The 57,671-nt window shown below is 73.2% G+C and carries 44 protein-coding genes and 2 pseudogenes (2 of these 46 cut by a window edge); 20 read left to right on the plus strand and 26 right to left on the minus strand.

Features of this window, described 5'->3' with window-relative positions:
* From P1P70_RS00225 to P1P70_RS00260, 8 genes are all read right to left on the minus strand, one after another.
* Nucleotides 1-331 carry the 5' portion of an acyltransferase gene (locus P1P70_RS00225; protein WP_319233480.1) on the minus strand. It extends 902 nt beyond the left edge of the window, so the window shows 331 of its 1,233 coding nt (coding positions 1-331); the start codon lies at nucleotides 329-331; its stop codon lies off the left edge, out of view.
* Nucleotides 318-1,511 carry an alpha/beta hydrolase gene (locus P1P70_RS00230; protein ID WP_319233481.1) on the minus strand — a complete coding sequence of 398 codons (1,194 nt, stop codon included), beginning with the start codon at nucleotides 1,509-1,511 and terminating at the stop codon, nucleotides 318-320. The genes P1P70_RS00225 and P1P70_RS00230 overlap by 14 nt, the downstream gene beginning before the upstream one ends.
* Before the next feature lie 134 nt (nucleotides 1,512-1,645).
* A complete protein-coding gene (locus P1P70_RS00235; protein ID WP_319233483.1) occupies nucleotides 1,646-2,416 on the minus strand; it encodes a class I SAM-dependent methyltransferase in 771 nt (256 codons plus the stop codon).
* 125 nt (nucleotides 2,417-2,541) lie between these two features.
* Nucleotides 2,542-3,237 (minus strand): response regulator transcription factor, encoded by a 696-nt coding sequence (locus tag P1P70_RS00240; protein WP_319233485.1) that lies wholly within the window; start codon nucleotides 3,235-3,237, stop codon nucleotides 2,542-2,544.
* Between the two features lie 38 nt (nucleotides 3,238-3,275).
* Entirely contained in the window at nucleotides 3,276-3,401 is a 126-nt protein-coding gene (locus P1P70_RS00245) for a hypothetical protein (protein WP_319233487.1), read from the minus strand.
* A gap of 192 nt (nucleotides 3,402-3,593) precedes the next feature.
* Complete coding sequence (locus P1P70_RS00250; protein ID WP_319233489.1) at nucleotides 3,594-4,655, minus strand: ABC transporter substrate-binding protein; 1,062 nt, start codon at nucleotides 4,653-4,655, stop codon at nucleotides 3,594-3,596.
* Nucleotides 4,656-5,164: 509 nt separating this feature from the next.
* Nucleotides 5,165-6,427, minus strand: a complete 1,263-nt coding sequence (locus tag P1P70_RS00255) for a DUF418 domain-containing protein (RefSeq protein WP_319233491.1) — start codon at nucleotides 6,425-6,427, stop codon at nucleotides 5,165-5,167.
* A 223-nt stretch (nucleotides 6,428-6,650) separates the two neighbouring features.
* On the minus strand, nucleotides 6,651-7,238 hold the full coding sequence (locus P1P70_RS00260) for a 3'-5' exonuclease (protein ID WP_319233493.1): 588 nt from the start codon (nucleotides 7,236-7,238) through the stop codon (nucleotides 6,651-6,653).
* A 155-nt stretch (nucleotides 7,239-7,393) separates the two neighbouring features.
* Here P1P70_RS00260 and P1P70_RS00265 point away from each other — a divergent pair, with 155 nt between their 5' ends.
* Nucleotides 7,394-7,825, plus strand: coding sequence for a glyoxalase/bleomycin resistance/dioxygenase family protein (locus tag P1P70_RS00265; RefSeq protein ID WP_319233495.1), 432 nt, complete (start codon nucleotides 7,394-7,396; stop codon nucleotides 7,823-7,825).
* Nucleotides 7,826-7,843: 18 nt separating this feature from the next.
* Here the strand turns inward: P1P70_RS00265 and P1P70_RS00270 are convergent, their stop codons facing one another.
* Both P1P70_RS00270 and P1P70_RS00275 read right to left on the minus strand, forming a co-directional pair.
* A complete protein-coding gene (locus P1P70_RS00270; RefSeq protein WP_319233497.1) occupies nucleotides 7,844-8,434 on the minus strand; it encodes a hypothetical protein in 591 nt (196 codons plus the stop codon).
* A gap of 102 nt (nucleotides 8,435-8,536) precedes the next feature.
* A complete protein-coding gene (locus tag P1P70_RS00275; protein ID WP_319233499.1) occupies nucleotides 8,537-8,929 on the minus strand; it encodes a nuclear transport factor 2 family protein in 393 nt (130 codons plus the stop codon).
* A 143-nt stretch (nucleotides 8,930-9,072) separates the two neighbouring features.
* On the opposite strand from P1P70_RS00275, the gene P1P70_RS00280 reads away from it, so the two are divergent.
* Nucleotides 9,073-9,663 carry a PadR family transcriptional regulator gene (locus tag P1P70_RS00280; protein WP_319233500.1) on the plus strand — a complete coding sequence of 197 codons (591 nt, stop codon included), beginning with the start codon at nucleotides 9,073-9,075 and terminating at the stop codon, nucleotides 9,661-9,663.
* A 93-nt stretch (nucleotides 9,664-9,756) separates the two neighbouring features.
* Here the strand turns inward: P1P70_RS00280 and P1P70_RS00285 are convergent, their stop codons facing one another.
* Both P1P70_RS00285 and P1P70_RS00290 read right to left on the minus strand, forming a co-directional pair.
* Nucleotides 9,757-10,545, minus strand: coding sequence for an SGNH/GDSL hydrolase family protein (locus tag P1P70_RS00285; protein ID WP_319233501.1), 789 nt, complete (start codon nucleotides 10,543-10,545; stop codon nucleotides 9,757-9,759).
* Nucleotides 10,546-10,695: 150 nt separating this feature from the next.
* Nucleotides 10,696-13,392, minus strand: coding sequence for a LuxR C-terminal-related transcriptional regulator (locus P1P70_RS00290; protein ID WP_319233502.1), 2,697 nt, complete (start codon nucleotides 13,390-13,392; stop codon nucleotides 10,696-10,698).
* A gap of 159 nt (nucleotides 13,393-13,551) precedes the next feature.
* Between P1P70_RS00290 and P1P70_RS00295 the strand changes: the two genes are divergently transcribed.
* Both P1P70_RS00295 and tnpB read left to right on the plus strand, forming a co-directional pair.
* A complete protein-coding gene (locus tag P1P70_RS00295; RefSeq protein WP_319233504.1) occupies nucleotides 13,552-14,136 on the plus strand; it encodes an IS607 family transposase in 585 nt (194 codons plus the stop codon).
* On the plus strand, nucleotides 14,133-15,629 hold the full coding sequence (gene tnpB, locus P1P70_RS00300) for an IS607 family element RNA-guided endonuclease TnpB (protein WP_319233505.1): 1,497 nt from the start codon (nucleotides 14,133-14,135) through the stop codon (nucleotides 15,627-15,629). The genes P1P70_RS00295 and tnpB overlap by 4 nt, the downstream gene beginning before the upstream one ends.
* A gap of 154 nt (nucleotides 15,630-15,783) precedes the next feature.
* On the opposite strand, the gene P1P70_RS00305 is transcribed toward tnpB, so the two are convergent.
* Complete coding sequence (locus P1P70_RS00305; protein ID WP_319233506.1) at nucleotides 15,784-17,496, minus strand: IlvD/Edd family dehydratase; 1,713 nt, start codon at nucleotides 17,494-17,496, stop codon at nucleotides 15,784-15,786.
* Between the two features lie 49 nt (nucleotides 17,497-17,545).
* Between P1P70_RS00305 and P1P70_RS00310 the strand changes: the two are divergent.
* The 4 genes and pseudogenes from P1P70_RS00310 (at nucleotide 17,546) to P1P70_RS00325 (ending at nucleotide 24,678) form a co-directional block, all read left to right on the plus strand.
* A pseudogene (locus P1P70_RS00310) lies at nucleotides 17,546-18,367 on the plus strand (IclR family transcriptional regulator).
* 187 nt (nucleotides 18,368-18,554) lie between these two features.
* A complete protein-coding gene (locus tag P1P70_RS00315) occupies nucleotides 18,555-19,688 on the plus strand; it encodes a PP2C family protein-serine/threonine phosphatase (RefSeq protein WP_319233507.1) in 1,134 nt (377 codons plus the stop codon).
* 206 nt (nucleotides 19,689-19,894) lie between these two features.
* Nucleotides 19,895-23,185, plus strand: coding sequence for a discoidin domain-containing protein (locus tag P1P70_RS00320; RefSeq protein ID WP_319233508.1), 3,291 nt, complete (start codon nucleotides 19,895-19,897; stop codon nucleotides 23,183-23,185).
* The gene (locus P1P70_RS00325; protein ID WP_319233509.1) at nucleotides 23,182-24,678 is read left to right on the plus strand and encodes a family 43 glycosylhydrolase; all 1,497 of its coding nucleotides are present in this window, start codon (nucleotides 23,182-23,184) and stop codon (nucleotides 24,676-24,678) included. Before P1P70_RS00320 ends, P1P70_RS00325 begins: the two co-directional genes overlap by 4 nt.
* A 126-nt stretch (nucleotides 24,679-24,804) precedes the next feature.
* On the opposite strand, the gene P1P70_RS00330 is transcribed toward P1P70_RS00325, so the two are convergent.
* On the minus strand, nucleotides 24,805-25,962 hold the full coding sequence (locus tag P1P70_RS00330) for an aromatic acid exporter family protein (protein ID WP_319233511.1): 1,158 nt from the start codon (nucleotides 25,960-25,962) through the stop codon (nucleotides 24,805-24,807).
* 175 nt (nucleotides 25,963-26,137) lie between these two features.
* On the opposite strand from P1P70_RS00330, the gene P1P70_RS00335 reads away from it, so the two are divergent.
* The 4 genes and pseudogenes from P1P70_RS00335 (at nucleotide 26,138) to P1P70_RS00350 (ending at nucleotide 28,383) form a co-directional block, all read left to right on the plus strand.
* The gene (locus tag P1P70_RS00335) at nucleotides 26,138-26,953 is read left to right on the plus strand and encodes an SDR family NAD(P)-dependent oxidoreductase (RefSeq protein WP_319233513.1); all 816 of its coding nucleotides are present in this window, start codon (nucleotides 26,138-26,140) and stop codon (nucleotides 26,951-26,953) included.
* A gap of 99 nt (nucleotides 26,954-27,052) precedes the next feature.
* A complete protein-coding gene (locus tag P1P70_RS00340) occupies nucleotides 27,053-27,712 on the plus strand; it encodes a GAF and ANTAR domain-containing protein (RefSeq protein WP_319233572.1) in 660 nt (219 codons plus the stop codon).
* A 99-nt stretch (nucleotides 27,713-27,811) separates the two neighbouring features.
* Nucleotides 27,812-28,051 (plus strand): annotated as a pseudogene (locus tag P1P70_RS45625) (NAD(P)-dependent dehydrogenase); the annotation flags it as partial.
* A gap of 161 nt (nucleotides 28,052-28,212) precedes the next feature.
* A complete protein-coding gene (locus P1P70_RS00350) occupies nucleotides 28,213-28,383 on the plus strand; it encodes a hypothetical protein (protein WP_319233515.1) in 171 nt (56 codons plus the stop codon).
* 94 nt (nucleotides 28,384-28,477) lie between these two features.
* Here P1P70_RS00350 and P1P70_RS00355 read toward each other — a convergent pair whose 3' ends face one another.
* The 3 genes from P1P70_RS00355 to P1P70_RS00365 all read right to left on the minus strand — a co-directional run bounded on the left by P1P70_RS00355 (nucleotide 28,478) and on the right by P1P70_RS00365 (nucleotide 31,626).
* A complete protein-coding gene (locus tag P1P70_RS00355; protein ID WP_319233517.1) occupies nucleotides 28,478-29,041 on the minus strand; it encodes a hemerythrin domain-containing protein in 564 nt (187 codons plus the stop codon).
* Nucleotides 29,042-29,186: 145 nt separating this feature from the next.
* Nucleotides 29,187-30,650, minus strand: a complete 1,464-nt coding sequence (locus P1P70_RS00360; protein ID WP_319233518.1) for an ornithine decarboxylase — start codon at nucleotides 30,648-30,650, stop codon at nucleotides 29,187-29,189.
* 121 nt (nucleotides 30,651-30,771) lie between these two features.
* Complete coding sequence (locus tag P1P70_RS00365) at nucleotides 30,772-31,626, minus strand: GNAT family N-acetyltransferase (RefSeq protein ID WP_319233520.1); 855 nt, start codon at nucleotides 31,624-31,626, stop codon at nucleotides 30,772-30,774.
* A gap of 226 nt (nucleotides 31,627-31,852) precedes the next feature.
* Between P1P70_RS00365 and P1P70_RS00370 the strand changes: the two genes are divergently transcribed.
* On the plus strand, nucleotides 31,853-33,547 hold the full coding sequence (locus tag P1P70_RS00370) for a dolichyl-phosphate-mannose--protein mannosyltransferase (protein ID WP_319233521.1): 1,695 nt from the start codon (nucleotides 31,853-31,855) through the stop codon (nucleotides 33,545-33,547).
* 36 nt (nucleotides 33,548-33,583) lie between these two features.
* Here P1P70_RS00370 and P1P70_RS00375 read toward each other — a convergent pair whose 3' ends face one another.
* Genes P1P70_RS00375 through P1P70_RS00395 form a run of 5 tightly spaced genes read right to left on the minus strand, consistent with a single transcriptional unit; the run spans nucleotide 33,584 to nucleotide 37,776 of the window.
* Entirely contained in the window at nucleotides 33,584-34,171 is a 588-nt protein-coding gene (locus P1P70_RS00375; RefSeq protein ID WP_319233523.1) for a hypothetical protein, read from the minus strand.
* Nucleotides 34,168-35,550 (minus strand): hypothetical protein, encoded by a 1,383-nt coding sequence (locus P1P70_RS00380; RefSeq protein WP_319233525.1) that lies wholly within the window; start codon nucleotides 35,548-35,550, stop codon nucleotides 34,168-34,170. The genes P1P70_RS00375 and P1P70_RS00380 overlap by 4 nt, the downstream gene beginning before the upstream one ends.
* Nucleotides 35,547-36,380, minus strand: coding sequence for an ABC transporter ATP-binding protein (locus P1P70_RS00385; RefSeq protein WP_319233527.1), 834 nt, complete (start codon nucleotides 36,378-36,380; stop codon nucleotides 35,547-35,549). The genes P1P70_RS00380 and P1P70_RS00385 overlap by 4 nt, the downstream gene beginning before the upstream one ends.
* Nucleotides 36,377-37,219 (minus strand): zf-HC2 domain-containing protein, encoded by an 843-nt coding sequence (locus P1P70_RS00390; RefSeq protein ID WP_319233529.1) that lies wholly within the window; start codon nucleotides 37,217-37,219, stop codon nucleotides 36,377-36,379. The genes P1P70_RS00385 and P1P70_RS00390 overlap by 4 nt, the downstream gene beginning before the upstream one ends.
* Nucleotides 37,216-37,776: an RNA polymerase sigma factor gene (locus tag P1P70_RS00395; RefSeq protein WP_319233531.1), complete on the minus strand. Its 561-nt coding sequence runs from the start codon at nucleotides 37,774-37,776 to the stop codon at nucleotides 37,216-37,218. Before P1P70_RS00395 ends, P1P70_RS00390 begins: the two co-directional genes overlap by 4 nt.
* 501 nt (nucleotides 37,777-38,277) lie before the next feature.
* Between P1P70_RS00395 and P1P70_RS00400 the strand changes: the two genes are divergently transcribed.
* The 3 genes from P1P70_RS00400 (at nucleotide 38,278) to P1P70_RS00410 (ending at nucleotide 43,790) form a co-directional block, all read left to right on the plus strand.
* Nucleotides 38,278-39,468, plus strand: a complete 1,191-nt coding sequence (locus P1P70_RS00400; RefSeq protein ID WP_319233533.1) for a glutamate--cysteine ligase — start codon at nucleotides 38,278-38,280, stop codon at nucleotides 39,466-39,468.
* Between the two features lie 243 nt (nucleotides 39,469-39,711).
* Complete coding sequence (locus P1P70_RS00405; protein WP_319233535.1) at nucleotides 39,712-41,496, plus strand: N-acetylglutaminylglutamine amidotransferase; 1,785 nt, start codon at nucleotides 39,712-39,714, stop codon at nucleotides 41,494-41,496.
* Nucleotides 41,469-43,790 carry a S9 family peptidase gene (locus P1P70_RS00410; protein ID WP_319233537.1) on the plus strand — a complete coding sequence of 774 codons (2,322 nt, stop codon included), beginning with the start codon at nucleotides 41,469-41,471 and terminating at the stop codon, nucleotides 43,788-43,790. The genes P1P70_RS00405 and P1P70_RS00410 overlap by 28 nt, the downstream gene beginning before the upstream one ends.
* Nucleotides 43,791-44,840: 1,050 nt before the next feature.
* On the opposite strand, the gene P1P70_RS00415 is transcribed toward P1P70_RS00410, so the two are convergent.
* Entirely contained in the window at nucleotides 44,841-45,329 is a 489-nt protein-coding gene (locus P1P70_RS00415; RefSeq protein ID WP_319233539.1) for a DUF5709 domain-containing protein, read from the minus strand.
* A 205-nt stretch (nucleotides 45,330-45,534) separates the two neighbouring features.
* Here P1P70_RS00415 and P1P70_RS00420 point away from each other — a divergent pair, with 205 nt between their 5' ends.
* On the plus strand, nucleotides 45,535-46,803 hold the full coding sequence (locus tag P1P70_RS00420; RefSeq protein WP_319233541.1) for a cytochrome P450: 1,269 nt from the start codon (nucleotides 45,535-45,537) through the stop codon (nucleotides 46,801-46,803).
* 254 nt (nucleotides 46,804-47,057) lie between these two features.
* Here P1P70_RS00420 and P1P70_RS00425 read toward each other — a convergent pair whose 3' ends face one another.
* Entirely contained in the window at nucleotides 47,058-48,044 is a 987-nt protein-coding gene (locus P1P70_RS00425; RefSeq protein WP_319233542.1) for an SDR family oxidoreductase, read from the minus strand.
* A gap of 243 nt (nucleotides 48,045-48,287) precedes the next feature.
* Between P1P70_RS00425 and P1P70_RS00430 the strand changes: the two genes are divergently transcribed.
* The 3 genes from P1P70_RS00430 (at nucleotide 48,288) to P1P70_RS00440 (ending at nucleotide 51,298) form a co-directional block, all read left to right on the plus strand.
* Nucleotides 48,288-49,154, plus strand: coding sequence for a glycoside hydrolase family 16 protein (locus P1P70_RS00430; RefSeq protein WP_319233544.1), 867 nt, complete (start codon nucleotides 48,288-48,290; stop codon nucleotides 49,152-49,154).
* 75 nt (nucleotides 49,155-49,229) lie between these two features.
* Nucleotides 49,230-49,994, plus strand: coding sequence for an IclR family transcriptional regulator (locus P1P70_RS00435; RefSeq protein ID WP_319233546.1), 765 nt, complete (start codon nucleotides 49,230-49,232; stop codon nucleotides 49,992-49,994).
* 101 nt (nucleotides 49,995-50,095) lie between these two features.
* Nucleotides 50,096-51,298 (plus strand): PP2C family protein-serine/threonine phosphatase, encoded by a 1,203-nt coding sequence (locus tag P1P70_RS00440; protein ID WP_319233548.1) that lies wholly within the window; start codon nucleotides 50,096-50,098, stop codon nucleotides 51,296-51,298.
* Nucleotides 51,299-52,221: 923 nt separating this feature from the next.
* Here the strand turns inward: P1P70_RS00440 and P1P70_RS00445 are convergent.
* Both P1P70_RS00445 and P1P70_RS00450 read right to left on the minus strand, forming a co-directional pair.
* Nucleotides 52,222-55,698: a hypothetical protein gene (locus P1P70_RS00445; protein WP_319233550.1), complete on the minus strand. Its 3,477-nt coding sequence runs from the start codon at nucleotides 55,696-55,698 to the stop codon at nucleotides 52,222-52,224.
* Between the two features lie 123 nt (nucleotides 55,699-55,821).
* Nucleotides 55,822-57,671 carry the 3' portion of an iron ABC transporter permease gene (locus tag P1P70_RS00450; protein WP_319233551.1) on the minus strand. 217 nt of this gene lie beyond the right edge of the window, so only the last 1,850 of its 2,067 coding nucleotides appear in the window; its start codon lies off the right edge, out of view — the gene reads right to left on this strand; its stop codon occupies nucleotides 55,822-55,824.

Consider the following 57,671-nt stretch of genomic DNA (forward strand, 5'->3'; position numbering starts at 1 on the left):
GTCCGCGCAGCCAGTCGCCGGTGGGCACTCCGCGTCCGGCGGAGCGGCGCAGGGACAGGGCGGAGGCGCAGCCGCCGACCAGGAAGAAGATGCCGAGCATCTGCAGTATCCAGCTGACCGGGGCGAGGAACCCGAAGGTGGCGAGCGGGCTCGTGTTGTGCAGCGCGCCCTCGGGGCCGAGGGTGAGGCCGCCGAGCATCCAGTGCCCCACGGGGACGGCGAGCAGGGCGAGGGCGCGCAGGCCGTCGAGTGCGCGGTCGCGGTCGGTGGGGGTGCGCGCCTCGATCCGGGCGGCGGCCGCGGAGAGGACGGAGAGGTCAGAGAAGGCCACGACGGCAGTCCTTCGCAGGGGTGTCGCCGGTCGGGTGGGCGCAGGTGACGGCCGTGTAGTCGCCGACGGCGATCTCGGCGTAGTTGCCCAGGGACGCGGTGCCGGGGGCGAAGTAGCCGGTGTGGCCCTCGGCCCGGTCGGAGGAGACGACCCGGGCGCCGAAGCCGGTGTCGGCCGGGTCCGCGCCGTGGCCGAGTCCGAAGAGTTCGACGGGAGGGACCCGGTGGATCCAGTCGGTCGCGTTCCGGGCGGTCGCCCACAGTCGGGCATGTCTCCCGACCGGGACTTGACCGGCGTGTTCGAGACGCATTCCGGGCGAGGCCACGGCCACGAGGTCGGACGCCTGACGCCCGGTCAGGCGGGGGGCGGCGGCGCCGCACAGCACCGAGCCGTAGCTGTGGCAGAACACCGAGGGTGGGGCCACCGGGTGGGTGGTCGCGGCCAGTCCGTCGAGGAAGCGGAGCAGCCGGGGGGCTCCCACTCGCGCGAGGTGCCCGGTGGCGGCGTCCCAGCCGACGCCGACCGGGGTCGTGTAGCCGACCCACACGATCACCGCCGGGTGGTCCGCCGGGGAACGCCGGGCCATCTCGGCGCGCAGGTTGCGGGCCATGCCGGCCGCGGCGTCGTACGAGGCGAGGTCGGTGTCGGAGCCCGGTACGACGACCGCGATCCGGCGGGCGGTCCGCAGGTCCCCGTACACCTCGGCGACCTGTCCCCGGCCGCGTGGGTCGAAGGCGAGGACGCGGCGCCCGGGAGTCAGGAGTGAGTCGTACGTCGCCGCCCGGGCCCGGGCCTCGCGTCGGACGCCCTCGGGCTGTTCCGGGTCCGCGGCGCGGGCCAGTTCGCGGTCGCGTCCGGCGGTGAGGGCACGGGCGTTGGCGGCGTGGCGGAGGTCGGGCGGAGCGCCGTCGAGGCCGCCCACGACGAGCGGGTGGCGCTCGGCCAGTTCCGTCCGCTGTGCCGCCGTCAGCCCGGCGAAGAACCGTGCGACCTGTGCGGGCGTGGCCGACGCCGGGTCCGGCAGTGGTCTGCCGAGCACCTGGTCGGCCTTCCAGGCCGCCGTGCCCGGGGGCGGGCCCGTGACGGCGGTCTGTACGTCGCCCGCCGCCCAGCCCGCCGTCCCCGCGACCGTCGCCAGTACCAGCGCGCAGGCGGTCAGCGTGCGCTTGAAACGCCTCATGGTGTGTCTCCCCGCTTCCCCGTCGTGCTTCCGTTGCCGTGGTGGGCGGAAGGTAGGAAGCGGGGTGGTCGGCGGGCGTCACACCGGGGAGCCAACCTCGGCGTAGCACCCCGGTAGGGGGCGCCGGCCGGACCTCAGCGCAGCGTGAAGAAGATCATCGGGTTGTCGTTGCTCTCCCGGACGGGGTGACCGAGCGCGAGGGACCTCTTGATGTCGTTCAGCCGGTCGTGGATCTCGGGAGCGTGCGCCCGGGACGCGGTGAAGGGGACGTTCTCCCGTTCCGCGAGCCAGCGCAGCACCACCGCCCCCTCCGTGAACGGCAGCGCGCGGCGGCCGTGGAACACGTCGTGGACGCACACCGGTATGCCCGCCCGCAGCTGCGGGAACAGCTCACGGAGGTACCAGCGGGCGAAGCTCGCGGAGTGCGCCGCGTCGATGAAGAGGAAGTCGGCGGTGGAGGCGGGGATCTTCTCCAGGTTCTCCCGGGCGTCGCCCTGGGTGAAGGTCCAGCGGCCGGTGGAGAGGCTGTCGGGGACCTCGCGTACGACGTGGTCGACGATGTCGTACGAGTACAGGTGCCCGGTGCCGTTGTCGCGCAGGGCGCGCAGGATCCAGGTGGTGGACCAGCCGTGGAAGGTGCCGATCTCCACCACCGTCTCCGGTCGGGCCTCGCGCAGCAGGAGGTACGTGATCTCCGCCTCGATGTCGTCGAGTTGGGCCTTCATCGAGGTGGGCGGCGCGAGCAGGGTGCGCTGGCGTTCGCGGGCCCGGTCGAGGTCCTCGGCGAAGGTGCGGTAGAGGCGGCTGATGTGGTCCAGATCGATGGGCCGGCCATTGAGGGGTCCTCCCGCGGGCCCGTCGGCGGGCCGGCCTTCGTTCGTGGGGTGGCCGATGGGCTGGTGCATGTTCCACGCTCCTGCGAAACCGTTTCCGTGGTCGGGACGCGGTGATGCTGGAGCGTGGGCAGGGGGCCGCGCATCACACCCGGGTGCCCATCCTCATGTCACCCCCGGGTATGACACACGGCCGGTCAGGCGGGTGAGGCCCCGGGCACGACGAGCCCCGACTCGTAGGCGAGGACGACGAGTTGGGCCCGGTCGCGGGCGCCGAGCTTGGCGAGCAGGCGGGTCATGTGCGTCTTGACGGTCTGCTCGGCCACCACGAGCCGCGCCGCGATCTCGGTGTTGGAGAGACCGCCCGCCACCAGGCACAGGACCTCCGTCTCCCGGGGTGTGAGGCCGTTCAGGCGGAGCCGGGCGGCCCGGGGTTCGGCGGGGCGGCGCCGGGCCATGTCCTCGATGAGGCGGCGGGTGACGGACGGTGCGAGGAGCGCGTCACCCGCGGCGATCACCCGTACCGCCTGCACGAGTTCGGCGACCGGCGCGTCCTTGAGCAGGAAGCCGCTGGCGCCGGCGTGCAGCGTCTCGTAGACGTAGTCGTCGAGGTCGAAGGTGGTCAGCATGAGCACCCTGGGCCGGTGCACCACGCCGCGCGGCGGGTTCAGCAGCTGCCGGGTGGCCTCCAGACCGTCCATCTCGGGCATCCGTATGTCCATCAGCACGACGTGGGGGTGCGTGCGGCGGCTGACCTCGACACCGATCCGGCCGTTGGGTGCCTCTCCCACGACGTCGATGTCGCTCTGCGCGGACAGCAGCGCGGCGAACCCCGAGCGCACCATGTCCTGGTCGTCGACGACGACCACCCGAATTGCCGTGCCGCCTGCCATACCGCCCTGCTTTCTTGAGTACGCGCCGTACGTCGTGGTCAGCGGGCCCCGATGCCCACTGCCGAAGCGAGCCACTGCGTGCCGACGAGCACGGCCACGGCCAGCGTCGCGACCCGCGCCAGGTGCCGGTTCGTCCGCGCGCCGCGCGCCGGTGCCTCTCTCATCTGCGACTCCCTCGCCGTCCGTGCGGCCCGTGCGCTCGCGCGGGGCTCGGCTGTCCAATCTGCTGTCCGGGAGGGCAGCGGCACCTCGGCCGAATGGCCAGAAGCCGGGGCCGGGGGCCGCCTCAGCCCGGCCGAACGGTGGAGGAGGGGGGCCTGCGGAGCGCGGCGCGGCGGCGCGTGGCCCCCCTCGGCCTACGGCTTCGTGGCGCCGGGGTGGGTGCCCAGGTGACCCGGCGTCGGGGCTCCCTCGACCTCGCCGATGTACACCGTCATCCGCTGACGCATCCGCTCGGCCGCGGCCCGGTCGCGCATGAAGGCCGGGAAGCCGTCGATGCCGGCGTTCCCGTACTGCCAGACCCGCTTCAGCCCGGCCGGCGGAGCGACGTCGGTGCGCACCGACCAGCCGTCACCGGTCTGGCGCTCCTTGGACAGCTGCCAGTTGAGGAACAGCTTCGCGGCGGCGGGATGCCGGGCGTCCCGCATGATCGCCTCCCGCTGCCCCCAGGCCACGAACGGGTCGTCCGTGCGGGGGATCATGCCGACGGTCTCGGCGTCGGGGTCGTTCCCCGCGTCCGGAGTGACCCAGCCGCCGAGGCCGACGGCCTTCTCCCCGGCGGCCGTCCGAGTGCCGGCGGAGTCGGAGCCGCGCAGGAACTCGGTGTTGCGGGCCATGCCCTCCAGCCACTTCCAGCCGAACCTCTTCACGTACCGGCTGTACAGGTAGAGCGTCGCGTCGTCGTCGTTCGGGTAGGCGGAGGAGATGCGGCCCTTCCACTTCGGGTCGGCGAGGTCGCGCACGCTGTCGGGCGCGTCCGCGCCGACGAGGTCCTTGTTGTACGCGGCGCCGAAGGCCAGGACGTCGGTGGCGATCCAGGCTCCGTCCGCGTCCTTGAACCGGTCGTGCACCTTGCCGAAGCCGGCCGGCTTGTACGGCATCAGCACTCCCTGCCGCTTCCAGCGTTCGAAGTCCTGCAGTGTCTGCAGTTGCACGACGTCGGGCACGAGGCTCTGTGTCGCGAGCTGGTTGTCGACACGGGCGCCGTGGTACTTGCTGTAGTCGACCACCATCTCGACCTCGACGCCGGGGAAACGCTGCTCGAAGGCCTTCTCGGTGTCGTCCTGCTGGTCCTTCCAGTCGCCTCCCGCGTACACGACGAGCCGTCCGCCCTCGGCCTTGGCCGCCGCGTACAGCTGGTCGAGCGACCTGCTCTCCTCCGCCGCGGTCCTGGCGGCCGCGGCCACGCTCGTCGCCACGGCGGCGGCGATCAGGGCTCTCGACCAGTGTGTCGGCCGCGAGGTGCGGTCACGGCCGGTGTCGGGGAGGGGGGTGGTAACTGCTCGCCGGGGAGTCCGTACGAGGTCGAGTTAGCTCGATCGTGTGATGGTCAGTTCGCTGGCTTGCGGTGTCCTGGGCCGATCGGGTTAACGTGCTCGGGCGATCTGGGACGCCGGGAACGGAGCCAGCGTGCGGAGCCCCCTCTCCTCCGGAGAGAAGGTTGGGGCCTCTCCGTCGCCCTTTGTCCGTACCCACCAGGCCAGATCGTGAGGGAACTGGCCTCCCTGGCTCGGACCACGCACGCGATGCGTGTCGCTGCCCAGGGGTCGAGTACGCCGGGGACCAGTGCGCTCAAGACCGTTCGGGGCGTGCGGCTGGACATGTGCACTCATGCTCAGTCCAAAGGAACGGTTGAAGAGCATTGCGGAGTTCCTGTCCGTGTGAGGGAGAGAGCAGGACGGTCGAGGGAGCGGTGCCGGTCGGCCGGTCAGCGGACGAGTTCGGCGGGCTTCGTGGCCTTGCCGAGCGCCCACTCCAGGGGGCCGCGCCGGAAGAAGCGGGACCAGAGGGTCGCGAACACGGTCACGGCGGCGATGAAGCCGAGGAGCACATACAGCGGTGAACCGGGCAGTTCCTCGATGCCGAGCAGGTGGATCCCGACGATGTGGAGGACGTACGCGGTCAGCGACATCGTGCCGACCGCGATCACCGGGCGGGCCGGGCGGTGGAGGCGGGGGAAGCCGTCGATCGCGGCGACGCAGGCGATGAGGACCGTGATCGCGACACCGGTGCTGCCCAGGATCGACAGGGTCGTCTCGCTGTGCGGCGACGCCACCAGCAGGCCGGCCGGGGTACCGCTCGGGTAGCCCCAGGTGTCCGACCACCAGGCCGACGCCACGGAACCGCTGTCGCCCCAGCCGCCCTCGGCCAGAGACTCCGTCGCGCCGGGGACCACACGCAGGGCCAGGAAAGAAACGCCGTGGCCCAGCACGGCCAGGCCCACGCCGGTGAGCGCGAGGTGGACGCGTACGGCGGTGGCGGCCAGGTCGAGGCGGGCCACGGCCATACCGGCGATGACGAACGGGATCCAGGTCAGGGCCGGGTAGCTCCCGGTGAACAACAGGGAGAGGATGCCGTCGCCGTCGGCGGGCCTCCAGACACCGCCGGATTCGCTCTCCTCGATCACGCGCTGGACCAGGTACAGGACCTGGGGCAGCACCAGGGCGCAGGTGGCGGCGATGATCGCCAGCACGCGGGCACCGAGGCGGTGGAGCGGGAGGACGATCAGGAAGTACAGGCCGTAGAAGGCGAGGATCACCTCGACCGGGGTCCCGCTCATGCTCAGCGCGGTGCCCACGACCAGCAGGACCAGGGCCCGGATCACGACCTTGGCGACCGCCTGGCGGCCCGCGCGGCCCGTCTTCGGAGCACGGCGGCCGGTCATCAGGATGATCGAGAAGCCCGCCAGGAAGGCGAAGAGCGCGGAGGCCCGCCCGTGCGCCAGTTCCATGAGGAAGCCGGTCGTACCGCCTTCGGAGGGGTCGGGGCCGACGTGGGCCGCGTACATCCCGAACACCGCGAGCCCTCGTGCCAGGTCCACGCCGATCAGGCGCCCCGCCTGGGACCGTACGGTCTCCTGCGCGGCGCTCGGTGCGCTCGGTGCGCTCGGTGCGCTCGGTGCGCTCGCCGGGGCTTCGGGCGACGCGACACTCGGGGTGACGACCACCGTGTCGTCCGCGTTCTGGGTCATGCGTCCAGCCTGTGGAGCAACCCGTGCCCGCAGTATCCGGCGGATGTCCGGCCCACCCGCGCCACTCGGGGGGTCCGCCCCGCTCAAGAAGCTCCGTGACGAACGCGGTCGCTTCCGTACGCCGACCGCGCCGCCGCCGGGGCCGCCGCCGGGGAAGCCGGAGCGGCACTCGTACGGTGTGTGTTCCTGGAGGGGGTGCGGCCTGGGCACCCTCCGGACGTCTCTAGGCGGCTGTGGCCGGGACCGGCCAGGCGCCGCGGCCCACCAGGTCGAGGACGAGTGCGGCGATGCTCCACGCGTCGTCCTCGCCGCGGTGGTGGCGTCCTTCGAGGGGCAGTCCGGCGATCCGCAGAGCGTGGCTCATGCCGGGCTTCTTGCGCAGCCCGTACGCCGCGGCGAACACGGCCTTGGCATTGGTGTGGGTGCGTTCTGTCGGGTAGCCGAACGGGTAGGCCACGCCGTCGGCCTGGCTCTGCCGAGCGAACTGCCGCCGGTCGTACTCGCCCCAGCTGGCCCAGGGGCGCTCGCCGGCCTCGTACTCGTCGACCAGGATCCGGCATGCCTCGGCGAAGGTGACGCCGTGGTCCACCTCGGCCTGCGTCAGGCCGGTCAGTTCCGTGCAGAAGGCGCTCACCGTCGACCGGACGGGGCGGACCAGGACACGCTGCCGGGACACGCGGCGCCGTGCCGACACGTCCACGACGGTCAGGCCGATCTCGATGATCTCGTGCACCGACCCGGGCGGTGGTTGCCCGTCCCAGCAGGTGGCTTCCACATCGATGACGTTCAGCAGGGCGGAGTCGGGGCGCATGGAGACGAGGTTAGGGATGCGCGCCCGGCTCCGGCACCTGGATTTCTCACGCGACCTCACCCCCGCCGCGAGGAACATCCGTGAGGCGGAAAGGGAAGCAGGATGGGAGGCAGGATGGGACACCCGGCTCCAGGAGCCCGCTTCAGGAAGGACACATGATGACGAGTACGGACCCCGCCCGGCCGGACGAGCACGCGGGCAGGCGCGGAAGCCGTCCGGACGCGAAGGCGCCGACGGCCCCGGCGGGGCGTCCCGGGGATCCGGCGATCAAGGAAGCGGACCCGTCCGCGGCCCGCGTGACCTTGCTGGTGCTGTACTCTCCCCGGCTCGCGGAATGCCTGCGCTTCTACCAGGACCTCGGCCTGGACTTCACGGCGGAGCGGCACGGCCGGGGGCCGGAGCACCATGCCGCCGTCCTCGGTGACGGCACGGTCTTCGAGCTGTACCCGGCCCGTCCGGACCGGCGGACGGACGCGCTCCGGCTGGGCCTGGCGGTACCCGGCGTCAGGGCCGACCCCCCGCTCGCCCGGGGCCGCCATGTGCTCACCGACCCGGACGGCCGGACCGTCGAGATCCACGCCACCTGAGCAGAGCGGAGCCACGGGTCACGCGGGCGGAGGCCCCGCAGGAGCCGACGGCACGCTGACCGGCGGACGGGGTGGGACGGCGGTGTCACCGAGAACCGCCGCGAGGTCGTCGGCCGACTCGGGCGTGAGGCGGTAGAACCCCTGGAGGCTGACCGCCCGCTGCAGTCGTCCGTCGACCACGTACTTCAGGCCCCGGGTCTGCCCTCGGCGGTTGCGCCAGGTCAGGCGGCCCAGGAGGTCGCCGGGTATCGGCAGGTCGAAGCGCACCGGCGTGGCGTCCACGTGTACGGCCTCGGCACCGCAGCCGCCCGCGCCCAGCGCCGACCACGCGTGGTGACCGGGGAACCCCGGGTCACGCCAGGTCGCCGGAGCGGCGCCGCAGCAGCCACGCCGCTCCCGGTCGACCACACGCATCCGGCTCACCAGCACCACCTCGCCCCGGTTCACATGCAACGCGTACACCTCGTCGTCGGCCGCGGCGCCCGACCAGGCGGGCAGCGAGGAATGGACACCGCTGAACGCGACGGGCGGGCGCTCGCCCTCGCGCCCCGCCCTGCGCAGGGCGCGGCATGTGTCGTGGGTCCACAGGACCGTGAAGGCATCGGACATGCCGAGATCCTACGAACGGGCACTGACATTGATGCCGGTCGACGCAGCGTCCTCGTGGTGCCCGGTTCGCGGACGGACGGGTCCGTGCGTGGGGGCTCGTGGTCAGCCTTCCGCCGCCTCCCGGGCGATCTGCTCGAACTGGGCGCCCATCGCCTCGGACAGGGCCTGCGCGGCGGAGAGCGGGCGGACCATGACCGTGAACTCGTCGATCTTCCCCTGGTCGTCGAAGTGCAGGAAGTCGCAGCCCTGGAGCTTCTTGCCGGAGACGGTCGCGGTGAAGACGAAGGCGTGGTCGCGCCCGTCGGGGTTGGCGATCTCGCGGACGTACGTGAAGTCCTCGAAGACCCGGGCCACACCGCGCAGGATCGCGGCGGTGATCGCCTTGCCCGGGTACGGCTTGAAGGCGACCGGGCTGGTGAAGACGACGTCGTCGGCCAGCAGGGCGGCGACAGCCTCCATGTCCCCGCTCTCCACGGCCTTACGGAAGGCGTGCATGAACCCACCTCTCATGCGGAGTCATATTCAATGAGTTGAGTAAGTGATGAGGAGACTAGAGAGGTCTTCCCTCCTTGTCCACAGGGGCAAGGGCTGGGGTCAGTCACGTCGTTGACTAATCACAGCGCTGCTAGCGTGTGCCCATGGCTTTGCGGAACGCGGTGATGGCCGCACTGTTGGAGGGCGAGGCGTCCGGGTACGACCTCGCGAAGGCGTTCGACGCGACGGTGGCCAACTTCTGGATGTCGACCCCCCAGCAGCTCTACCGCGAGCTGGAGCGCATGGAGGCCGAAGGGCTGGTCACGGCCCGCGTCGTCGAACAGGAGCGCCGCCCCAACAAGCGGCTGTTCTCGCTGACCCGGGCCGGGCGCGAGGCCGTGCACGCCTACACGGCCGAGCCTCCCGGGAAGCCGGAGGTGATCCGGGACGAGCTGATGGTCAAGGTGCAGTGCGTGGACGTCGGCGACAGCGAGGCGGTGCGGGCCGCCATCACCCAGCGCATGGAGTGGGCCACCGCCAAGCTCGCCCACTACGAGAAGCTGCGCCAACGCCTCCTCGGCGGCCGCTCGGAGGAGGCCTACTTCACCGAGGCCGAACGCGTCGGCCCGTACCTCACCCTGCTGCGCGGGATGTCCCTGGAGCGGGAGAACCTGCAGTGGGGCGACACGGCCCTGCGCAGGCTCGACCAGCGCGCGGCAGCGGCGCGCTCGCGCTCGCGCTCGGCCAGACGGTGATCGCGCCCGGCCAGACCGTGATGACGTCCGGCGAGCCCGTGATCGCCCCGGCCGCGCCGCGCTGACGCCCCCAGCGAGGCCGTCGTCGTACGCCTAGCGGGCGGGCGCGGTCACCGGCAGGAGGGTGGGTCTCTTGGGCCGGCGGCCGTCGCCGGAGGAGCGGCCGCGCAGGCGGCGGCCCAGCCAGGGGCCGAGGAAGGTACCGAACCAGCGCGCCTCGGCGCCTATGGCCCGCCAGCCGACGGGCGCCGCCCCCTCGACCGGCAGGGGAAGCGTCCAGGCGTCGTCGCTGCCCGGCAGGGCGAGCGCCTGGGCCACGGCGGCCGCGATGCGCTCGTGCCCCAGCGGGCCCGCGTGCAGCCGGTCGTCGCTCCACAGCCGGGGATCGGTCACGACGGGGTGTGTGGCCGTCTCCACGACCACCACGCCGTGGCGGCCGGCGGCCTCCCGGACGCGGTCGTTGAGCGCGAGCACCCTGCGGCCGATCGGGCGGGCCAGCGGGGTGATGCGCCCCACGTCGGGGGCGGTGAGGGTCACGACCGTGGCGCCCTGGGCGGTGAGGGCCGCGAACATGGCCTCCAGATGACCCGCCACCTCGTCGAGGTCGACGCGGGGGCGCAGCACGTCGTTGACCCCGGCGACCACGGTGGCGAGATCCGGCCGCATCGCGAGGGCCGGGGCGAGCTGCTCGGCGCGCACCTCACCGGCCTTGCGGCCGCGCACGGCGAGGTTGGCGTAGCGCAGGCCCGGCCGGTGCCGGTCGAGCCGCTCGGCGAGCCGGTCCGCCCAGCCCCGCAGACCCCGCTCGTCGTCACCGTCCCCGAGCCCCTCGGTCTGGCTGTCACCCAGGGCGACATAGCGCAGATACGCACCGTTCGGCACGGGCCGACCGCCTCTCGTCAACACCGTCGGCGCAGCGACGGCCGACTCTCCCATAACCAACTAAGCACCTAGGTGCATTGTTGACTATGAAGATAGCAGTCGTCCCGCCCGCGCGTCATGGAGACGTCGGGGAGAGGCGTCACGGAGGCGTCAGAGCAGACGCAGCTCGCGGGCACGGCGTACGGCGTCGTTGCGACGGTTGACCGCGAGCTTGCGGAAGACGCTCTTGAGGTGGGTCTTGACGGTGTTGACCGACAGGCACAGGTCGGCGGCGATCTCCTCGGTGGACATCATCCGGTCCAGGCGCCGCAGCACATCGCGTTCGCGGCCGCTCAGCTCCTCCACGACCGGGGGCCGTTCCCCGGGCCCGGACGGCCCCGTGCGCAAGGAAGATCCGCCGGGCTCGGGGGTGAGCCAGCCCGCTGCGAGGCTCCGCAGCGGGGCGGTGTCGAGCACGAGCCGGAGCCAGCCACCGGCCTCGGCGAAAGGCCGGCGCAGCCGCTCGCGCCGGGCCTCGTGGAGCGCCTGGGCCACGAGCCTGCGCACGGCGGCCGGGTCGCCCATCGCGTGCGCGGCCTCGGCACGGACCAGCAGGGCACGTACGGTCAGCGCCGGGCCGGTGGGGCTCTCGGGGCCCAGCCCGTCCAGCAGCTCGATCGCCGCGCGGGGCGTGCCCGCGGCCAGGCGGGCGCGTGCCTCGCCCACCGCACACGCCGGCTGGTGGCCGGGCACGGCGTGCAGCAGTTCGGCGGCGGCCTCGGGCCGGCCCCGGGCCAGGTGGGCGGCGGAGGCGACCAGCGCCTTGTGTCCCTCCGCCCAGGGCGAGGCGACGTCGGCGGCCACGGCCGGTTCGGCCGCCGCCAGGGCGGCCCTGGTGTCACCGCGGGCCAGCAGCAAGCGGGCCGTTGCGAGGGCACGGCCGGCCTCGGTCACCGGGTCCCGCATCGTGGTCCGGCCGTCGGCCGCCGCGTCGAGGTGGGCGCGGGCCAGTCTGAGTTCGCCCCGGTCGACGGCCACGGCCGCGAGGACCAGCCGTGCGACGCCGAAGCCGGACGACTGCGGCAGGCTGTAGCGCTCGGAGACGGTCAGCGCCGCCATGGCCTTGCGTTCGGCTCTGCCGAGCCAGCCGTTCAGATAGTCGATGAGGGCCAGTCGGCCGAGGCAGTCCTCGCGCGGGAGCGCGGTCGACACGCCGTCGGAGCCCTCGGCGACCAGCGACAGGGCGGCACGCGCCTCCTCGAAACGCCCGGCCCACAGTCGTGTGGAGCCCAGATGGGCGAGGAGCAGGGCGGTGAGTTCGGGGTGCCTGTCCAGGAGGTGGGCGGGGACCTGTTCGCGCAGCCGCTCGGCGGTTCTGGCGGCCTGTTCCGCCCTGCCCGGTGAGCCGGTGAGCCGGGCGGCCAGCGTCTCCAGCAGCAGACAGCTCAGCCTGGCCGCCGTCGGGCCCGTTTCGTCCTGGGCCCTCGCCCGGTCCTCCTCCCCCGCCAGGCTCCGGTCCGCGTGCCGCAGATGGCTCAGGCCCCGGTCGAGCTCGCACCGGGAGAGCTCACGGGCGGCCCGTACGAGGTCCGTGGCGGGGCTCGTGGCCTCGGGGTCCATGCGGGAGAACAGGTCCGCGAGGTCGTCGGAGCGCAGGCCGGTGAAGAGCTGGCCGATGGCGAGGTCGTCGACGAGGGCGCCGGCGGTGAACTCCCAGTCGCCCGCGGCGGCGCCGTGGCCCAGCGCTTCCGCGAGCATGCCCGAGCGGCGCAGCCACTGGGCGGCCCGGCTGTGGAGCACGGGTTCCAGGCCGGGGCAGCGCATCCGCAGATGGGCGCGGAGGATCTCCCCGAAGAGGGGGTGCAGGCGGTACCAGGCGTGCCCGAGGTCCTCGACGAACGCGTTCCCTCGGTGCAGGCCGGCCAGGATGCCCCCGGCGTCGGCGCGTTCGGTGAGCGCGTCGGCCAGCTCGGGGCGGAACCGGTCCAGGACGCTGACCCGCAGGAGGAGGTCCTGTGTCTGGGGGGTCTGCCGTTCGAGCACCTCCGCGAGCAGGAAGTCGGCGACCGCCGTGCGTTCCGCCTCGAACCGTTTCAGATACGTCTCCGGGTCCGGGCTCTCGCACGCGGCCAGCGCGCTCAGGCGCAGCCCGGCCGCCCACCCCCGGGTGCGCTCCACGAGCGCCTCCGCGACGGGCAGCGGCAGCCGCAGGCCGTGCAGGTCCAGCAGGACGGCCGCCTCCTCGGGTGTGAAGGCGAGTTCGGCGTTCCTGATCTCCGTGATGTCGCCGGCCGTCCGGTGGCGGTGCAGCGGCAGCAGCGGTTCGGTGCGGGTGACGAGGACCAGGCGAAGACCGGGCGTCGCGTGGTGCAGGACGAACTCCACTTGGTCCGCGATCTCCGGGTCGGTCACCCGGTCGTACTCGTCGAGGACGACGATCACGGGCCGTTCCAGGGCGCCCAGTCCGGTGGCGAGCCGGGTCAGCAGGGTGGGGTCCACGCGGCCGGCGTCGGCCGGGCAGCCGATGCCGGACGGCAGGGGCACACCGGCTCCGCGGAGTGCCTGGAGGACGTACGCCCAGAACATGCCGGGACCCTGGTCGCCGGCCTCGGTGGTGAGCCAGGCGACCGGCCGGTCCCGCCGCGCCGCCCAGTCGGCGACCAGCAGGGTCTTGCCGGCGCCGGCGGCCCCGTTGACCACGGTCAGCGGCGTGCCCAGTGCCTGGTCGAGGTGGTGGACCAGACGTTCGCGCCGCAGGAACGTGGCGGGCCGGGCCGGTACGGCGAACCGGGTGGGCAGGAACGGGTCGCCGTGCGGATCGGCGCAGGGAACGGCCGACCCCGGCCCCCTCTCCCCGGACCTCACCATGGCGTTCACCACCACCGGTCGTCGGAACTCGGGCAGCGCTCCTCGTTCAGCATCCCAGCGTTCCCCCGCGTCTGCGCGCCGCGCGGTCGCCGAGGGGCGAACAACAGTCGCATTTTTTATCAGTAGTTATCTGCTTTCATCAGTCTTTATCTTGATCGTGTGAAGCTTTCCGAGTGGGCGGCGCGCAACGGCGTGCATTACCAGACCGCGTGGGCGTGGGCGAAGGAGGGTCGTATGCCGGTCCCTGTCGTGCAGACGCCGTCCGGTATGTGGCTGGTCGAAGAGTCCTCTCCCGAGGTCGCTGGGCGGACGGTGGCGTACTGTCGTGTCTCGTCCGGTGACCAGCGGGCGGATCTCGACCGGCAGGTCTCCCGTGTCGTCCAGGGAGCAGGCGGGCTGGGGCTCGCCGTCGCCGAGGTGGTGACCGAGGTCGGGTCCGGGCTGAACGGGAAGCGGCGGAAGCTGCACCGTGTCCTGTCGGACCCGGCCGTTGCCGTCATCGTCGTGGAGCATCGCGACCGGCTGGCGCGTTTCGGTGTCGAGCATCTGGAATCGGCGTTGTCGGCTTCCGGCCGGCGCCTGGTGGTGCTCGATCCGCAGGAGACGACCAGCGATCTGGTCCGGGACATCACCGAAGTCCTCACCTCGATGTGCGCCCGACTGTATGGGCAGCGGGCGGCGAAGAACCGTGCCGCCCGCGCTATCGCCGAGGCCACTGCCCCGGCGGCGGGGACGACCGGGTGAGCGGGGCGGAGCCTGCCGGGAACGGGAAGAAGAAGCGCCGGGGGTTCGAGGCGCGGCCCGGTTTTCACGTCGTGGGCCACAGGCTCGCCCTCGACCCCAACGCGTCCGCCCTGCGGGCTCTGGCCTCGCATTGCGGGGCGGCGCGGGTCGCCTACAACTGGGCGGTGCGGCATGTAATGGCGAGTTGGTCGCAGCGCGCGGCGGAGGAGACCTACGGCGTCCCCGAGGCAGAGCGCGTCGCGTGGCGGTCGTGGTCGCTGCCGTCGTTACGGAAGGCGTTCAACGAGGCCAAACACACCGACCCGTTCCTGCGGGAGTGGTGGGCGGAGAACTCGAAGGAGGCCTACAACACCGGCCTCGCGAACGCTGCCGCCGCGTTCGACAACTACGCCAGGTCCCGGCGCGGCGAGCGCAAGGGCGCCCGGATGGGCAGGCCCCGTTTCAAGTCGAAGCGGAAGGCCCGCCTGGCGTGCAAGTTCACCACCGGCACCATCCGCCTCGATGACCGGCGGCATATCGTCCTGCCCCGCCTCGGCCGGATCCGCCTCCACGAGGACGTCCAGCCCCTCGTGGACGCGATCGCCGAAGGCGGGATGCGGATTCTGTCGGTGACGGTACGGTTCGGGCGGGGCCGCTGGTTCGCGGTCCTGCAGACCGAGGAACGCCACACCATCACCCCTGCCGTCCGGCCCGGCACGGCGGTCGGGATCGACCTCGGTGTGAAGACCCTCCTCGTCATGGCGGACTCGGCCGACGAGGTCCGCGAGGTCGCGAACCCCAAGCACTACGACCAGGCCCTCACACAGCTGCGGAAGGCTTCCCGGACCGTTTCCCGCCGACGCGGCCCGGACCGGCGCACCGGACAGGCCCCGTCCCGCCGCTGGGAGAAGGCCAACGCGGTCCGCAACCGGGTGCACCACCGGGTGGCGAACCTGCGGGAGAACCATCTCCACCAGGCCACCGCGCGTGTCCCCGCCGAGTACGGCACCGTCGTCATCGAGGACCTCAACGTCAAAGGCATGGTCCGCAACCGGCGTCTGTCCCGCCGTGTCTGCGACGCGGCGTTCGGGGAACTGCGGCGCCAGCTCACCTACAAGACCCAGCGCCACGGCGGACGTCTGATCGTCGCCGACCGCTGGATGCCCTCCTCGAAGACCTGCTCCCGCTGCGGTGTGGTGAAAGCCAAGCTGCCCCTCGGCGTGCGTGTTTTCGAGTGCGACGCCTGCGGACTCGTCCTGGACCGGGACGCGAACGCAGGCCGTAACCTGGCCGCCCTCGCGGCGGCCAACCGCAAAACGGGTACCGGAGTGGCCGGAGACCCGGGCCCCACCCTGGCGGTGGTGCCGAAGCCTCGTGGAGCCAAGCACAAGACCCGCACCGCCCGAACCCGCAAGGGGACGGGCACGCGGGCGGCTGGCGCAACACCCCGCCAGGGGACAGAAGCGAGAGATCGTCGACAGGACACCAGACGCGAGCAACTCGCGCTCTGGTGACACCGTCACGAACCTTCCAGGCGTAAACGCCCGGAATGCTGAGAGTCACTGAAACTCAAAGCAACGGCGCACCAGGGGTCCCGGCGGGTGACCTGGATCGCGGCCCCGGGGCCTGTCGCGGGCCCTGGGTCGGGGCGGGTGACCGGTTTCGCCGTCAGTGGGACTCGCGGCTCACCTCGGAGCCGCTGGAGCCGAGGAGGAAGTCGAGGTCGGCGCCGGTGTCGGCCTGGAGGACGTGGTCGACGTAGAGGCGTTCCCAGCCGCGGCGCGGGGCGGCGAACCCGTCGAGTGTGGCCTGGTGGGGCTTGCGCGCGGCGAGTTCGTCGGCGGGTACGTCGACGTCGATGCGGCGGGCCGCCACGTCCAGGGTGATGAGGTCGCCGGTCCGGACGAGGGCGAGGGGGCCGCCGGCCGCGGCCTCGGGTGCCACGTGCAGGACGACCGTGCCGTACGCCGTGCCGCTCATCCGGCCGTCACACACGCGGACCATGTCACGGACGCCCTGTTCGAGGAGCTTCTTCGGCAGGGGCATGTTGGCGACCTCGGGCATGCCCGGGTAGCCCTTGGGGCCGCAGCCACGCAGGACCAGGACGGAGTCGGCGTCGACGTCGAGGTCCGGGTCGTCGACACGGGCGTGGAAGTCCTCGATGGAGTCGAAGACCACGGCCCGGCCCCGGTGCCGGAGCAGGTGCGGGGAGGCCGCGGCCGGTTTGATCAGCGCGCCGTCGGGGGCGAGGTTGCCGCGCAGGACGGCGATGCCGCCCTCGGCGACCAGCGGTTCGGTGCGGGTGCGGATGACCTCGCGGTCCCAGATCGGGGCGTCGTCGAGGTGGGCGACCAGCGGTTCGCCGGTGACGGTCAGCGCGTCGGGGTCGAGCAGGTCGCGGACCTCCCGCAGGACGGCGAGCAGTCCTCCGGCACGGTGGAGGTCCTCCATCAGGAAGCGCCCGGCGGGCTGGAGGTCGACCAGGACCGGCACCCGGGATCCGACACGGTCGAAGTCGTCCAGCGTCAGGTCGATGCCCAACCGGCCCGCGACGGCCAGGAGGTGGACGACCGCGTTGGTGGAGCCGCCGATCGCCGCCAGCGCGACGATCGCGTTGTGGAAGGACGCCTCGGTCAGGAAGGTGGCCGGACGCCGGTCGGCGCCCACCATGTCCACGGCCAGCCGGCCGGTGTGGTGCGCGGCCTCCAGCAGCCGGCTGTCGGCGGCGGGGGTGCCCGCCACGCCGGGGATCACCGTGCCCAGCGCCTCGGCCACCAGGGCCATCGTGGAGGCGGTGCCCATGGTGTTGCAGTGCCCCCGGCTGCGGATCATCGCCGACTCGGAGCGGGTGAACTGCTCCTGGGAGAGCGTGCCCGCCCGGACCTCCTCCGACAGCTGCCACACCCCGGTGCCGCAGCCCAGCAGACCGCCGCGGAAGGTGCCGTTGAGCATCGGCCCGCCCGGCACCACGACCGCCGGGAGATCCACCGAGGCGGCGGCCATCAGCAGGGAGGGGATCGTCTTGTCGCAGCCGCCGAGGAGCACCACGCCGTCGACGGGGTTGGCCCGCAGCATCTCCTCCGTGGCCATCGCGGCCATGTTCCGCCACAGCATCGCGGTGGGCCGTACGTTCGTCTCGCCGAGCGACACCACGGGCAGGTCCAGCGGGATGCCGCCCGCCTCGTAGACACCGTTGCGCACCGAGGCCGCGACCTCGTCGAGGTGCGCGTTGCAGGGAGTCAGGTCCGAGGCGGTGTTGGCGATGGCGATCTGCGGCCGTCCCGTGAAGGCGTCGCCCGGCACGCCCCGCCGCATCCACGCGCGGTGGATGTAGGCGTTGCGGTCCTGTCCCCCGTACCACTGTGCACTGCGGAGCGTCACGCGGAACCTCTTCCGACTATCGGTACGGCGGTCTACAGTCTGGAACGCGATGAAGCATACGCAGGCGTACGGGAGTGGGACAGCCCCGGCGCAGGACGGCTCGTCGGGCGCCGGGGGCAGCCGGGTGGTGGGGGGCGGACCGGGTGTTGGCGGTTCTGAAGGAGCTGGCCAGGTATCCGGGTGGGGTGGGTCTGGAGAGGAGCTGACCCGGGTGGTCGGCAGTCCCAAGCCGACGGTGCACCGGGCGCTGGGCGCGCTGCGCCGGGCCGGGCTCGCCGACCAGGACGCGCGGGGGCGTTACCGGCTCGGCGACGAGTTCCTGCGCATGGCCTTCGCGCACCACGAGGCGCGGCCGGAGCACCTTCGCGTCCGCCCGGTGCTCCAAGCGCTGGCACACCGTTTCGGCGAGACCGCGCACTACGCGGTGCTCGACGGCCGGGAGGTCGTGTACCGGGCCAAGGTCGACCCGCCCGACGGTGCCGTCCGGCTGACGTCGACGGTCGGCGGACGCAACCCAGCCCATACGACTGCCGTCGGAAAGCTGCTGCTCGCCGGGCGGTTGGGCACCCTGGCGGAGGTGGACGCGTGGATCGGCGGCTCGCCCCTGGAGCGTCGTACGCCCCGGTCGACGTGCACGGCGGCCGCGCTGCACCGGGAGCTGACGGCCACCCGCGCCCGGGGCCACGGCGTCGACGACCAGGAGACCGAGACCGGGGTCAACTGCGTGGCCCTGCCGGTGTTCCTGACCTCGCCGACCGTCCCGTCCGGCGCCGTGAGCGTCAGCGCGCCGGCGTACCGGACGCCCCTGGCGGCCCTGTGCGGCGCGCTCGACGAGATCCGCGCGCTCCTCGGGCCCCTCGGCGAGCCGTGACCCTCGACGAGCCGTGACCCTTGGCGAGGCCGGCCCGGTGCTCGCCGGTGAGCGCCCGGCCGAGGCCGGCGCCGGGCCGAAGGTCCATGTCGACCCCCGGCTCCGGCCGCTCCGGCGGGGCGGTTCCCGCCCGTGGGAGGACCCGGCTTAACGTACGGGGAGATCACGATCTGCCCGGGAGTCCCGCATGGCCGGTATCCGCCGGAAGAGACCTGTCGAGGCCGTCGACGCCTTCGAGGCCATCGAGCCGCCCCGCAACGCCGAACTGATCCTCGGCGTGCTCGGGGTCACCGCCGTGGTGGAGGCGCTCGGGGTGCTGTCCGGGTCCGAGGTGTGGCTGCTCGGGCTGCTGGTGTTCCTGCCGGGCACGGCGTCGGCGCTGTGCACGGTCCGCCAGACGGCGTTCGTCGCCGGGTGGACCACGCTCGTGGTGACCACCACGGCGGTCGTGCGCAACGTCGACGCCGACCGGTGGGTCGACCGGCTCCTCCTCGTGCTGCTCACCCTCGCCCTGGGCGTGGCGTCGGTGTACGCCTGCCACCGGCGGATCCGGCGCGAGCACGAGATGTTCCGGCTGCGGTCCACGGCCGTGGCCATGCAGCGGCACATCCTGCACCCGCTCCCGCTGCTCACCGACGACGTCCTGGTCAACGGCGTCTACGAGCCCCTCCAGGAGGACCGGCTGGTCGGCGGGGACATCTACGACGTCGTCGCCTCGCCCTGGGGGACCCGGGTGCTGATCGGAGACGTCCAGGGCAAAGGACTGGCCGCCGTGGGCGCGGCGTTCGCCGTCATCGGCGCCTTCCGCGAGGCCGCCCATCGCGAGCCCACGCTCACCGCCCTCGTCGACGCCCTGGACGCGGCGGTCGTCCGGCACAACTCCTACGCCGAGAACACCGGTGACGACGAGCGCTTCGTCACCGCCCTCGTGATCGGCATCGACGCGCACGGCGAGGAGGTGCAGGCCGTCAACTGCGGGCACGTCCCGCCGCACGTGGTGCACGAGGGCACGGTGACGACGGCCGCGCTGGACTCCGGGGTTCCGCTCGGCCTCGCCGAACTGGCCCTGGAACCCACGATCGTGGGCTGGTTCGCGTTCCCGGAGGGCGCGACGCTGCTGCTGAGCACTGACGGCCTCACCGAGACCAGGGCCGCCGACGGCACGTTCTACCCGGTCGACGAACGCCTCGCCGAGCACCTCGACCTCTCCCCCACCGATCTGCCCCGGGCCCTGTACGAGGACGCCCGCGCGTACGCGGGCGGCGGCGGCCGGCACGACGACGTGGCCGTCCTGACGGTCCGCCGGTCACCACGCCACTGAACAGGGACCGAAAAGGGTTTCCGCAGCGGGGGACGGGGGCGCGTGTGACGTCTGCGTGTCCTGAACCACGTGCCCCGTGAACTCGCCTCTCTTCCACCTCCCTTGACACTTCAACAGCCCGCTCCTACGTTGCGAAAACCTTTTAGGTCGCTTTTCCGCACACCCGGTTCGCGCGCACGTGTCGTCAACGGGACAGGAAGCCTCCGATGAGAAGACCGCACGTCCTCCTGGTTCGACGCCGGCGCACGAGGTGTCTCCTCGTCGCCCTGGCCCTCAGCGCATGTTCCGTCGTCGCCGCTCCCCCGGCCGCGGCGGCGCAGACCATCGGGTTCCCCACCTTCGGCGGGCCCGCGATCCCGGCACCACCGGTCGCCCACACCTCCGGCGACATGATGAAGGCCATCTACGACGCGGAGAGTTCGGGCACCGACTTCTGGATGGACCGCCTGCTCGCCCGCTCCGGCAACGACCCGGCCGGGCCCTGGCTGATGAGCCGCGGCCGGGCCCTCTTCATGAAGGAGCACAACCCGGCCCAGCTCGGTTTCGGCGGCAAGTCCGCCTACTGGGAGAGCATCAACGACAACAGCGCCTACACGGTGGCGATCACCCCGGGGACCTTCACGGAGCAGGTCGCCCAGCGGCGGCAGACCCCCAGCCACTGGAAGAGCGTCCACACCAGCGGCTCTATCACGGTCGACCAGACGAAGTTCATCACCGACAACAACGTCGCCGTGACGAACCTGGCCATCAGGAACAACGGTTCGGCGTCCACCACGCTCCAACTGCGGGCGACCTCGCCGTACGCGACCTCGGGCAGCGGCAGCGAGCTGACCGGCCAGGTCAACGCCTACAACAACCTGACCACGCTCCGTCCTCGACTCACCGGCGACGGCTTCAGCGCCGCCAACGCCGGCCTGAACCGGTCGGTGACCGTCGCCGCCGGGGCCACGGTGACGGCCAAGGTGGTCATGGGCTTCGTCACCGACGAGATACCGCAGTCACTGACCGAGTACAACGCCTACGCCGGGTACTCACCCGCGACCGCGTTCGCCACCCACGTGAAGGCCTACAACCTGTGGTGGGCGCAGAACGTGCCCTACATCGACGTGCCCGAGCCCGCGATCAAGAAGAACATCTACTACCGCTGGTGGCTGATGCGCTTCAACAGCCTCGACGCCGACATCCCCGGGCAGACCTTCCAGTTCCCGACGTCCACCGAGGGCGTCCTCGGCTACAACAACGCCATCGCGCTCACCCAGCCGATGCACATCGACGACCTCAAGTACCTGCGCAACCCCGCCTACGCGTACGGGGACTGGCTGAGCGTCGGCCAGACGTCGAAGGGCGGCCGTTTCCTCGACAACCCGGGCGACCCGGAGAACTGGTCCAACAGCTACACCCAGTACATCGCCGAGGCAGCCTGGAAGAGCTACCAGATCCACGGCGGCCAGCCGGGCATCGCCGCCAACCTGGCCCGCTACGCCGAGGGTGACGTCAAGGGACAGCTCGCGCACTACGACCATGACAACAACAAGCTCATCGAATACGACTGGGGCGCCCTGACCGGCAACGACGCCGACGCCGTCTCCTTCCACTGGAAGCCCGGCAACATGGACCGCGCCGAGTCCGCGTACCAGTACAGCGGCGCGCTCGCCGCCGCCCAGGCGTACGAGTCGATCGGGAACACGGCCAAGGCCACCGAGTTGCGCACGCTCGCGAACCAGATCAAGGACGCGATCGTGAACGTGCTCTGGAACCCGAACCGGCAGCTGTTCGAGCACCGGCTCAAGTCGACGAACGAGTGGGTGCCCTGGAAGGAGATCAACAACTACTACCCGTTCTCCGTCGGTGCCGTCCCGAACACCGCCACGTACCGGCAGGCGCTGCGGCTGTACGACGATCCCGCCCAGTACCCGATCTTCCCCTTCTACACGGCCAACCAGGTCGACAAGAAGGCGGCGGCCGACGCCGGGGAGCCGGGCTCCAACAACTTCTCCACCATCAACTCCACCGTGCAGTTCCGGCTGTACTCCTCGGTGCTGCGCAACTACCCCAACTCCTGGATGAACGCGACCGACTACAAGAAGCTCCTCTACTGGAACACCTGGGCGCAGTACGTCGGCGGCAACACCCAGTGGCCCGACGCCAACGAGTTCTGGGCGGACTGGAACGGCAGCTCGGTCAACTACCGCTCCTGGATCCACCACAACATCCTCGGCAGCAGCAACTGGACCGTCATCGAGGACGTCGCCGGGCTGCGGCCACGCAACGACGCCAAGGTGGAGCTGTCCCCGATCGACATCGGCTGGAGTCACTTCACCGTCAACAACCTCCGCTACCGGGGCGCCGACCTGTCCGTGGTCTGGGACGACCCGGCCGACGGCGTGGTGCGCTACCCCGGCATCCCGCAGGGCTACTCCGTCTACGTCAACGGCGACCGCGTCGCCACCGTCAACTCGCTGGTGCCCCTGACCTGGGACCCGGCCACGGGTGACGTCACCACCAGCGGCACGGTCACCCACCATGTCGCCAAGGCCGGGCTGAAGGCGCCGAACCAGGTCGTGCAGGACAGCCCGCAGATGGTCGACATGCTCGCCAAGGCGGGCGTCGACCTGACCGCCGACCTCACCAACCTCGCCGCCGGCGCCACCGTGTCCGCCTCCCACACCGGCTCCGGCAGCAATGTCGCCGGCGCGGTCGACGGCCTCCCGACCAACGAGCCCTTCTGGGGTGCGGGCGGCTCGGCGAACAGCCAGGACTGGTACGAGCTGAACTTCGGGACGACGCGCACCTTCAACGAGGTCCGGTTGCACTTCAAGGACAGCCGCCCGGCGAGCACGACGTACCGGGCGCCTTCCTCGTACACGATCCAGTACCACAACGGCAGTACCTGGGTCGGTGTCCCGGACCAGACGAAGAGCCCGACGGCACCACGGGCCAACTACAACCGGGTGCAGTTCCCGTCGGTCAGCGCCCAGCGGGTCCGGGTCCTCGCCACCAACGCCTCCGGCGCGAAGACGGGCCTCACCGAGGTCAAGGTGTTCAACCGGGGTGGGGTCCAACCACCGGGCAACCTGGCGACGTCGGCCACGGCGTCGGCGTCGTACACCTCCTCCTGGGAGAGTGTCACCGCCGTCAACGACGGGATCGATCCGCCGTCGTCCAACGACACCGTGAACCCGCGCTGGGGGACCTGGCCGGAGACCGGCCAGCAGTGGGCCGAGCTGACCTGGCCGTCGGCGAAGACCCTGAACAAGGCCGAGGTGTACTTCTTCGACGACGACCAGGGCATCGACATGCCTGCCTCGTGGAAGCTCCAGTACTGGAACGGCAGCGCGTACGTCGACGTACCGGGCGCCGGGACCTATCCACTGGCCAAGAACCAGTACAACTCCGTCTCCTTCGACGCCACGAGCACCACCCGGCTCCGGGTGCTGCTCACCGGCAGCGGCACCAACTCCGTCGGTCTCCTCGAAGCAAAGGTGTACGGACCGTGACCCGTTCCAGATCCCTGTCCGCGCTCATCGCCTCCATCGCCATGGCCGTCGCCTTCCTCGTGGCGCCCCAGCCCGCGGCCGCCGCCGTCTCCTTCACCTCGACGGGAGTGAACCAGAACGGCGGCAACTGCCTGGACCTGCCCGGCAGTTCAACCGCCAACGGGACACAGCTGCGGGCCTTCGCCTGCGCCGGCGGGGCGAACCAGAGCCTCTCCTTCACACCGGTCGCGGGCACGGCCGACGTGTACACGATCACCACCCAGTCCGGCCGGTGCGTCGACGTGTCCGGCGCCTCCACGGCGGACAACGCCGCGATCATCCAGTGGCCCTGTCACAGCGCGACCAACCAGCAGTGGCGGCTCACCCCGGTGGCGGTCTCCGGCACGGACAGGACCTTCAACCTGGTCTCCGTCGGCTCCGGCAAGTGCGTCACCCCGAGCGGCGGCTCCTCCGCCTCGAACACCAACCTGGTGCAGCTGCCGTGCGCCACGGCGAGCGGCAGGGTGTGGCGGCTGCCCGGCTTCACCGGCGGCGGCACCGCCCCGAAGACGTTCACCAACCCGCTGGTGCAGCGCGGTCCCGACCCCTGGCTGACGTACCACGACGGCTTCTACTACCTCGCCACCACGACCTGGAACTCGACGGTCACCATGCGCAAGTCGAGCACGCTGGCCGGGCTCGCCGGCGCGACGGAGCAGGTGATCTTCAACCTGACCCGGCCCAACGGGGCCGGCACGATGTGGGCACCGGAGTTCCATCTGCTCGACGGGCCCAACGGCAAGCGCTGGTACTTCTACTACACCGCCGGCCGGGAGCCGTTCGACCTGGGCACCCAGCGGATCCATGTCCTGGAGAGCGCGGGCCTGGACCCGATGGGCCCCTACAGCTTCAAGGCCGACCTGCTCGACCCGACCCAGGACAACACGTGGGAGCTGGACCCGGGCATCCTGCGACTCGACGGGAAGCTGTACCTGTTGGGCACCTACTACAACGGCTCGCAGCCCATGTTCATCCGGCCCCTGTCGAACCCCTGGACCGCGAGCGGCACCCGCCGGGTGCTGTCCACGCCGACGTACAGCTGGGAGACGGTGGGCGGCGCGGTCAACGAGGGGGCAGAGGTCCTCCAGCGGGGCGGCAGGACCTTCATCATCTACTCCGCCAGCCACTGCTCCACGCCCGACTACAAGCTGGGCATGCTGACCTACAACGGCGGCGACCCGCTGAACTCCGCCTCCTGGGTCAAGTCCCCGAACCCGGTCTTCCAGCGGTCCGACGCCGCCGGCGTGTACGGCCCCGGCCACAACGGCTTCTTCAAGTCGCCCGACGGGACCGAGGACTGGATGGTGTACCACGCCAACAGCTCCGCCTCCGGCGGCTGCGACATGAACCGGTCCACCAGAGCGCAGAAGTTCACCTGGAACGCCGACGGCACTCCGAACTTCGGCACCCCGGTCGCCACGGGCGTCACCCTGAACGCACCGTCGGGCGAGTAGCCGGGACGAGCGGCCGCGAGCCGGTGTCCGGAACCAGTGTCCGGACACCGGTGGCGGACGCCGGTGGCCGGACGCCGGTGGCCGGTCCGGACAAGTACCGGGCAACGCGCCGTGACCGACGCCGGCTCAGTGCTGGACGAGCTGATCGGCCAGGCGATGGGCCTGGGCCAGTAGCGTCCCGTACGTCACCAGCGCGTCGGGGTCGTCGGCGACCGCGGCCGGCAGCCGCCCGCTGAAGTCGTCGAGGGTGCGGTGAAGTTCCCCGACGGCCTCGCGGAGCTCCTCCGCGCCGGCGTCGTCGTGGCCGCCCGGGGCGAACCGGGTCCGTCCGTAGAGGCTGACGGCGCGGGCGGTGCGGTGCAGGAAGTCCGCGTAGGGCCGGGCGATCGCCTCGGCCGGCCGGGCGGCCTTCCCTCCGCCGTCGGCGGCCTCCCACACCGTGCGGGTCACGCCCGAGGTGTGGACGGCCACGTGGTCGAGCACGGCCAGCGCGTCGGCGTACGCCTTGCCGGGCGGGGCGACGGCGTGCCGGCGGCGTCCCCACGGGTTGACCCGCATGCTCTCCTTGCTCCAGCCGATGGCCTGCCGGGCCTGATCGACCAGACGCCCCAGCCGCAGTGCGCGCTCGTGCCACTCCCCCGCCTGGTGCCCTTCCCACTCGCCGACGGCCAACCCCTCGGCCACCGCGTCCAGGATGGCCTCGGCCTCCCGGGCGGCGTCCCGCAACGCGGCGCGGGTGTCGCGCAGATACACCGGGGGCCTGACCAACGCGTTGACCGCGACGCCCACCACCGCGCCGAAGACCGCCTCCGCGATCCGGGCGGCCGACGCGGCGACGGTGACCGGGCCGCCGGTCAGCACGAAGAGCGCGCCCGTGGCCGCGTAGACGCCCTGGCTCCCCAGCCGTTGCCACTGGCCCAGCAACAGCACCGTCGGCAGCACCAGGGCCATCGTGACCATCGTGTGGTCGAGTACCAGCGCCACGCCGGTGGCCACCACCGTGCCCACCGCGATGGCCCCGAGCTGCTGCAGCCCGTGGGCGAGCGACCGGAACACCGTCGACTCCACCAGGACGACCGCCACCCAGGGCGCCACGAACGCCATGGGGGCCGCGAGCCACCAGCCCGCGACCGCCCAGGCCACCCAGGCGGCCAGTGCCGCCTTGCCGGCCTGCGCCACCAGATCCCGTTCCCGGCCCGGTCCGGCCCAGGCCAACCGCACCGTCCGCACGGCGGCCGCACCGCGCCGCCGCGCCTCCCGCATCGCCCTGCCGGTCCACTCCATGCCCCACCAAGTGCCACGCCAGGGGCGAGCCGCACCTGCCGATCGTGATGTCTCGGCGGACGGGCACGGTCGCGGCTTGGTCCTCGTCATCGTGGGCACGCGATGCGTGCGAGCACGGCGCGCTGCCCGGCCGACGGCGCCCCGCCGTGGACGGCACCGGCGAAAGGCACCCACCTTGCCGTCCCGGCACGAACAGCCCGCACCGCAGGTCACCGCCGAGCCGTCCCCGCCCTACGACTCGGACAAACAGCGACGGCCCGGTCTGGAGGCCGACATGCGCACCGCGCCGCGCTACCGGGCGGACCGGTACCGCGCCGCCGGAAAACTGACGGACAAGGTCGCGCTCATCACCGGCGGCGATTCCGGCATCGGACGGGCGGTGGCACTGCTGTACGCCCGGCAGGGCGCCGACGTGGCCGTGGTCCATCTGCCGGACGAGCACGTGGACGCGGAACAGGTACGCCAGGAGGTTCAGGAGCAGGGCCGGCGCTGCCTGCTGCTGCCGGGCGACCTCAAGGACCCGGAGTTCTGCCGGGAGGCCGTCGAGCGGACCGTGGACCGGCTCGGCGGGCTGAACGTCCTGGTGAGCAACGCCGCCTACCTCAACAGCAAGCTCGAGCTGGAGCAGCTGACGGCCGACGACTTCGACCGGACGTTCAAGACCAACATCTACGCGTACTTCCACCTCGTCGCGGCGTCCAAGGCCGCGCTGATCACCCTCACCAAGTCGATCGCCCCGCACCTGGCCACACGCGGAGTCCGCGCCAACGTGGTGGCCCCGGGCCCGACCTGGACCCCGCTCAACGAGGCGGACCAGCACATGCCGCCCGAGGGACTGGCCCGGATCGGCGGCGAGGCGCCCCTGGAGCGCGTGTTACACGGTCGGCGAGGTCATCGCCGTCACCGGTGGCATCGTCGACACCAGGTGACTCCCGCCCGCCGTGAAGACGGTGGCGTACCGTGCCGCGCCCCGGGAAGGCGGCTGTCGTAGCCGTCTCTCCCCGGGGACGCGTGCGAGGCTGGGTACGACGAATTGTCCGGGCCGGGTGAAACGGAGGAAGGTGTGGACTGGGATCGGTTCGCACAGCAGATGGCGTCGATGGCGCGCGATCTGCTGGCACAGCCTTCGGTCGACGCCACACTGGAGCGGATCACGGCCTCGGCCACCGAACTGGTGGAGGGCTGCGACGCGGCAGGCATCCTGGTGCTGCACGGCACGACGGTGGAGACGCTCGCCGCCACGGACCAGGTGGTCGTGGACAGCGACCGGCTGCAGGAGCGGCTGCGGGAGGGGCCGTGCTTCGACGCCGCCCGTGATTCGGAGGGTGAGCGGGTCTTCCGCATCTCCGACTTCTCCGCCGAGCAGCCGCGCTGGCCCGTCTACGCCCCCCGGGCCCGCCGTCTCGGTGTGGGCAGCATGATGGGCTTCCTGCTCTTCACCGACGACGAGGACCTCGGGGCCCTGAACCTCTACTCGCGCAGGTCCGGCGCGTTCAGCGAGGTCAGCGAGTTGGCGGGCTGGCTGCTGGCCTCGCACGCGGCGGTCGCCTTCTCCAGCGCGCGCACCCATGCCCAGCTGGAGCGGGCCGTCGCCACCCGCCATGTGATCGGCGAGGCCATGGGCATCCTCATGGGCAGCCACCACCTCACCGAGGAGCAGGCGTTCGACGTGCTGCGCCGCTTCTCGCAGGAACACAACATCAAGCTCCGCGAGGTCGCCCGCCGGGTCTGCGAGCAGGGCGGCCTCTGACGCCACGGCGGGTGGGCCGGCCCGTGACATCAGGGCGGGTGAGCCCCTGAGAACGTCGAGGGGACGGCTCCTCCGGCACACTGTCAGAACCAGAGAAGCCTGGCCGGGCCGACCCCCAGGGGATCGCCGTCGAACCCGGCCTTCCCACCAAGTCCCCCCTGCCCGGCTCCCCACACCCCGGAACCGGGGACCACTTGCGCACCGGTTTCGGCCGCGACCGAGGTCGGCGCCCCGCGCGGCGTCGGGCGCCGCACGGCGGTACTGACGGGCGGGGACTCCGGTATCGGCCGCGCGGTGGCCCCGGCGTACGCCCGGGAGGGCGCGGACGTCCTCTTCACCCCTCGCGTCCGACCGGGCGAGGCACGTCACGGCGGAGATCCTCAACGCCACCGGCGGCACCCCGCTGCCCTGAGCGCCGTTTGACCCCTCCCCCACCGGGAACCCGTGGGCGCACACCAAGAAGCGGTTGGCCCTCGGGTTCGGAAAGAAGATGAGATGTCGTGAGCACGCACACCGTCGAAAAGCTCGTCGTCCGGGAGAGCGGCTGGGCCGAGGCCCGGCGCCGGCGCGGGAAGGGTGTGCGCCTGTGCCTGCCCGCCCTGAGGGACCGGGACGGCACCCGTGCTGCGGGGGCCGGGACGGAATCGCACATCGTCAGGGGTGACGACTGACGACGGAGGTCGGCCCATCGTCGTCCGCCCGTCGTCAGGCCCGTCGGCGCTCTCCGCCCCGACCGCCGCAGCCCGACCGCCGCGGTCCGCCGCGTCAGTCGTCCTTGCCCCGGCCGGTCAGCGCGTCGCGCATGCGGTCGACGAGGCCCATGCCGGGGGCGAGCAACTTGTTGGCCGGCGGGGTGTCCGGCGCCGCCGGGTGGGGCCGGGTCGGTGCCGTCTTCTTGGCCGTGCGGACCTTGTCGCCGAGGCTGTTCAGGGCGTCCGCCGAACAGGCCGCACGCAGCCTGGGGAAGAGGTTGTTCTCCTCGTCCTGGATGTGCGACCTGATCTCGGTCATCAGCTGGGTGGCCAACAGGTCGAAGTCCGGGTCGTCGGCCTCGCACCGCTCCAGCGCCTTCATGGTGCGCTCGGCCTCGGCGTGGTCCTCCAGCTCGCGGTCGGCGATCGCGTCGCCGTCCGGGAGGTGCTCGCGGACCGCCGGGTAGAGGTAGGCCTCCTCGGCGACCGAGTGACGCACCAGCTCGATGGTGACCTGGTCCATGTGCTGCTTGCGCTGGGGGTCACCGGAGGGCAGTGCCTCGATCCGGCCGAACATCTCCTCCACTTCCCCGTGGTCCGTGGTCAGTTCGTCGATGACGTCTCCACCGTGTCCCATGTCGTCCGCTCCTCTCCTCGATGCGACGCTTCCGCCCCATCCGTACCCGCGGGCCTCCTCAGGCGCCCCGGCGCGACCCCGAGTACCCGCGAACGGCCCAGCCACGCGGCCCTTCCGGGCTGTCCCCCGAGGGTGTCCGCCCTGCTCAGCGCCTCGCCACCACACGCAGGGTGCGGACCGACGCGTCGGCCGCGTCCGGGATGAGGACGCCGTGTTCGACGCTGCTGCGCAGATAGTCGAGGACGGCGTCGGTGATCACCTCGCCCAGGGCGACGGCGGGCACACCCGGCGGGTAGGGGCTGATCATCTCCGCGGCGATGCGGCCCGCCGCCCGCTCGACGGGCACGTGCTCCGCCTCGGAGAAGAACGCGTCGCGCGGCAGCATGGCCTGTTCCAGTTCCAGGTCCGAGGGCCCGGGGAGGTGCACCGCGGGCAGCCGTTCGAGGGAGTCGGCGCCGTCGACGAGCGCGCGCAGGGCGTCCAGCAGGATCTTCTCGGTCTCGTCGTCGTCGGCGTGGGTGATCGAGGCGCTGATCCGGCAGGTGTCGGAGCCACCGACGTCCACGTGCCGTTCGGTGCGCAGCCACTCGGCGGCCTGCATACCGCTGATGCCCAGCTCCCGTACGTCGACCACGATCTTCAGCGGGTCGAAGTCGGCGGCGAGCCCCTCCTCGACGACCTCCCGGCCCATGGGTCGCAGACCGGGCAGCTCACCGATCGTCGTACGGATCCGCGCGGCGCGGCGCAGCGCGGCGTCCAGGAGGTCGTGTCCCTGTTCCACCATCTGGCGACGCCAGCCGTCGAGGGAGGCGTACACCAGGGTGGAGGCGCTGGTGGTGCCGAGGAGGTCCTCCCGCTGCTTGAGGGCCTCCAGGGAGACCCGGTCGTACTGCAGGTGGAAGACGGAGCTCTGTTCGATGGCGCCGCCCATCTTGTGGACGCTGGTGACCACCAGGTCGGCCTCGGCGTCCATGCCCCAGGCGGGCAGGTCGGGGTGGAAGGGGAGGTGGGCGCCCCAGGCCTCGTCCAGGATGAGGGGGATGTCGAACTCGTGGCACACCCGGGCCACGCCCCGGACGTCGGGGCAGGTGCCCCAGTCGACGGGCGTGATCAGCAGCATGCCCTTGGCGTCCGGGTGTTGCCGCAGTTGGCGTCGTACGTCGTCGGGCTCCGGGGGGTGGGCGATGTGGCGCTCGGTGTCGAACTCGGGGTGCACCCAGACGGGCTCGACCCCGTTGACGACCACGGCGGCGATCACGGACTTGTGCGCGTTGCGCGACAGCAGCAGCTTCTCGCCGGGGCCGGCCACCGCCAGCATGGCGGTCTTCACCGACAGGGAGCTTCCGCAGGTGGAGAAGAAGGCCTGCTCCGCGCCGACCGCGTCGGCCATCAACTCCTGGGCCTGCTCCAGGACTCCCTGCGACTGCCGGCGGTCGTCGAGCCCGTTGAGCGAGAGGACGTCCGAGCGGAACACATCGGCTCCGAGCACCTCCGTGACGCGTGGGTCCACGCCACGCCCCTGCCTGTGCCCCGGCGGGCCGTAGACGACGTCCCCGCACCGTCGGAACTCCCGCAACGCCTCCAGCACGGGCACCCGTGAATGGTCCATCGCTACCTCCAGGAATCGCCCGCCGTGGACGGAGCCCCACGGGTACCCCTGGAGGGCGATCGACACCAGCGGGCGAGGACGGAGGACCCGTTCCGGCGTGATCGGGATCGGCGCTCGACGGTCACGACCGGGCGGGCTGGTCGGCGATCAGCAGGGTGCAGCCGGCGGGACGGAAGCCCAGACGGGAGTACATGCGGGCGACGCTGTCCTGCGCGTGGGCGAGGAAGACGGTGCGCACCCCGTGGTCGCGGGCGTGTGCGACGAGGGCGGCCGTGACGGCGGCGGCCAGGCCCTGTCGGCGGGCGGAGGGAAGTGTGCCGATGCCACCGATCTCGGTGGTGCCGTCCATCGGGTGGAAGTGGCCGACGGCCAGCGGCGTACCGTCCGGGGCGAGGGCGGCGACGAGCGCCTTGTGCCCGGCGCGGAGAGCAGGGCGGACCGTCTCCACGGTGCCGTCCGCGCTCAGTTCCCCGGCCACCGCCGCCAACTCCGCACGGTCCGCCGCGCCCACCGCGGTGCCCTCGTCGGCGAAGGCCAGCCGTGGCAGGGCGAGGGCCGCGGGAAGACACGGGTCGTCGGCGGTCAGCGCCCGGACGGTCACACCGTCAGGCGCCGGGTGCGGGTCGACGCGGTGGTCCGGGTCCAGTGCCATCAACGGGCGTTCCAGCACCGGAAGTCCGGAGTTCTCGATGCCGGCCCGCAGCGCCGGCGCCGATTCGGCCAGCCACTCGAAGGCCTCCGGGACACCGAGTTCACGCTGCCGGGCCCGGACCCGTGCGATGTCGGCGGCACCGATCGCCGCGGCCCTGCCCTTGACGGGCTGGGCATGACCGGGCCCGCCGTAGTACGGGGCGCCCGGCTCCCTGCGGACGAACAGCCGCAGCGGCCCGTACTCCTCGACGTCCGCGAACAGCGACGGGACGGTGGTGTAGTACCGCTCGACGCGGGCCCGCAACGTTTCGCTCACGTGCCGCATCCCACCACGGGACGCCGCCGCTCCGCATCCGGGATTCGCGGACGCGGATGGGCAGTTGAAGGGTGGACGGCCGTCGTCGTACGAGACGCACCGCGCCGGGACCATCGAACATCCGACCATTACGATCTCCGGAGGCGAACGCGCGGGGGTGCGGGAGTGGGCGCACCGCTCCGCGTGAGCGGCAAGGCCATGCTCGTACACACTTCCGAAGGATTCTGTCACCGCGATGCTTCACGGCCCCCGTCCGACGACGGCGTCCCTCGACCGGATCGACCGTCCGCGCCCGTTCGGGGACGTGGGGCGGCCCCTCGTCGACCTCCGCGAGCGACTGGTGCCGCCCTTCCCGGAGCCGGGGACCCGGCTCTGGGAACGCGTCGGGTTCGCGCCGGGGCCCGCCCGCCTCGTCGCGAGGGCGACGGGGTGGCTGGGGCCGCTGCTCGTCGCCCTGCTGGCCGGAACGATCCGCTTCTGGCGCCTGGGGCAGCCGCACGAACTCGCCTTCGACGAGACGTACTACGCCAAGGACGCGTGGTCGCTGCTGCGGCTCGGCTACGAGGGCACCTGGCCGGACCGCAAGGTCGCCGACCCGCAGGTGCTGGCCGACCCTCAGGTGATTCCGCTCTCCGACACCGGGTCCTTCGTCGCGCACCCGCCGACGGGCAAGTGGGTGATCGCCGTCGGTGAGTGGATGTTCGGTCTCGAACCGTTCGGCTGGCGCTTCATGCCGGCCCTCCTCGGCACGCTGTCGGTCCTGATGCTGTGCCGCGTCGGCCGCCGGCTGTTCCGCTCCACGTTCCTGGGCTGTCTGGCCGGTGCGCTGATGGCGGTGGACGGTCTGCACTTCGTGATGAGCCGGACCGCGCTGCTCGACCTCATCGTCATGTTCTTCGTCCTGGCCGCGTTCGGCTGCCTGTTGCTCGACCGGGACCACGCCCGGGCCCGGCTCGCGGCGGCGCTGCCGGTGGCGCCGGACGGGCGGGTCCGTCCGGACGGCGACACCGGCGACCACGCGGGAACGGGGTGGCGCCCGTGGCGGCTCGCGGCCGGGGTCTGTCTGGGCCTCGCCGCCTCGACCAAGTGGAACGGCCTGTACTTCCTGGTGTTCTTCATGGTCCTGACCCTGCTGTGGGACGTCGGCGCCCGCCGCGTCGCGGGGGCACGGCGCCCGTACCGGGCGGTGCTGCGCAAGGACCTCGGCCGGTCGGTGCTCTCCCTCGCCCCGGTCGCCGTGGTGACGTATCTGGTGACGTGGACCGGCTGGTTCCTGACCGACGACGGCTACGGGCGGCACTGGGCGGACGGCCGCGGCGGCGTCTGGTCGTGGATCCCGGCCCCGCTGCGCAGCCTGTGGCACTACGAGTCCGCCGTCTACCGGTTCAACGTGGGCCTGGACGCCTACCACAAGTACGAGTCGAACCCGTGGAGTTGGCTGGTCCTCGGCCGCCCCGTGCTGTTCTCGTACCGGTCGCCCGAGCCCGGTGAGGCCGGTTGTCACGCACTGACCGGCTGCTCCCAGGCGATCCTCGCCCTGGGGACGCCGATGCTGTGGTGGACGGCGTGCTGCGCCCTCGGGTACCTGCTGTTCCGGTGGGCGCTGCGCCGGGACTGGCGCGCGGGCGCCGTGCTGTGCGCGGTGGCCGCCGGCTACCTGCCCTGGTTCCTCTACCAGGACCGTACGACCTTCGCCTTCTACGCCGTCGTGTTCGTGCCGTACGTGTGTCTGGCCGTGGCCATGACGCTGGGCGCGCTGCTGGGTCCGCCGGGCGCGGGCGCCGACCGCCGCAACCGGGGGGCGGTGGCGGTCGGGACCCTCGTCCTGCTCGTCTTCTGGAACTTCATCTACTTCTTCCCGATCTACACGGGCCTCACGATCCCGTATCCCGACTGGCAGGCCCGGATGTGGCTGGACACCTGGATATGAGCCCCGCCTCCGTGCTCGCGCCGCCGCCCCCGGCGGCTACCGTCTGGGGCCCGCGAGGGCGTACACCGTGGTGCCGGTGACCGCGAGGGCCAGGGCCGTCCAGGTGGCCGTGGGCGTACCCGGCGGCAGCAGCATCCAGGTCGCGACCTCCGCCGGCACGCTCGTCGGGGGCGGGGCGAAGGCCGAGAGCGACAGCCAGACGACCGCCGGGGTCCACGCGTACGCGGCCCCGCACACCACCGCCCCGAGCGCGACGAGCCCCGTCAGGCCCGCGCTGTCACGGACGACGAACGCGGTGGCGGCCAGCTCCGTGTCCGCCGTCCGTACCGTCGTCCCTACCGCGAGGAGCACGGCGGCGACGACCGTGCCGATGAGCAGCACGTGGGCCGCCCTGCGCGGCCGCCAGCCGATCGCGGCCGTGCGGTCCAGCGCGAGGTCCTGGCCGCCGAGCCCGATCGAGGCGGCCGTCACTCCGGCGACGAGGACGAACACGGGCATCCTCGGATCGGCCGGCCCCCCGCCGTCCCGCACGACCAGCGCCCCCACCGCGGCCGCGCTGATCACCACGGCGGCGAGCGACGCGGGCACCTGCCGGGAGCGGGCGTACAGGGTCAGCCATCTCATCGGGCCGTACCGCCGTCCAGGATGTCGAGCGGGTCGCCCGAGCAGGAGACCGCGGCGGTGTGCGCGTCCTTGACGCGGGCGACCTGCTCGGACCACGGCAGGGCTTTGAGTTCGGTGAACACCGGGCGGGCCGTCGCGAGTTGGGCGTCCGGTGTGTGCACGGTGCCGGCGAACGGCCGCAGGTCACCGAGGACCCAGCCCGCGACGACGCCCTGCGCGGCGAGTTCGCCGACCGTGCCGCTCTCGCCCGCGCTGCGGGCGAAGCAGTGCGGCGCGATGCCCTGTCCGAGGAGGGCCCGCGTCAGCTGCTCGCCCTGCTCGTCGCCGAACACGCCGTCGCCGAAGTCCACGAGCACGGCCGTGCGGGACCGCTCCGGCGGCTCGAGGATCCCCCGGCGGGCGGTGCTCTCCCGGACGGACGTCGGCGCCTCGCCGCCGAGGGCGCCCTTCATGAGGCGCAGCGCCTTCTTCCCGGGGCCCGCGAGGTCCGCCAGACGCTCCTGGTGGACGGCGGCCACGCACACCGGTCCGTCGCACACCTGGGCCGCGGCGGCCTCGTCGACGACGTAGACCCGGCGCGGGTCGGCCGGCAGGACGAGCAGGGCGATCACCGCGCCCGCCAGGACGGGTGCGAGGGCGAGCAGCCGGGCGCGTGGTGTCGCGGCGGCGAGCAGGGCGAAGCCGGTCACGGCCATGCCGAGCAGCCAGACCGTCTGGCCCAGGTGGACGGAGGTGGAGAGGGTCAGGAACACGTCGCGCACCTCGTCCACCGCCGGAGACAGCATCGTGGCCCGGTTCGACCCCGAGATGGCCCTGGGCACCGCCGACTCCGTCGACATCCGCAGCAGGTTGACGAACACGAACGCGGCCACGGCCAGCGCGGGCGGGGTCAGCGGGGAGGGGAGGTTCCGTCCGATCCCCATGCCGAGCATGGCCCCCGCGACGAGCGCGAGCAGGGCGACCAGTGAGATCGGCAGCCAGCCGAGGTGCGTGTACTCGGCGGCGCCGGCCACCTGGGCCGCGCCCAGGAGCACGACGAGCGCGAAGGCCGAGGTCAACGTGACCGCCATGGCGCCCGCGGTGGTGGCCGCGCGGTGGAGTGCTGGTCGCGGAGTGCTCGTCAGCAGCTCGGCCATGCGGGAGCGGTGGTCGCGCAGCCCCTGGAGGGCGCCGAGCGCCAGGGCGAGCGGCCACAGCAGGGCCAGCAGGAACCGGGTCCACAGGGCCATGGACGTCCACTGGCTCGTCCACAGCGCGGCGCCCTTCCACCACGGCCCGCTCACCAGGTACAGGAACGTCAGGGCGACGCAGAAGGACACCACGCCGGCCCAGGGGGCGACGGAGCGCCTCAGTTCGATGCGCAGGACACGGCCGTTCACCAGGTGCCCCTTTCCTGCCGGGGGTCGAGCAGCAGGGCCGAGTAGCCGCGCTCCAGCGGGCTGTCGCCCACGTGGTCGGGTCCGCCCGCGGCGGCCAGCTCGTCCGGGGTGCCCTGGAAGACCAGCCGGCCCTCGGCGAAGAGGACCACGTCGGTGCAGGCGGCGGCGACGTCCTCCACCAGGTGGGTCGAGACGACGACACAGGTGTCCGTGCCCAGCTGCTGCAACAGCTCGCGGAAGCGCAGCCGTTGGGCGGGGTCCAGGCCGACCGTGGGCTCGTCGAGGAGCAGGACCGCCGGGTCGTTGACGATGGCCTGGGCGATGCCGACACGTCGCACCATGCCGCCCGAGAGGGCCTTCATCCGCTCGTCGGCGCGGTCGGCGAGGCCGACCCGCTCGATCGCCCGCTGCACCGCACCGGGGATGTCCGCTTTCGGCACCTCCTTCAGCCAGGCCATGTACTCGACGAACTCGCGCACGGTGAACCGTTTGTAGTAGCCGAACTCCTGCGGCAGATAGCCGATCCGGCGGCGCAGCGCCCGGTGTTCGCCGAGGCCTCCGGTGTGCTCGCCGAGCAGTTCCAGGGTGCCCTCGGCGGGGCGCAGCACGGTGGCCAGCGCCCGGATGAGGGTGGTCTTGCCGGCCCCGTTGGGTCCGAGCAGGCCGTGCACGCCGGTGCCGAGCGACAGGTCGAGCCCGTCGACGGCCATCCGTTTCCGACCGGCCCTCACCTTCAGGCCCGTGGCCCGGATCTCCCAGGCGTAGGGCGTCGGCGCGAGGTCGGCCGCGGTCAGCGCGGACATCACGTGTGGTTCCTTTCCGTCGGTCATCGATGGGCTCCCAGCACGGAGTACGCGCCCCTGCGGGCGATCACGACACCGATGCCGAGCATGAGGATCAGCCCCCACACGGGCAGGCCGTCCGTCTGAAGGGCGAAGGGTGTGCGGCCGGTGGCCAGGGTGGGCGCCACGACCACGGCTGCCCACAGCGCGACCAGCGCGAGGGCGGCGCGGGTCACGCCGACGACCCCGCCGAGCGCCAGGGTCGTCGAGGTGAACGCCAGACAGGGCAACAGCCACTGGGCGGCCGTCAGCCCCGTCGCCCATCCGCCCACGAACAGCGCGGGCACGACCAGGACGAGCACGGCCACGGTGCGCCGCAGCACGAGCGGGAGCCCGGCCCTGGGCACGGAGGCCGTCAGCTCGTACGCCGGGTCCAGGCCGCGTGCCCACGCGGCCGCGACGCCGAGGACGGGCAGGACGGGCGAGAGCAGCAGCACCAGCGACACCTCGCCGGTGCCGGAGCCGGAGCCGGGTCCCGTGCCGGGGTCGGCGAGGTCGAACAGCAGCGCGAGCACGGTCACGCTCATGGCCATGGCCAGCCACGGCACCGTCGTGGGCGTCAGCCAGGTCGACAGCCGAGCACCCAGCCGTCGTCGGCGGGGCATCGTGGGGGTGCCGGCCAGCCGGGGTTCGAGGTCGGCCCAGACCGTGCCGACCAGGGCGGTCACGTCGGGCGCGGCCACCGTGACGGCGGCCGACAGCCGGTCCCGGCAGGTGCGGCAGGCCTCCAGATGTGCTTCCAGGGCCCACACCTCGTCGGCGGCGAGGTCCGTGTCGCCGCGCGCGTATCCGTCGATGAGTCGCGTCGACGCGTGTTCCACGCTCATGCCAGGGCCCTCCGCATCTCGGTCCGGGCCCGGCGGGCACGGGTCTTGACCGTGCCCTCGGGCACGCCGAGCAGGACCGAGGTCTCCCGGACGGTCAGTCCGTCGAGCACCATGGCCTGCAGTACCGCTCTGAGTTCGGGCGCGAGGCGGCGCAGCGCGTCCCCGACATCGCCGCCGACGGTCGCCGCGAGCGCCTCCTCCTCGGCGGCGGGCGCCACGGGGTGTGCGGCGGCCGCGGGCGGGGGTTCCGCGTGGTGGGCCCTGCGCCGGAACGCGTCGACGAGACGGCGGGCGGCGATCGTCCACAGCCAGCCGACGGCGGTCCCCCCGACGGCGGCCCCGGCGAAGGCGCCCGCCGCGCGCCACACCGCCAGGTACGTCTCCTGCATGACCTCGGCGACGATCTGCTCGTCGGCGCAGCGGCGCCGCAGCCGCACCGCGAGCCAGGGCGCGGTGCGCCGGTACAGCTCGTCGAACGCCGCGCGGTCGCCCTTGGCCACGAGCCGGACGAGGCGTTCCTCGTCCGGCTCTCCCGCTGCCTTCCTGACTGATCTCACACCCCCTAGACGCGGGGCCCGCGCCACGGGTTTTCCCTCCCGGGTGATCCCCGTCACACGCCTCGGGCACGACGTGCAGTTGCAGGTGGCGCCGCCCTCCTTGACCAGGGTGGGCCTCGGGCGGGGGTCGGCACGAAGTCGGGGGTGCGGAACGGCGGGTCGTGGCCCCAGAGCTCCTCACCCAGGTCGTACATCGTCCGTCCCATGAAGCCGTCGAGGGAGATGGCCAAATCCGCAGTCACGGTCACGGTCACGGTGGGGTACTCCTGAAGTCCCGGGTCGTACTGCTTTCACTCTCACGTCGGTCGGCGAACGCCGCTCTCGACACCGCCCGCCACATCCGTCGCCGTGACCGACGGAGCACCACCGACACCTGACGCGTGGCGGCGGAAGTGCAGAGATGGGACTATTTGTGCGTTTGTCGGGAACTCGCACCACGCAGCGGTCGTCGGAAGGGCCTCGGCCCGGCGGGCGATCTCGGGTACGGATGAGGGAGAAGCCGTGACCGTTCGTGTAGGCGTAGAGGAAGAGTTTCATGTTCTGGACGCGGAGAACGGGCGGCTGGTCCCCGGGGCCGGCGCGGTCCTCGGTCGACTGCCCGGACCCGAGTTCAAGGCCGAGCTCCAACGGTCGGCGGTGGAGTGGAACAGCCCCGTCCACTCCGCGCTCGACTCCCTGCACACGGATCTGCGCGGGGCCCGGCGGCGGCTGGACGACGCGGCCACCGGGCTCGGACTGGCCGTCGTCGCGGCCGGGACCGTACCGTTCGCACGGGTGACGCCCGGTGACGCCACCCCGGACTTCCGCTACCGGGCTCTGGTCGACGAGTACCGGAAGGTCGCCGACGAACAGCTCGTGTGCAGCGCGCAGGTCCATGTCGACGTGCCCGACCGGGACACGGCCGTGCGGATCATGTGCCGTGTCTCGCCGTGGCTGCCCCCGCTGCTGGCCCTGTCCGCCAGCTCGCCGTTCTGGCTCGGCTCGGACACGGGCTACGCGAGCTGGCGCACGATGCTGTGGCAGCGCTGGCCCACCGCGGGACCGGTCGGCTGCTTCGCCGGGGCCGGCGACTACGACACCGCCGTCGAGGACCTGATCCGCTCCGGCGTGATCAAGGACCCGGGCATGGTCTATTACGACCTGCGGCCGAGCGAACACCAGCGGACCCTGGAGCTGCGCATCTGCGACGCCTGCCCGCGCGCAGAGACGGTCGTGCTCGTGACCGGTCTGTTCCGCGCCCTGGTGGAGGACGCCAGGGCCGGCCTGGAGCAGCCCGGCGCGGGCTGCGACGGCAGGCACGAGTGGCTGAGGGGCGCGGTCTGGCGAGCGGCACAGGCAGGTCTGGAGGGCACCCTCGTCGACCCGGTCACCCGCGTCGCCGCGCCCGCCCCCGAGGTCGTGCACACCATGGTCCGCAGGCTGCGCCCGGTCCTGGAGGCCCTCGGCGACTGGGACACCGTCCGCACGCTCACCGAGGAGGCCCTGGCCCGGGGCAGCGCGGCCCACCGGCTGCGCCGGGTCGCCGAGCAGGAGGGTCTGCTCGCCTGCGTCAGGGCGGCGGTCGCCGAGACCCGGGGCGACTACGGGCAGGGCACCGGCCCCGGAGCCGTCCGCAGGCCTGTCGCCGCGGCCGGCGGGGCCGGCCCGGCGGGGACCTCGGCGGCGTACTCGGTGGAGTCCATCGGCGGCTGACCCACCCGCGCGGCGGTGCGGAGAGAGAGGCACCGGCCACCGCCGCGCGACAGGTCACGGCGCGGAGACCCGGACGGAGAACCCGTCGACCGCCCCGTGGAACCGGTGCCACCGTGATCAAGGAGTGGCTCGCATGCCCAGCAGCAAGACGGAGACGCACCCGAAACGCACCGGCTCGTGCTCGATGGAGGCTTCGCCTCCGGGCCCGGCCGACGCAGACCCCCTGCGAGGAGGTGCGGTCTGATGTGCGGTCTCAGCGGAGAGATCCGCTTCGACGGCGGGCGGCCCGACCTGGCCGCCGTCGAGCGCATGACCGACCGACTCGCACCCCGGGGCCCGGACGGCAGGGGCCTGTGGTCGCAGAACGCCGTCGCCCTGGGGCACCGCAGGCTGAAGATCATCGACCTGTCCGAGTGCGGGGCCCAGCCGATGACGGACCCTGCGGGCCGGATCGCCGGTGTCTTCAACGGCTGCGTCTACAACTACAAGGAGTTGCGTGAGGAACTGCGCGGCCTCGGCCACCGCTTCTTCTCCGGCTCCGACACCGAGGTGGTGCTCAAGGCCTACCAGCAGTGGGGCACCTCCTGCGTCGACCACTTCTACGGCATGTTCGCCTTCGTCATCGCCGAACAGGACACCGGGCGCCTGGTGCTGGCCCGTGACCGGCTGGGCATCAAGCCGCTGTACCTGGCCCGGGCGCCGGGGCGGCTGCGGTTCGCCTCCTCGCTGCCCGCGCTCCTGGCGGGCGGCGGCGTCGACACCTCGCTCGACCCGGTCGCGCTGCACCAGTACCTGAGCTGGCACGCCACGGTCGCCGCGCCGCACACCGTGCTCGCGGGCGTGCGCAAGCTCCCCGCGGCGACCGTGCGGGTGGTGGAGCCGGACGGAAGCCACCGCGACATCCGCTACTGGCAGCCGTCGTACACCCGCAGGCCCGAGGACGCGGGGATGGACGCGGACGACTGGCGGGACGCGGTGCTCGACGCGCTGCGCACCGCCGTCCGCCGGCGCATGGTCGCCGACGTGCCCGTGGGCGTCCTCCTGTCGGGCGGCCTCGACTCCAGCCTGATCGTGGCGCTGCTGGCCGACGAGGGACAGCGCGATCTCGCGACGTTCAGCGTGGGCTTCGAGTCCGAGGGCGGCGAGGAGGGCGACGAGTTCCCCTACTCGGACCTGGTCGCCCGGCGTTTCGGTACCGACCACCACCAGCTGATGGTGCCCTCGGACCGGGTGTCGACGGCCCTGGACGCCGCGATCGAGGCGATGAGCGAGCCGATGGTCAGCCATGACGTGGTGGCCTTCCACCTGCTCGCGGAACAGGTCGCGAAGGAGGTCAAGGTCGTGCAGAGCGGCCAGGGCGCCGACGAGGTCTTCGCCGGCTACCACTGGTACCCGGACATCGCCGCCGCTCCGAGGGAGCGTGCGGCCGAGGCGTACGCCGAGACGTACTTCGACCGGTCGCACGCCGACCTCACCGGCATGCTGCAGCCGCACGCGCTGCCCGACCACGACGTGTCCGACCGCTTCGTCCAGGAGCACATGGCGCGCCCGGGCGCCGAGACCGCGCTCGACGCGGCGCTGCGGCTCGACGCCGAGGTGATGCTCGTCGACGACCCGGTCAAGCGCGTCGACAACATGACCATGGACTGGGGCCTGGAGGCCCGCGTCCCGTTCCTCGACCACGAGCTCGTCGAGCTGGCCGCCGTCTGCCCACCGAAGCTGAAGCTCGCCGACGGCGGCAAGGGGGTCCTCAAGGCCGCCGGCCGCAGGGTCCTGCCCGCCGAGGTCGTCGACCGGCCCAAGGGGTACTTCCCGGTCCCCGCCGTCAAGCACATGGCGGGCCCCGTGCTGGGGCGGGTCCGTGAGGCCCTGTCCGCGCCCGAGGCCAGGTCACGCGGCATCTTCCGGGACGCCTATGTGGCCAGGCTGCTGGCAGCCCCGGACGAACACCGCGCCAGGCGTGGGGCGAACGAGCTGTGGCAGGTAGCTTTGCTGGAGATATGGCTGCAAACGCACGGAATCAGGTGACCGGGGCGCACCCCTTCACGGGCTCCCCCCGCCCCTCCCCCGTCGGCGAGGACCTCGTCGACGGGATGCCGTGGCGCCCGGAGGAGCACGGTCCCGCCGCAACGGCGGTGGGAGGGCCGGAGAACGGCCACGCCCGCACGGCCGTGCCGACACCGTCGGCCGCCACGGCTCCGGTGCCGGTCCCGCTGCCCGACACCGCCGCCCCGCTGGACACGCCCCAGCCTTTGCGGTCGCACGGCTGCTGGTACCCGTCGGTGGACCCGAGCGGCAGGTACGTCGCGTTCATCTGCGACCGGAGCGGGGTCCCCCAGCTGTGGACCGGGCCGGTCGGCGGCGACGAGGTCCATCTGCTGGACTCCGATCCCCACCCGGTCAAGGAGGTGGCCTGGTCGCCCGACGGCCGCTGGATCGCCTACACCACCGCCCCGGGAGGGGGCGAGCACACCAGGGTGCTGTGCGTTCGGCCCGACGGGACCGGGCGGCGCATCCTCGCCGGTGCCGAACCGGGCAGCTCCGCGTACCTGGGCTGCTGGCAGCACGACGGCACGGCCGTCGCGGTCACCGTCGCCGAGCCGGTCATCACCCCGGGCGGGGCCGACGGGGAGGAGTGGGCCGCTCCCATGGGGCCCGGCCTCGCCGACCCGGACACCTACACCGCCCCCCGGCCGGCGGGCTGGGCCACCCGCGACGGCCGGGCCGTGCTGCTGGGCGGCCCGCACCACGGCGACGCCGGCCCCGGGGCCGGCCGGGACACGGAGCGCCCCGAGGCCCAGGGCGCGGGGACGCCCGGCGAGCGGGAGCAGGACGGCGAGACGGCCCGGGAGAGGACGTCGGGCGGGGGGCTGGCCGCCTATCTGGTCGACCCCCTGGGCGTGGCGGCGCCCACGCTGGTGGCGGTGGAACGCGGCGCGGCGACCCTGCGCGTGTGCGACATCAGCAGGGACGGGCGGCTGGCGCTCCTGCGCCGGGGGCCGCGCGGCCGTCGCGAGGCCCTCGTCGTACGGACCAGTGACCTACGGACCGCGTTCGCCCTGCACGTCGCCGACGGCGACCCGTGGATCGGCCGGTTCTCCCCGGACGGTAAGACGCTGTGGCTGCGCAGCGACGCGGCCCGCGAGTTCGCCGCGCTGTTCGCCGTCCGCCTCGACGCCGAGGGCGCGTCGCTGGGGCAGACCGTCGCCGCCGAGCGCGCGGACTGCGGACTGGAGCTGCTCGCGCTCGGACACGACGGGTACACCGCCGCCCTCGCCTGGAACATGCGCGGCGCCACCGAGCTGGAGGTCACCTCCGTGTCGCCGACGGCCGCCGGGGAGGCCCGGGTGGGGCCCTCGCGGACGGTGTCGCTGCCGCACGAGGTGGTGACGCGCATCCCGCGGGTCGACGGCCGTGCGGGACTGGTGCTGGCCCTGTCCGGCTCGCAGCGCCGCCCCGGGGTGTGGTGGTTCCCCGACGGCACCGCGCGACGGACCGCGTGGTCGTCCAGGGACGAGGACGCGGTCCCGCCGGGCCGGCCGCCCGTGCGTCCCGTACCGCTGCGGCCCGTCGCGTGGGACGGACTGCCGCTGAGCGGCTGGTACTACCGGGCTCCCGACCGCGGTGCCGGGGAGCCGGCGCCCTGTGTGATCCATCTGCACGGCGGACCGGAGGAGCAGGAGCGGCCGGTGTTCAACCCGCTCTACCACGAGCTGCTGGGCCGGGGGCTCGATGTGTTCGCGCCGGACGTGCGCGGCTCGTCGGGGCACGGCCGGTCCTTCGTCGACGCCGACCTCGGGACGGGCCGGTTCGACGCGATCGAGGACGTCGCCGCCTGCGCGGCCCACGTCGTCGTCGCCGGTCTCGCCGATCCACGGCGGCTGGCCGTCATGGGACGCTCCTACGGCGGCTATCTGGTGATGGCGTCCCTCGTGTGGCACCCGGACCTCTTCCGCACCGGCGTCGCCGCCTGCGGCATGTCCGACTTCGCGACCTTCTACGCCGGTACCGAGCCGTGGATCGCCGAGTCGGCCGCACACAAGTACGGCCATCCGGAGCACGACCGCGAACTGCTGCACGCGCTCTCCCCGATGACCCGCGTGGACGCCCTGCGCGTCCCCGTGCTCACGGTCCACGGCGAGCACGACACCAATGTGCCGCTCGGCGAGTCCGAGCAGTTCGTCCGCGCGGCCCGGGAACGCGGGCTGCGCGCCGAACTGCTCCTACTGCGCGACGAGGGCCACGACTTCCTGCGCGCGGACAGCCGCAGGCTCTTCCGCCGAACCGCCGCCGACTGGCTCCAGCGCCATATCGCCGAGTAGGCCGTGAGCCAAGAAGGCCGCGAGCCGAGTAGGCCGCGGAACGACCCGCCGTCACGCGCCTCAGGTGATCAGCGCCCGTGTGGTCCGCATCCCTCGTGTTGAGACACCCCCCTCGCTCAGACGCGCCTCGTGTTCAGACACCCCTCGTCCGTCTTCAGGCACCGTTCCTTTGGACTGAGCATGAGTGCACATGCGCAGCCGCACGCCCCGAACGGTCTTGGGCGTACTGGTGGTCCCCGGCGTACTCGACCCCTGGGCGGCGACACGCATCGCGTGCGTGGTCCGAGCCAGGGAGGCCAGTTCCCTCACGACCTGGCCAAGTGGGTACGGACAAAGGGCGACGGAGAGGCCCCAAACCTTCTCTCCGGAGGAGAGGGGGCTCCGCACGCTGGCTCCGTTCCCGGCGTCCCAGATCGCCCGAGCACGTCAACCCGATCAGCCCACGACACCGCAAGCCAGCGACCTGACCATCACACGATCGAGCTAACTCGACCTCGTACGGACTCCCCGGCGAGCAGTTACCACCCCTCGCGATCCGCGCGTCAGGGCTGGCGGCGCCGGCGACGGGCCAGGTGGGCCGGACGGCGGCCGTGAACGCGACCGCGCCGGCGGTGTGGCCGGACGGGAAGGACGACGACGCGGGACGGTCGTCGACCTCGCGTGCGGGAACCACTCCTTCGGCGGCCGGCGCCGGTCGAGCAGCTGCTTGCCGACCGCGTTGGACCCCACCTGCGCCACCGTCAGCGCCGCCAGGCCCGCCGCCGCGCGCCGACCGCGCCCACCACCCCACCAGGCCATCACCACGGCCGCCGCGCACCACAGCTTGGCGCTCTCGACGGTCTCCTCCACCGCCCGGAGCGGCTTGCCCACGCGGACGGGGTCCCAGGCCGCCAGCCGCCTGGCGAGCCACCGATCCCCCGCACGAAGCCCGGCCGACACCCTCAGGCTCCCGTTGTGCGTCGCGCGCCCCACGGCCGCGACAGGCCACGTGCGGCGCGGTGGCGGAGCGGTCGGCTCCGGCGCGGGGCGCGGGCCGACGCGTGCGCCCCTTCAGACCTCCGGCGGGTCCGCCGGGGACAGCCGCTCGTCCGGGACGATGTGCATCGCCGCCTCCTCGGCGCCCGCCGCTCCGCCGTCGATGCCCTCGTCCTCGGCGACCAGCTCTTTGGTGGTGTCCGTCCGGGCACCCTCGTCGGGTGCGACGAGGCGGCCGGCGCGGTCCGATCCGGCCTCCGGGTCGAGGGGTTCGCCCTCGCCGTCCGGGAGGTCGCCGATGCCGTCCCCTGCCGGGACCTCCACGTCGGGCACCTCCTGCCGCAGTCTGTCGTCGAGGGACTCGCCCTCGTGCTGCTCGGCGGCCGTGGTGCCGCTCTTGGTGACGCCCAGCGGCCTCTCCGGCGGCGAATAGCCCTCGTCCAGCATGTCGTCGTACGTGCGTTCGTCGAGCGCGTCCTGGAGGTCCAGCGGGGCTGCGTCCTCCTGCTCCTCGTTGCCGCCGGTGGGCTGGTAGGCGTCGTCCGCCATGTTCTCGTCGCTCATGATCCCTCCGGGGTGTTCGGCCGGTTCGTGTCTCCATGCGGAGTACCGAGTTCCCCGGGGTGTAACACCTCTGTGCCGCGACCGCCCGCACGTCGGTGTCGCGACCGTTCCTCGTCACGACGGCCCGCGGCACGCGCTTCGGCCATCCGTGCGGTGCTCCCGCTCCCCGCGTTACCGGCGCACCCGGGCGGGCACTCGGGTCGGCATGAATCCGAGTCCTCGCGCCCCGCTGGTCGACAGTTCGCTCGCGGCCCTGGTCAAGGGGTACACCTGGCTGCCCGACCGTCGGCGCCGTACCGCCGGTCCCCTGGTCCGCGCCCGTCTGACGGGACGGCACACCGTCGCCCTGTGGGGGCCGGAGGCCGTGCGGTTCTTCTACGACGAGCGGCACGTGGAACGGGCGACGGCACTGCCCGGCCCGGTGCTGAGCACCCTGTTCGGCCATGGGGCCGTGCACACCCTGGACGGTCCGGCCCATCGCGTGCGCAAGGAGATGTTCCTCTCGCTGCTCACCGGCCCCAAGGCGGTCACCGACCTGGTCGACCGGGTCGCCGACGCCTGGGACGCGGCCGTGGAGTCATGGCCCGGCCGGCGCTCGGTCGTGCTGTTCGACGAGGCGAGCCGGGTGCTCGCGCTGGGGGTCTGCCGGTGGGCCGGGATCCCCCTGGACGAGCCCGCCGCCGCGGACACGGCCCGGGACATGGTCGCCATGGTCGACGGCTTCGCCACACCGGGGCCCCGGCACTGGCGGGCGCGCCGGGCCCGCGGCCGCAGCGAGGCCTGGCTGGAGCGTCTCGTGCAGGACGTCCGGGAGGGTGCCGCCACCGCGCCGGCCGGATCGCCGCTGGACGCGGTGGTCCGGCACCGGGACGCCGACGGCCTGCCCCTCGACCCGCACACCGCCGCGGTGGAACTCCTCAACATCGTCCGCCCCACCGTCGCGGTGTGCTGGTTCGTCACCTACGCCGGTCACGCGCTGCGGCTGCGGCCCGACGTCCGGGAACGCCTGGCCGAGGACGACCCCGAGTACGCCGTGGCGTTCGCCCACGAGCTGCGGCGCTTCTACCCGTTCGCGCCCTTCGTCGGCGGGCTGGCCGTCACCGACCTGGAGTGGCGGGGCGAACCGATCCCGGCCGGCAGCATGGTCCTGCTCGACCTGTACGGGCAGAACCACGACCCCGACCTGTGGGACCTCCCGTACACCTTCGAACCGCAGCGCTTCGTGGAGCGGCCGCCCCGGCGCGACGACCTGGTGCCGCAGGGCGGCGGCGACCGCGCCGCCGGTCACCGCTGCCCCGGTGAGGACGTCACCGTCGCACTGCTGCGGGCCCTCGGGCCACGGCTGGCCCGGCTGGAGTACCAGGTGCCCGCCCAGGACCTGCGGATCCCGCTGACCCGGGTGCCGGCACGCGTGCGCAGCGGGTTCGTCATGGAGTCCGTCCGGGTACCGACGCGGGTGCACGCGTCGCGATAGGGCGCGTGCACCCGCGCCCCCGCGCCCCTGTCACGGCCTCGTCGCGGCCCGGGCGCCGCGCGGAACCCGCCGCGCTGGAACCGCCGCATCGGAACCGCCGCGTGGGTGCGGGCCGATGCGCCCCGCACCCACGTCTCTCCCGGTCGGCTTGGTCGGCTTGGTCGGCTTGGTCGGCTTGGTCGGCTTGGTGGGCCTGGTGGGCCTGGTGGGCCTGGTGGGCCTGGTCGGACCCAGTCAGTCCCGATCAGTCCCGGTCAAGCGGCCATCTCACGGCTGATCCGGCGTCCCGCCGCGGCCGCGCCCGCGCCCAGCACCGCCACGACCGCCGTCCTGCGCAGCGCCGTGCGCCGTCGGCCGCCCCACCCGCCGTGCACCGCTCCCTCACCGGGAGCGGGCACGTGCAGCGTTCCGTGGGTGGCAGGGGCCGCCTCGTCGTGGGACAGATGGGTCCTGTCGGTCTGCCGAGCCATCACCCGCTCCGCCAGGGCCGGGTTCTTCCGCGCCCTGCGCACCAGAGCCCGCCCGGCCGGACCGACCACCACTTCCCGGTGCGGGTGACGGACCAGGTCGACGACGGCCCCGGCGACCCGCTCGGGACTGTAGACGGGTGGCATGGCGACCACCTTGCGCCCGGTGTAGTTGGCCGACTGCTCGAAGTGAGGGGTGTCGATGGTCGCGGGCATCACCGTGCACACCCGTACGCCCTTCACCCCTTCCACCCGCAGCTGCTGCCGCAGACTCGACCCGAAGCCCTGGATCGCGTGTTTGGACATGCTGTACGGGTGGCTGTAGGGCTGGGCGACCGCTCCCACGATCGAGGAGATGTTGACCAGCGTGCCCCGCCCCTGCGCCCGCATCACCGGCAGAGCCGCGCGCGCCCCGTGGACATAGCCCATCACGTTGACGTCCAGGACCCGGCGGAAGTCCTCCAGCGGTACGTCCTCGAACCGGCCGAAGGCGTTGACGGCCGCGTTGTTGACCCATACGTCGATCCGGCCGAACTCCTCCACCGCGCGCCGCGCCAGATCCTCGACCGCCTGGACGTCCGTCATGTCGGTCGGTACGACCAGCGTCCGCGCCCCCCGGTGCGCGTCGCACTCCCGGGCGGTCGCCTCCAGCGCCTCCTCGCGGCGGGCGGCCAACACCACGGCGCACCCCTTGCGCGCGAAGGCCTCGGCCGTGGCCCGGCCGATCCCGCTGGACGCTCCCGTCACCACCACCACGTGTTCCCGCAGTCGCATCGCGTACCTCCTCGGCTCCGACGTCCCGGACGCGCCGCGTCCGGCTCCGGGCCCCGAGTACCCGAAACCGCCGATTCACCTCGTGGCGGCGGAGTACGGCCCTCCGGTAGGCACCCCGCCGCGGGGATGGCGCCGGAGCGGCCGTGCGGTGACGATGCTGCCTCGCACCACGCATCCCGCACCGGGTCGAAGGGGGCTCCTCCGATGGGTTCGCACGCGGCACCGAAACGTCGTGGACGCGCGGTGTGGCCCTCCGTGGGTCTGATGCTGCTGGTGGCGCTCGTCGGCGTTCCCCGTGCCGAGGGAGCGCCGGTGTCGGCCGACGCCTGCCGTGTCGCCGGCACCGCACTGCCCCGTGGCGACTGCGGGCCGTTCTGGCAGGTCCTCGCGGAGGACTTCGACGGGGACCGGGTGCCGCTGGGCGGGTTCAGCGACTGCGCGCACCGGGTCGACACCTCCGCCGCCCACTGCGGGGGCCTCACCGGCGCGTACCGCGACAACTGGTGGGCGTATCCCACGGGTTGGCGCGACACGGCCAACGACCGGGGCCGGGACGTCGTGGGTGTCCACCACCCGGAGGACACCGTGAGCGTGGGCCCTGCGGAGAACGGCGACGGCCGGATGTTCATCCGGATGTGGCGGCCCGCCCACGGGGGTCCCGTGCACGCTGCGGCGGTGGTACCCCGTGCGGTCATGCAGATGAAGTACGGCAAGTACAGCGCCCGTATCAAGGTGACGAAGCTCGCCCCCGGATACAAGTCGGCCTGGCTGCACTACGGCGGGGGCTGCGAGATGGATCATCCCGAGGGCGAGTGGACCGGCGACCTCACCGCCTTCCACCATCCGTGCGGCGGGGGCGAGCAGGGCTACTTCCCGGGCAGCGACGACTGGACGGCCTGGCACACCGTGTCGACGGAGTGGACGCCGGGTCATGTGGGGTTCTTCGTGGACGGTCGGCCGGTGGGCCACGACACCCGGGACGTGCCGGACCGGCCGCTGTCGTGGGTGCTGCAGAACGAGAGCGCCCTGGAGGGGCCGGGCGCGGCCCCGGGCAGCAGCGCCCAGCTGGACATCACCTGGGTCGCGGCCTACGCGTACGGATGGAAGTGACCGCCCCGGCGATGGAAGTGACCGTCCCGGCGGGCGGGGCTTGCCCGGGTCGCGCGCGCGGCGCACGCTGGTCGTATGGCTGCGCACGAAGGCCCGGGCCCCACACTCATCACCTCCGTGCAGCGGGCCTTCCGCCTGCTGGAGGCGGTGAGCGCCCACGAGAACGGCGCGCCCGCGAAACAGCTGGCGCGGGAGACCGGGCTGCCCCTGGCGACCGCCTACCACCTGCTGCGGACCCTGGTCCACGACGGCTATCTGCGGAAACTGGCCGACGGCGGTTTCGTCCTGGGCGACAAGGTGACGGCCCTGCACTCCACCGGCAGGGGGCAGGCCCTGCTCAGCCGGGTCCGGCCGACGCTCGCCGCGCTGCGGGACGAGCTCACCACCGCCGCGTACCTCACCTTCTACGAGGACGGTGAGATCCGGGTCGCCGAGATCGTGGACAGCGCGCGGGCGCCCCGGGTGGACCTCTGGGTGGGGTTCGAGGACGCCGGGCACGCGACCGCGCTGGGCAAGTCGGTGCTGCGCGAGCTGGACGAGGAGTCCCGCAGGGACTACCTGTCCCGGCACCACCTGGCGGACCTCACCCCGCGCACCATCACCGACGCCCCGGAACTGCTCCGCCGACTGGACTCCTCCCCCATCGCGCCGGCCGTCACGGACCTGGAGGAGTACGCCCTCGGTACGGTCTGTGTCGCGGTGCCCGTGTACAGCGGGGACACGCTCGGCTCGCTCGGGGTCTCGCTGCGGGCGGACCGGCTCTCGCGGCTCGACGAGGTCCGGGCCCGGCTGCTGCCGACCGCGAGCCGGGTGACCAGGGGCCTGTCGCTCACTATCTGAAAATCGTCTCCTTGTGGCGCCCGCACCAATCCCTTTTCCTGGATCAAACGGACAATTCCGGAGTGCATGCTCCACGCACAGGTGAGGACTGCGGGCGAAACATGAGGCACACCCGAGAGCTCGGCGGCGACCACGGGCCGATCCGGCCGTCCCGGAGACGAGCGGCCGCCCCCGGGGCGGCGGCTCGTCTCCGGGTCCGGGTCGCCGCCCAGTTCGCCTCCGGTGCGCCCGTACTGCCCGTCGTGCCCGTGCTGCTCGTGTCCGTCATCGTGGTCGTCGGTCTGTTCGGCGGGGCCGGGCACACCTGGCTGCCGCTGCTCGCGACCGGGCCGGCGCTGGCCGCCACCACCAGCGGGCCGGGCGGCGTCCTCTGTGTCGGGCTGCTCGCCGGGGTGCTGGGCACGCTGCTCGGCGTCCGGGACGGCGCACCGGGGCACGAGCTGGCCGCGGTGCTGTCCGCGCTGGCGGCCGTCACCCTGGCGAGCGGGCTGGCCGGTGCGCTGCGCGGGCGCCGTGAGCGGGTCCTCGCGGCCGTCCGTTCGGTCGCCGAGGCCGCCCAGCACGCGCTGCTGCAGCCGGTGCCGGCGGTCGTCGGCCCGTTCCAGGTGGCCGTCCGGTACAGCGCTGCCGCCGCCGAGGCCCGTATCGGCGGGGATCTGTACGCGCTCGTGCCCACCCCCTACGGGGTGCGGCTGATCGTGGGCGATGTGCGCGGCAAGGGGCTGCCGGCGGTGGGGATCGCCGCCCTGGTGCTCGGCGTGTTCCGCGAGGCGGCGTACGAGGAGCCGGACCTGCTCGCCGTGGTCGACCGGATCGAGCGGAGCCTGGCCCGGAACCTGCGCTGCGACGACTTCGTCACCGCCGTGGTCGCCGGACACCCCGAGCCGGATCGGCTGGAGCTGGTCAACTGCGGACACGCGCCGCCACTGCTGGTGCGCGGCGCCGACGTGGTGCCCGTGGAGCCGGCCTTTCCGGCGCCGCCCCTCGGACTGCGTGCCCTCACGGGCGAGACCCCCGCGCTGCAGACACTGCCCTTCGCCGACGGTGACCAACTGCTGCTCTACACCGACGGGGTCACGGAGGCCCGGGACCGCGACCGCGAGTTCTATCCGCTCACCGAGCGACTGGCCCACCATCTCTCCGAGAAGCCGGTCTCCGAGGAGCCGGCCCACACCCTCACGACCCTGCACGACGAACTGCTGGAACACGTGGGCGGCCGCCTGCACGACGACGCGGCCCTCCTCCTGCTCCGCAAACCGCCGACACCGACCCCGGCGCCCGCACTGGAGGCCGGCGGCCGGTGACGACTGCGGGGGATTCCTCGTCACCGCGGTACCCGTGAGAAGTCGTACACCGGGAAGTCTCCGACCGGGGGGATAGCCGACGCGCGGGTAGCACGCGTTGCTCGTGGCGTTGCCGAGGTGGTGAACAGCAGGAACCGCCGCGCGCCCGCAGCCGACGCGGCGCGGCTCGACGGTCACGGCACCCGCGTATCCGTGACCGCGCAGGTGGGCCGGGGTGGAGACGGTCGTCGCCCGCACCTGGCCGACGATCACCGGGGTCAACCCGGCCAGGGAGACGGGGTTGCCGTCCGGGGTCTCCCACAAGGCGACGCGTCCGTGGGCGAGGCGGGCGGGCGGCGGCGGCCGCGGAGGACGCCTCACCGACGGCGGCGGCGAACTCGTGGTACCACCGGACGAGTCGCTCGCGGTCCCGCGGGCCGGCCACCCGGCCCCGGCCCGGTGGGAGCGGCCGTGGTGGGGTGAGCGTACCGAGGCGGGTACAGGCGCTGCCGCGCGCACGGTGTGGGCACCGCCCCGGTGCGCCGGTGCCAGGCGCGGGCGAAGGCGGAGGCCGTGTAGAGGTCAGCGCTGACGCCGGGCAGGCGATGGCCGAGGCCGGCCAGACGGGCGGCGAGGGCGTCGGCCGGTTCGGGCATGAGGGGTGTGAGGTTCAGGCGGTGGGGTGGGGTGCGGAAGAAGGTGGCGCGGACCTCGCCCGCCCGCTCCAGCCGACCGAGGACGGGGGCCTCGGCGCCGTACGCGTACGCCCCGGACGTAGTGCGGTGTCTCGGTGACCGTCAGCTGCACGGTGTGCGGGGCGGGGCGCGAGCGCAGGAAGTCCCCGGCGCGGGCGAGGAAGTCGTCGACGTCGTCGGTGAGGTGCCAGGAGCCGTCCCCGACACCGGCACAGTCGTCGGCGGCGCGGCGCCGACCGCCCGGGGGTGTCATTCGTTGTGCGTCGTGGTCCGGTACGCCTGGTGGCGCACATCGGGGTCCGCGTGGCGGCGCAGCAGTCGCAGCAGGGAGCGTCCCTCCTCGGTCCAGCCGAAGGACAGACCCATGCCACTCACCAGGCCGGCCGCCAGCAGGCCGGTCGCGGTGCGGCCGTCGCGGGCGAGGCCGTCGGCGGCGGTCAGCAGGGCATCGGCGCACCGGGGAGCGCGATGTGCCGAGGCCAGGCGCAGCCGTTCGGAGGTCTGGATCGCGACACTCACCCCGACGTCCTCGAACTCCGCCGCGAGGTCCCGCAGTCGTTCGAGGAGTTCGGTCGGCTCCGTGGCGAAGCCGACCAACAGGCCCCGCAGTTCGGCGCGTTCCGGCGCGAGCCGTGGTTCACCCGTCAGTTGCCCGGCGACCGCCTCCAGCAACTCGGTGCGGACATCCGCGGCGTAGGAGAACGACGTCAGGTGCCGCAGCCGCTGCAGCGCCGGCACGTCCCGGCTCTCCAGCGCGTCGCAGCCGCCCTCCGGAGTGTGCGTCGCCGCCAGCAGCTCGGCCACCGCGCTGTGGAACACGCTGCCGGGCGCGGCACCGCCCACGGGGTGCGGTAGTTCGGAGACGGCCAGATCACGCAGCGTCCACGCGGCGAAGCCCCAGTGCGTCCGGTCGTCGAGGTCGCTGACCGTCCGGGAGATGCGGTGGGCGAGTTCGGGCGAGTAACGGCACCACACCCCCATGGCACGCAGCACGACGTGGCCGCCGAAGCCTTCCGCGAGCGCGAGGGACGTGTCGTACGCCGAGAGGACGACGGCGGCGTACGCGCGGCGGTGCGTCTCGGCCAACTCCCAGGGTGTGACGGCCAGCAGGGCCTCGTGCACGGGGCCGGTGTCGTCACGTGCCGCCTCCTCGATCAGGGCCCGGGCCTCCGGCTCGCCGAGCAGCGGGGGCAGGGCGCGGACGACGGCGGCCCGCACGTCCGGGTGCCGGTCGGGGGCGTGGAAGGCGCGCGCCAGCAGGGGGGCCGCGCTCCGAGGTGGCAGGAAGCGGGCGGCGAGCCGTACGGCCTCCTTGCGGGAGGTGACCTTCGCGGGCCGCTCCCCGGTGAGCAACGGGCCCAACGCCTGGGCGAGTCGGGACGGGGCGGTGAAGCGGGCGGCGCGGTCCGCCGCGTACACGGCGACCCTGGCCCGGTCGCCGTCGGCCCGGTCCAGCAGCGTCGGCAGGGCGTCGTGGGGCCGGTCGGTTCGGGGCAGGGCGCCGAGCGCTGCCTCGGCGACGACCACGTCCGGGTCGTCCGCGTGCGCGAGCGCCAGGGCACGCCCGAACTCGGGCACCGGGGCGGCGGCCCGGATCAGGGCGGCCCGGTCGTCGAGCGGGAGCGTACGGTCCGCGACCGCCTCCCCGGCCAGCCGGACCGCCGCCCGCTGCTGGCGTGGCAGCCAGCGGTCGCTGCCGCCGAGGTCCGGCAGCGGGCGGCGGGCGCCGTCCGTCAGGAAGCGGCCGTGGGGCGGGGTGTCGGCCAGCAGGGCGTCCAGCAGGTCCGTGCGCCGCCGGGACAGCACGTCTCGTACGGGAGGGAGGGCGACCGCCGACGGTTCGCGGGCGACGATGCGGGCGGCCCGGTCGTCGCGGGTCGCCGGTGCGGCCAGCCACAGCCGGGCGGCCGCCTCGAACGTCTCGTCGTCACCGTGTTCCACGGCCGTGGCCAGCCGGTCCTGGAGTTCGGGCAGCCGCCGGGCGCGCGGTCCCAGCGCGGCGGCCAGCCCCAGCAGCAGCCGGAAGTCGGCCCGCCCGGCCCCGGCGTCGAGCCAGGGCCGCAGGGCACCGAGGAGCTCGTGCTCCTGGCCCCTGCGCAACTCCCGGTGCAGTTCCCCGAAGTCGGGCACCCCGACCCGCTCCGTGATCCGCGCCAACACCCGCAGGGCCCACTCCCCCAGCCCGACTTCACCGCCCCCGTCCGTTCTGCCACCCCTGGGCGCCCCTTCACCCGTGGCGCCCCCGGCACCGGTCCCGTCGCCCCTGGGCGCCCCGGCGTCCGTCTCGCCCTCATCCCCGGTGGCGTGTTCGACGAGCAGGCGTACGGCCAGCGTGCGTAGGGCTTTCAGGGTGGCGGACGACGCGTCCCGTGCCTCCAGGGCGTCGGTGGCGATCGCGTCGAGGAGTGGGGCGTCGGCCGGGGCGAAGACGCGCGGGTGCGCTTCGGCGAGCGCGCCGAGCGCCGCGGCGCGGACGGGGTGCCGCTCGTTGCGCAGCCGCCGTCCCGCCGTCGTCAGCAGTTCGGTGATCGCCGCACGGCCGCCGTCCCGGACGGCGCAGGCCACGAACAGCGGCCAGGCGGCGGCCCGGTCGTCGGCGTCGGACCGCCCGATCGCGGCCAGCAGTGCGGGGCGTGCCTCGTCGAGCGGGCCGTGGGCGAGGATGTCCAGGTCGTCCCACCAGTAGTCCGTGCCGTCGAAGGCGGCCGCCGCGCGGCGCACCTCAGCCCAGCGGCGCTCGCGCGGCAGCAGTTCGAGGACGGCCTCGGCGGCGTCCCCACCGACGGCGTCCACGAACGCGGCACGTCGGCCGGGGGCCATGGCTCCGACCAGGGCGGCGAAGTGGGGGCCGCGCTTCAGCCAGTGACGGCCCAGCGCGATGAGCGAGGCGGGCGCGGCCTGGACGAGCTCGCGCAGCGCCGCGGGAGGCGGCACCCGCTCCTGGCGCCGGCCCTCACTGCCGGGGGAGGTGAGCCAACGGATGAGGCGTTCGACATCGGCGGTGGCCAGGGGGGCGAGTCCGCGGCTCAGCGCGGGCGGCAGGCCGCCGGGGCCGTACCGCTCCAGCAGGGTCAGCACCCGCTCGGGACGCAGGGGCGCGAGCGCCGCGACCGTGGTGGCGTGCAGCCGCCACCAGTCGTCCCGCTGCTCTCCGCCCGCCCGGTCGGCCAGGGTCCGTTCGGCGTGGTCGAGCACCGGGTCGGGATGCCGGGACGCGAGCCGGGTCCAGCCGTCGACGGCATGGGCGAGTCCGGGCAACTCCCGTGCCACGAACGGGGTGGAGCAGGCCGGCAGCAGCCGCGCGGCCTCGGCGTCGCCCCAGTCGGCGCGCAGCCGCGCCACCAATCGCTCGGCGAGCGCGGTGCGGCCCCCGGCGACGAGCAGACGGGCCAGCCGCTGCCGCAGCACGGCCGGTGCGTCGTCGTAGGCGGCCTCCACCGCCCGGTCCGGTACGGGCAGGTCGCGTGCGGCGCGGCGCGCGTACCCGGCGACCACCGGGTCCGGGTCGGCCAGCCGCTCCGCGAGGAACTCCACGTCCCGTACGGCGTGGGCCGCCAGCGCCGCGAGCCGCCGTTCGTAGGGCCCGCGTCCGTCGAGGTCGGTCAGGAGCGGGGCGAGCGTCCCCTCGTCCGCGAGCCGGCGGGCGGTCCGTGCCGTCAGGGTGAGGCGTGCGGGGAACGGCAACGGTGCGAGGGCGGACAGCAGTTGCTCCGCGGTGGTCGGCATGCGCCGATTGTGCCCGGCGGGATCCACCCTCGCGATCGATTAAGCGCGGCCGGTACGGGCCCGCCCGCGGCTGCGGGTGACGGGCACGCGGCCTCGACACCACCTCGCGGCCCTTGCCGTCGGCTACCGGCGGCTCCGTATCAGCAGGTGGAGGAAGTACGGCGTGCCGATCACCGCGGTCATCAGCCCGGCGCCCAGCTGGGCCGGGGCGATCACCGTACGGCCGAGGAGGTCCGCCGTGCAGACGAGTATGGCCCCGAGGAGGACGGCGACCGGCACCACCCGTACGTGCCGCCGGCCCACCAGGGCCCGCGCCGCGTGCGGTGCGACGAGACCCACGAAACCGATGGTGCCGGCGGAGGCGACGGCGGTCGCGCTGAGCAGGACGGCCACCACCAGGAACCCGAGTCTGGCCCGGGACAGGGACAGGCCCAGCAGGCGGGGGGTGTGTTCGTCCAGGGAGACGAGGTCCAGTTCGGTGCGGCGGGCGACCGCGGCGACGAGCCCCACGGCCAGCACGCACGCGACGGGCAGCACGTCCGGCAGGGTCCGGCCGTACGTCGAACCGGACAGCCAGGTCAGCGCCTTGGTGGCGTTGAAGGGGTCGGTGAGCACGATGAGGAGGCTGATGAGTGCCGTGGCGGCGGCTGCCACTCCGATGCCGACGAGGACCAGCCGGTTCTGCTGGTAGCCGCCCCGGGCGGCGAGTCCGAAGACGACCACCGAGGCGAGGGCGGCGCCCGCGAACGCGGCACCCGCTATGCCCCAGCCGCCGACGACGGGGACGGTGGTGACGAGCAGGACGGCGCCGAGCGCGGCGCCGCCGGAGACGCCCAGGATCGCCGGTTCCGCGAGGGGGTTGCGGGTCACGGCCTGGACCAGCGTTCCGGCCAGGGCGAGGGCCGCGCCCGCGCAGAGGGCCGCGAGAACGCGGGGCACCCGGGTGTCGAGCACGAAGGACACGGTCCGGCCGGCTCGTCCCTGTGCCCAGTTCGCGACGTCGCCGAGCAGGAGTTTGCTGTCGCCCAGCAGGACCCCGGCGATGGTGACGCCCACGGTCACGACGACGAGGACGGCCAGCGTGACCAGGAACGCCGTACGGCTGGGGATGCGGAGGCGGTCCGGCGCCTCGGCTCCGGAGGTGTCCCGCAGCCGGAGCGCCATCACCACCAGGAACACGGCGCCGACCAGGCTGGTGACGACGCCGGTGGGCACGGCGACCGCCGTGTCGGCGGGGACGAGGGCGCGCAGCGCGACGTCCGACCCGAGCACCAGCCCGGCCCCGACCAGACCGGCCGCGGGCAGGGCGCCCCGGGTCCGGACGAAGCCACGGAAGCGGCGGGCGAGGGGGCGTACCAGTGCCGGTGCGCACAGGCCTACGAAGCCGATGGGTCCGGCGAGGGTGACGGCCGCCGCGGACAACAGGGTGGCGAGGACGACGACCGTCACCCGGGTCGCACGGACGGGGACGCCGAGGCCGCGCGCGGTGTCGTCGCCGAGGGCGAGTGCGTCGACCCGACGGGCGGTCAGCAGCAGACCGCCGAGCCCGATCGCGGCGACGGGGAGCATCTGCAGGACACCGTCGAAGCCGTTCTGGCCGATGCTGCCCTGGTTCCACTGGTAGAGGCCCTCGGTCTGCTGAGGGAACAACAGCAGCAGGCCCTCGGTGAGGGAGTTCAGGCCCAGCATCAGGGCGGTGCCGGCCAGCACGAGCCGTACGGTGCCCGTGCCGAGGCCGGAGAGGGAGAGCACGACGGCAGCCGCGAGCAGTCCGCCGGCGAAGGCGACGCCGGAGGAGGCGAGCAGGGGCAGCGAGACACCGGTGACACCGACGATGCCGAGCGCCAGGTAGGCACCGGCGTTCACGGCGAGGGTGTCGGGAGAGGCGAGCACGTTGCGGCTGACGGCCTGGAGCACGGCGCCCGCCACCCCGAGCAGGACGCCGACGAGGATGCCGGCGGTCATCCGGGGCA

The sequence above is a fragment of the Streptomyces sp. MB09-02B genome (genome assembly GCF_033794485.1).
In the GTDB taxonomy this organism is placed as follows: domain Bacteria; phylum Actinomycetota; class Actinomycetes; order Streptomycetales; family Streptomycetaceae; genus Streptomyces.

Coding starts and splice junctions, on each gene's coding strand:
- P1P70_RS00230 (WP_319233481.1), bottom strand. CDS start 1,511: ATGAGGCGTTTCAAGCGCACGCTGACCGCCTGCGCGCTGGTACTGGCG.
- P1P70_RS00235 (WP_319233483.1), bottom strand. CDS start 2,416: ATGCACCAGCCCATCGGCCACCCCACGAACGAAGGCCGGCCCGCCGAC.
- P1P70_RS00240 (WP_319233485.1), bottom strand. CDS start 3,237: ATGGCAGGCGGCACGGCAATTCGGGTGGTCGTCGTCGACGACCAGGAC.
- P1P70_RS00245 (WP_319233487.1), bottom strand. CDS start 3,401: ATGAGAGAGGCACCGGCGCGCGGCGCGCGGACGAACCGGCACCTGGCG.
- P1P70_RS00255 (WP_319233491.1), bottom strand. CDS start 6,427: ATGACCCAGAACGCGGACGACACGGTGGTCGTCACCCCGAGTGTCGCG.
- P1P70_RS00260 (WP_319233493.1), bottom strand. CDS start 7,238: ATGCGCCCCGACTCCGCCCTGCTGAACGTCATCGATGTGGAAGCCACC.
- P1P70_RS00265 (WP_319233495.1), top strand. CDS start 7,394: ATGATGACGAGTACGGACCCCGCCCGGCCGGACGAGCACGCGGGCAGG.
- P1P70_RS00270 (WP_319233497.1), bottom strand. CDS start 8,434: ATGTCCGATGCCTTCACGGTCCTGTGGACCCACGACACATGCCGCGCC.
- P1P70_RS00275 (WP_319233499.1), bottom strand. CDS start 8,929: ATGCACGCCTTCCGTAAGGCCGTGGAGAGCGGGGACATGGAGGCTGTC.
- P1P70_RS00280 (WP_319233500.1), top strand. CDS start 9,073: ATGGCTTTGCGGAACGCGGTGATGGCCGCACTGTTGGAGGGCGAGGCG.
- P1P70_RS00290 (WP_319233502.1), bottom strand. CDS start 13,392: ATGGTGAGGTCCGGGGAGAGGGGGCCGGGGTCGGCCGTTCCCTGCGCC.
- P1P70_RS00315 (WP_319233507.1), top strand. CDS start 18,555: ATGGCCGGTATCCGCCGGAAGAGACCTGTCGAGGCCGTCGACGCCTTC.
- P1P70_RS00320 (WP_319233508.1), top strand. CDS start 19,895: ATGAGAAGACCGCACGTCCTCCTGGTTCGACGCCGGCGCACGAGGTGT.
- P1P70_RS00330 (WP_319233511.1), bottom strand. CDS start 25,962: ATGGAGTGGACCGGCAGGGCGATGCGGGAGGCGCGGCGGCGCGGTGCG.
- P1P70_RS00340 (WP_319233572.1), top strand. CDS start 27,053: ATGGCGTCGATGGCGCGCGATCTGCTGGCACAGCCTTCGGTCGACGCC.
- P1P70_RS00355 (WP_319233517.1), bottom strand. CDS start 29,041: ATGGGACACGGTGGAGACGTCATCGACGAACTGACCACGGACCACGGG.
- P1P70_RS00360 (WP_319233518.1), bottom strand. CDS start 30,650: ATGGACCATTCACGGGTGCCCGTGCTGGAGGCGTTGCGGGAGTTCCGA.
- P1P70_RS00365 (WP_319233520.1), bottom strand. CDS start 31,626: ATGCGGCACGTGAGCGAAACGTTGCGGGCCCGCGTCGAGCGGTACTAC.
- P1P70_RS00370 (WP_319233521.1), top strand. CDS start 31,853: ATGCTTCACGGCCCCCGTCCGACGACGGCGTCCCTCGACCGGATCGAC.
- P1P70_RS00375 (WP_319233523.1), bottom strand. CDS start 34,171: ATGAGATGGCTGACCCTGTACGCCCGCTCCCGGCAGGTGCCCGCGTCG.
- P1P70_RS00385 (WP_319233527.1), bottom strand. CDS start 36,380: ATGACCGACGGAAAGGAACCACACGTGATGTCCGCGCTGACCGCGGCC.
- P1P70_RS00390 (WP_319233529.1), bottom strand. CDS start 37,219: ATGAGCGTGGAACACGCGTCGACGCGACTCATCGACGGATACGCGCGC.
- P1P70_RS00405 (WP_319233535.1), top strand. CDS start 39,712: ATGTGCGGTCTCAGCGGAGAGATCCGCTTCGACGGCGGGCGGCCCGAC.
- P1P70_RS00410 (WP_319233537.1), top strand. CDS start 41,469: ATGGCTGCAAACGCACGGAATCAGGTGACCGGGGCGCACCCCTTCACG.
- P1P70_RS00415 (WP_319233539.1), bottom strand. CDS start 45,329: ATGAGCGACGAGAACATGGCGGACGACGCCTACCAGCCCACCGGCGGC.
- P1P70_RS00420 (WP_319233541.1), top strand. CDS start 45,535: ATGAATCCGAGTCCTCGCGCCCCGCTGGTCGACAGTTCGCTCGCGGCC.
- P1P70_RS00425 (WP_319233542.1), bottom strand. CDS start 48,044: ATGCGACTGCGGGAACACGTGGTGGTGGTGACGGGAGCGTCCAGCGGG.
- P1P70_RS00435 (WP_319233546.1), top strand. CDS start 49,230: ATGGCTGCGCACGAAGGCCCGGGCCCCACACTCATCACCTCCGTGCAG.
- P1P70_RS00440 (WP_319233548.1), top strand. CDS start 50,096: ATGAGGCACACCCGAGAGCTCGGCGGCGACCACGGGCCGATCCGGCCG.
- P1P70_RS00445 (WP_319233550.1), bottom strand. CDS start 55,698: ATGCCGACCACCGCGGAGCAACTGCTGTCCGCCCTCGCACCGTTGCCG.